Below are 57,671 nucleotides of genomic sequence, written 5' to 3'. Positions count from 1 at the left end.
GCGCCGCACTGACGGCGCTGGTCTCTCAGTTGCAAGCATTGCCGCTGCCACGGGAAGTGAGCCGGCCACTGAAGAGTTTCGCCAAGCAGCTGGACGGACGTGTCGGCCAGGCTCGCGAAATCCCGTTGCTGCTCAGCGAACTGAGCGGCTTGCAAGGCAAAGCCTTGAGCCTGCTGGAGAACCCTGTAGAACCGGGTCGTCCGGGTTTTCTGCAGCGCCTGTTCGGTGGCCGGGATGCAGACGAGGCTGCGCCACAGATCGCCGCCCCCGAATTGCACATGCCTGCCCCGCAACCTGTCGAACCGGTTGCCGCACAACTGGCCGAGCTCCCAATCGCGACGGTCAATCTCGCGCCAGCCGCCAACAAACCGCAAGCGGTAATGCCAACCGTTGAAGCTGCCCTGCCCGCCGCTGCGCCCGCTGAACCCGTGGACACTCCGGCGCCGACAGCAACAACGGCACCCATAGCCGAAGTCGTGGCGTTCGTCCCGCCCGTCCTGGAGCCAGAGGCCACGAGCAGCCAGGCCCCAGAGCCACAAACCCAGCCGAACATCGAACAGCCGCAAGAGCCGCAAGAGCCGGTTCCATCGATCGCCGTACCGGCCACCCAGGCTCCGTCGGCAATCAACCCGGATGAACTGATCCCGGAGGCCAGCGATCCGCAAGCGCCAGAACACGACATTCTGTATGCCCTGCCGGACTCGCCGGAACCGTCCTACAGCTCTGTGGCCAAGCACATCGAAGACACCCTGCTGGGCCTTCTCGACGACCTGACACTGCCCGAGCGCCATCGACCGCAAGCCGAAGCGATGCGCAATCGTCTTCAAAACGGTTTGAACTGGTATGAACTGCTGCCAATCCTCGATGATCTGGCAACATTGATGCTGGCCATTACCGACAGCGGTCAGCACGAATTCGAAGCGTATCTGCAGCGACTCAACGAACGCCTTGAGTCATTTCAGAGCAACCTGCAAGCCGCCAGCGAAGGCCACGCCGACAACCGCTCTGCCGCGCGGGAGATGGACACGCAGATTCGCGAGCAAGTCGACGGCCTGCAAAGCAGCATGCATGAAGCGGCGGACCTCGATGACCTCAAGCACATGCTGGAAGACCATCTCGAAGGTCTGCTCGGCACCATGGACCAGCACCAGAGGCAACGCGACGAGCGCGAGCAGGAAGTCGCGGCCCGCCTGCAAAGCCTGGCCGAAAGGGTGGCCCACATGGAGCAGGAAGCGCTGGGCTACCGCGAGCACCTCGAAGAGCAGCGCCAGAAGGCCTTGATCGATCCGTTGACCGGCCTGCCGAATCGAGCGGCCTGGAGCGAACGGCTGGACCACGAAATCAGTCAATGGCAACAACACGGCAACACCCTGCTGCTGGCGATGCTCGACCTCGACCATTTCAAACGCATCAACGACAACTACGGCCATCTGGCGGGCGACAAGGTGCTGAGAATCATCGCCAGTGTGCTGCGCAAGCGTCTGCGCGGGACGGACTTCATAGCCAGGTTTGGCGGTGAGGAGTTTGTGCTGTTGATGCCTGCCACGGCGCCGATGGTCGGCGCGAAACTGCTGGAAACGTTGCGCGCATCGATCGAAGCTTGCCCGTTCCACTTCAAGGGCGAGCGAGTCACTATCACCATTTCCATGGGACTGACCGCCTTCAGACCGGGCGAACATAGCGACCTGGTGCTTAAAAGAGCCGATCAGGCGCTATATCGCGCAAAAAATACCGGCCGTAACCGGATAGAACTGGGCTGACAGTTAATTGTTCCATTTTGTTTAAAGGCGCGCTTTTGCGGTCGGCGCGCAAGGCAATACGTTACACTGTTGCATTATTGTCTCGCGTGTATTGCCTCCACCATGAAATTTCTTGCTCTTATTGCTTCGCTGCTCGTATTAGCCGGCTGCGCCAGCGGTCCCCGGATTGACACCAGCCACCCTTCAGTCAATCACGACAGCCGTATTCAGTTCGTGGTGATGCATTACACCTCCGCATCCCTGGAGGACTCGCTGCAATTGCTGACCCATGGCGAGGTCAGCAGCCATTACCTGATCGGCGACGACGAGCACGCCACCATCTATAAGCTGATGGATGAAAATCTTCGGGCCTGGCACGCCGGCGAAAGCCAATGGCAAGGCCGGACCTGGCTGAATTCCAGTTCCATTGGCATCGAAATCGTCAATCCAGGCTTCCAGGACACCCCGACCGGGCGCCTCTGGTATCCCTACAGCGAAGCCCAGGTTCAGTCGATGATCTTTCTGCTCAAGGACATCAGCAAGCGCCAGGGCATCAGCCCTCGCCATATCATCGGCCATAGCGACATCGCCCCCATGCGCAAGCTCGACCCTGGCCCGCTGTTCCCCTGGAAACGCCTGGCGGCCGAAGGCCTGGGAATCTGGCCGAACGAGCAGGCTGTGGCGCATCAGCAAGCGCAGTTCGCCGCGCAGCTGCCAAGCATCAGCTGGTTTCAGGCGCAACTTGCCCGCCTGGGCTACGCCACGCCACAAACCGGCGAACTGGATGTAGCGACACGCAATGTGCTGGCGGCTTTTCAGCTGCATTTTCGCCCATCCCGTTTCGACGGCACGCCGGACGCGCAAACCGCAGCGCTTCTCCAGGTGTTGAATCAGACAAAATAATGACGCCCGCCCGACGGTCAGGGCCTTTTCCCAATCAGCAGCTATAACTCATTGGTAATCCTTCGGATATTCCATGATGACGGCTGCTCGAGAGAGGCTGCGTAGCTGGTTCTATCGCCCTTGGTTTCTGGCGACGCTGGCGGCTGCCTTGAGTGCCACGCTGCTGATGACCGGCAGTCTGTTCATTGCGATGCATCAGGTCGAGGACAACGAAAGCCAGGAGATGAACGCCCAGGGGGAGCGCTTTCTGGTCCGTCTGGAGCAGCTGTTCGGGCAACTGCGCGAAAGCCTCGACGACCTTGAAGCTCAACCGCTGCGGGGCTGCGATGATGAAATGATCGCCACATTGCAGCAGGTCAGCTTCAATTACCGCTTCGTTTACGAAGCCGCTTACATGGATGCTTCAGGAATCTGCTCCAACCGCCCCCGCCAGGAAGGGCTGTCGGTGATCCGGCCACCGGACATCGAGGGCCCCACCTACAGCTATTGGTTGAACACCACCACCGAACCCGATGAGAACCGCGCCGCACTGATGCTGGGGCGTGGCAATTTCCGGGTGGCTACGTCTCGCGGGCATTTGACCGACATGGTTGATCTGTCTCCGGGGAGCAGCCTGTTGGTGGTGCTCGACCACGACACCCGCGCGATTCCCGTGCTCGGTGCCGAGCAGGAGTGGCCCCCGACGCAACCCTGGCCCCCGAAAAATCACGATGCACTGCAAGTCACCCCTACCCGCCTGATTTACCGAATGCCGACCAACACTCCCGAATACCAACTGGTGCTGATCACCCCGCGTACCGGGATGCATGTGCCGGCCGTTTGGTGGTGGCTGCTTCCGGCCAGCCTCGCGCTCAGTGCCTGCGTAGGCATTCTGGTGTTTCTGCTGGTGCGCCAGCGTCAATCACTGGATGCCGAACTGCACGGCGCGATACAGCGAGGCGAATTGCAGGTGTTGTATCAACCGATCTTCGACCTCGACAGTCGCAACTGTGTCGGAGCCGAAGCCTTGCTGCGCTGGCGAAGGCCGGACGGCACCTTGACCAGCCCCGAGCTGTTCATTCCCATGGCGGAAAACACCGGCCAGATCCGCCAGATGACTGATTTCGTATTACAGCGCCTGCTGGAACAGCTCGGACAACTGTTGCGCGCCAATCCGCAGTTGTATATCTCGGTCAACCTGGCGGCCTGCGACGTCATGGTGCCGCGTATCGGTCAGGTGATCGCGCGCCTGCTGGCCTTGCACCGTGTAGCCGCCAGACAGATTGCCTTTGAGGTGACCGAGCGCGGATTGGTTGATGTCGTGGTGGCCAGAGAAAACCTGCAGGCCTTGCGCGATGTCGGGCATCAGGTACTGATCGATGACTTCGGCACTGGCTATTGCAGCCTCGCCTACCTGCAAACACTGCCCGTGGACTGCCTGAAAATCGACAAGGCGTTTATCGACGCGCTGGGTCATGACGCCGCCAGCAGCGGCGTGGCACCGCACATCATTCGCATGGCCCAGGCCCTGCAACTCAAGGTGATTGCCGAAGGCATCGAATATGAAGCCCAGGCAGAATTTCTGAGCAGCGAGGGGGTGAAGTTCGGTCAGGGCTGGCTGTTCGCGCACCCATTGAGCGCTGTGCAATTCATTGAATTGATTACCCGTGGCCGCCGACAAGCAACGCGGCGTCTGGATGACGAAGACTGAGAGGGTTCAGGCTTATACCGCCAGCGCCATGTAGAACTGCGAACCCTGCCCTGGCCGTGAATACACGCCCATCCGCCCACCGTGCAACTGCACGATCTCCTTGCACAGCGCCAGACCGAGCCCGGCGCCGCCCTTCTTGCGGCCGACCTGAACAAAAGGCTCGAATATCCTCCCTTGCTGGCCGTAGGCAATGCCTTCGCCGTTGTCTTCGACACTGATAATCACCCGCTCCCCATGACGTCGAGCCTGCAAACGTATCAGCCCGTCGCGGGAGGTATGGCGCAAGGCGTTGTCGATCAGGTTATCGAGCACCCGCTCCAGTTGCGCCTGATCGGCTTGCAGCCGCGGCAAAGCTCCCTGCACTTCCACCAACAGTTCAATGCCCTTCTCCTGCGCCGGGCCGGCAAAGCGTGCCTGGGCCTGCTCCAGCAAATCTTCGATGGAGCACGGCGCCAGGGTGAGTTTTTGCAGGCCGTTCTGATAGCGAGAGAAATTCAGCAGGTCGTTGATCAACTGCATCAAGCGCTGCATTTCTTCATTCACGGTGTTCAGCAAGTCGGCCTCACGGGAATCCTCGGCAAAATGCGCCCGCTCGCGGAACAGGCCGAATGCCATGTGCATCCCGGTGACTGGCGTGCGTAACTCATGGGATGCACGCAAGACGAACTCGCTGCGCACCCGTTCGAAGGCACGCTGCTCGGTGACGTCATGCAACACCATCACGGCGCCGAGAATATGACCCTGGGTATGGCTGACCGGCGTCAGGCTATACGTCAGCAATCGCGACTCCCCGTCAACCTCGATGCTCAGGTCGTCCGGCACTCGCTCCAGGGTGCCGCCGCGCAGCACCAGGTGCAGCTGTTCATCCAGTTCGGGGCGCTCAAGTGCCGTGCCCAGCCCTTGGCCGAGACGCTCGGTGTCCCAGCCTAACTGGCGCTGAGCCACCGGGTTGAGGTGCTCGAGCTGACCTTGACGATCAATGATCAGCAAACCGTCGTCAATGCTATCGAGCACCGCCTGTAAACGCTGCTGTCCGGCGAGCAGCTCGTCGATATTAGTGGCTTGGTGCTGTCGCAGGGCCTCGGCCATGATTCCGAAGCGTCGGGTCAACTGGTTCATTTCCACCGCGGAGGAAATCGGCAGGGTTACTTCGAAATTGCCTTGGCCGATGTTGTCAGCGGCCGCCGCCAGGGCCTCGATCGGAGCCCCGAAACGCTGGGCGATCGCATGGGCGGTAATGAACCCGATGAACAGCACCCCCACCCCGATCAACCCGAGCAGGCCGGCAATCAGCAACGCGCGGTCCCGGGCCTGACGTTCGGTTTCACTGATGTTATCCAGCGCGCGCTTCTGTTCGGCGATCAAGCCGTTGCGCAGCGTGTTGAATTTTTCCGTGAGATCCCCGCCCCCAGTGAACACCTGTGCCGTATCGCGGGAAAGATCGTAGGCCTGCAGAAAGCTCTGGTAATCAGCCTTGGCCTTTTTGAAACCGTACTGGGCGCCCTCGCTGGACGGCTCGTGAGCAATGGCTTCATCGAGCAATTCGAGGTAATGCTGTCTGGATGCCTCGAACGCCGCGGGATCAGGCTTCTCGCCGAGCATGATGATCAGTTGATCACCCAGGGTCTGGCGCAGCTTCAATCCCAGATCCAGCCTGACGAAGTTGTCACGGATCAGGGCCTCCTGCGTGCCGGCCATCTGCATCACGCTGACCAGCCCGAGCAACAGCCCGAGCAGCGCCACGGTGATCAAGGCTGAAATACTCAGGAACAACCGGGTGCGCAACGTCATCGCCAGTTTCATCGGGTGCGGCTCACAAGTTGTACTGCTTGCGCTTGCGGTACAGGGTCGAGGCATCGATACCCAGGGTCTTGGCCGCCTGATCCAGGGTATCGGCGGTGGCAAGGACCGCACCGATGTGGGCTTTCTCCAACTCATCCAGGCTCAACGCGGCGCCAATGCGTGGCGTATTGTTGGTCGGAGCTTCGGCCATGCCCAAGTGGCTGATCTCGACCCGCTCCTGTGGACAAATAATGCTCGCCCGTTCCACCACGTTGCGCAGCTCGCGGATATTGCCGGGCCAGCGGTAGCTGAGCAGCGCCTCGCGGGCCTCATCGCTGAAACACCGGGCCGGACGCGAGTACTCCTTGACGAAGCGCGCCAGGAAACGGTCAGCCAGGTTCAGAATGTCTTCCCTGCGTTCGCGAAGCGGCGGCAGGTGCAAGGTGATAACGTTCAGCCGATAGAGCAAATCTTCACGAAAACGACCGTCGCGGACCATGTCTTCAAGGTTGAGGTTGGTGGCCGCGAGGATTCGCACGTCGGCGCGACGGGTCACCGGGTCGCCCACGCGCTCGTACTCCTTGTCCTGGATGAAACGCAGCAACTTTGGCTGCAAGGTCAGGGGAAAATCGCCGATCTCGTCGAGAAACAACGTTCCGCCATCAGCCTGATTGACGCGACCCAAGGTGCTTTCGCTGGCGCCGGTGAATGCGCCACGGCTGTGGCCGAAGAGTTCACTGTCCATCAATTCCGCTGTCAGGGACGGGCAGTTGATGGTGATGCAGGATTTCTTCTGGCGTTTGCTCCAGCCATGAATGGCCTGTGACAGCTCACCTTTACCGGTGCCGGACTCACCGAGAATCAGAATATTGGCGTCGGTACTGGCGACTTGGCGTGCGGTTTCAAGCACCACTTTCATCGCCGGGCTGTGGGAGTCCAGCCCCTCCTTGGGTTTACGCACTTCACCTTCGAGGGCTTCCAGGCGTGCCGAGAGTTGCCGCACTTCCAGCTGTTTGGCGGTGGCCAGACGTAACTGATCGGGGCTGCAAGGTTTGACCAGATAGTCGGCTGCACCGGCCTGAATCGCATCCACGGCAGTGTCCACGGCCGAGTGAGCGGTGACGATCACTACACGCATCCAGGGCGCCTGAATCCGCATCTGGGCCAGCACATCTAGGCCGTTGTCTTCACCCAGGCGCAAATCGAGGAAGCACAGATCGAAAACCTGACGCTGCAACAAGGCTTCGGCCTGAGCAGCGCTGGTCGCGGTGGCCACGCTGTAGCCTTCGTCTTCGAGGCAATAGCGAAAGGTTCGAAGGATGGCGGACTCGTCGTCCACCAGCAGAATGCGGCCTTGATGCTCAGTGGCTGATTCCATGTTCCTACGCTCCTTTAATAGGTGTTCTTGGTTAGTCCCGGAAAAATCGGGCAAGTTGCATGGTTGATTCTGGTCGATTCCAGCCACAACAGGCTATCTATCTACTCAAAGCGCAGCTAATCAGCTGATTTATTTGAATTTTTATTAACAGACCATTCTTTCAGCGATTGCCTGCGTCCCTTTCTGACATCTACGCCCTCCCCGCAATTCCAAAAATATTGAAAGTGCCCGCGAACTCATCGTGCATTACGCACGAGCGCAAACGGATCATCGTGCAGGATGCGTCCAAAACGATTTCTACAGACACAATAACTTATTGATTTTTATAATTTTTATTCTTTATTAAAGCTGGCATGCAGGCTGCAATGGTCTAGGTAATCAGGGCATTTAATGAACCAGGCCCGCCAAAGATCACTACCCGTATGGGAGGAACTTCAGGATGAATCGCCAAAGTGCCGCCCAATTGCGTCTCTCGCCACTGCATGTCCAGCAAGGCTTGTTTGCCCTGCTGGCATTGTTGATCACCTTGATTGGCGGCCAGCAGTACATGCGTTGGGAGCAGAGCCAGCAGCCAGAGGCGCCGCACCTGTCGATTGCACATGCCCCCCAAACCCACTTCAGCGCCGTCAGCAGCAACCCGACTGACAACGCCTCAATGCGAATGATCGGCGTCGAGCAGGCCCGGCCTGTGGATGAGACGCCCTCTCAGGAACACTGGGTGTTTTAAGCAAACGAACTTGGCGCGCTCAACGCGCCGGGAAAAGCACCACAAGCAACATCCTTAAATAGAAGCGTAAGGAGAATCACCATGTTGAGCTGGGCAATCACATTCCTGATCATTGCCATCATCGCTGCAGTATTGGGCTTCGGTGGTATCGCGGGCACCGCCACGGGTATCGCCAAGATTCTCTTTGTCGTATTCCTGGTGATGTTCATTGCTTCCTTCTTCTTTGGCCGTCGCGGTCGAGGTTGATATGGGCATTGCGTTAAAGACATCGGCAGCCGCCCTGCTTCTGGGCGGCAGTGCCATGGCGATCGCGGCCACCCACGCGACACGAGTTCGAAACACGAAAGAGGCCTGGCGCTTCTTTCCACTGCGCTACCCGAGGACGGTAGACGCATGACCAAGGGGTCGGGACGTTCTGACTGCTTCAGGGTCGGAGTGACCTACGGGTACAGGGAGTACCCGCGCAAGGGCCGGGTCAGGTGAAGCTGCGACGCAAGTTCGTCGGCCCAGAGTGGCTCGACGGACTTGCGGAGAGCTTCAACGTGCAAAACGTTGATCTAGAGCATTCTGCTCATCTGTTCTTGCTGCATATTCCCCGCAAAACCGTTTCGCGCTATTTCTTCGTGACCGTATATCGAGAAAGCTCTGACTTTCACGAGAAGAAAAATCGCATTCAAACGTAGGTCATTTCCTAAGTTTTCACTGATCCGAAAAACATCAACCTGCGCTGAAATGGCCGGTTCACGGCACTTATGCCTGCCGAAATGTCGCATTCGAACCGGCTGGGACGTGGGTTTCAGTCAAAAGATCTCATGCCGATTCGGCATAGGGTAGGCGTTTACGGCATTAGACGGCGCTTCCCCGCATCGGAATAGTTGCGCCTTTTTCGCTGCCAGAGAGCTGTAAATGCTCGCTCGCAGGGACCTTATACGGGGGTTGGTGCAAGACGGCTTCGCCATTGAGCGTTGCAGTTCATGCATCGACCTGAGTCAAACGCAAGTAAGGGTAAAGATATGAAGAAGGCAAAGCTTAGCCTCGCCTGGCAGATCCTCATCGGTCTGGTTCTGGGGATAGCAATAGGTGCACTGCTCAACCACTTCAGCGCTGAAAAGGCCTGGTGGATCAGCAACGTCCTGCAACCGGCAGGCGATATCTTTATCCGTCTGATCAAGATGATCGTGATCCCGATCGTGATTTCCTCGCTGGTCGTCGGCATCGCTGGCGTTGGGGACGCGAAAAAACTCGGGCGTATCGGTCTGAAGACCATCATTTACTTCGAGATCGTCACCACCATCGCCATTCTGGTCGGTCTGGTGCTGGCCAACGTGGTCCATCCGGGCAGCGGCATCGACATGAGCACCCTGGGTACCGTGGATATTTCCAAGTACCAGGCCACTGCCGCCGAGGTTCAGCATGAACACGCGTTCATCGAAACCATCCTCAACCTGATCCCGTCGAACATCTTTGCGGCCATGATGCGCGGCGAGATGCTGCCGATTATCTTCTTCTCCGTGTTGTTCGGTCTCGGTCTGTCGAGCCTGCAATCGGATCTGCGCGAACCGCTGGTGAAGATGTTCCAGGGCGTGTCGGAAAGCATGTTCAAAGTCACCCACATGATCATGAACTACGCCCCGATCGGCGTGTTCGCACTGATCGCGGTGACCGTGGCCAACTTCGGCTTCGCCTCCCTGCTGCCGCTGGCCAAGCTGGTCGTCCTGGTTTACTTCGCCGTTGCCTTCTTCGCCTTCGTGGTGCTGGGCCTGATCGCTCGCCTGTTCGGCTTCTCGGTGATCAAGCTGATGCGTATCTTCAAGGATGAGCTGGTCCTGGCCTACTCCACCGCCAGTTCCGAAACCGTGCTGCCGCGCGTGATCGAGAAGATGGAAGCCTACGGTGCGCCGAAAGCCATTTGCAGCTTCGTGGTGCCGACCGGCTACTCGTTCAACCTCGACGGCTCGACCCTGTACCAGAGCATCGCGGCGATCTTCATTGCCCAGCTGTACGGCATCGACCTGTCGATCAGCCAGCAACTGCTGCTGGTGCTGACCCTGATGGTCACCTCCAAAGGCATCGCCGGCGTACCAGGTGTGTCCTTTGTGGTGCTGCTGGCCACCCTGGGCAGCGTCGGTATTCCGCTGGAAGGCTTGGCATTCATCGCCGGTGTCGACCGCATCATGGATATGGCCCGTACCGCGCTGAACGTGATCGGCAACGCCTTGGCCGTGCTGGTCATCTCGCGCTGGGAAGGCATGTACGACGACGCCAAGGGCCAGCGCTACTGGAACTCCCTGCCGCACTGGCGCAGCAAGGAAAAGCTGCCGGTTGGTGAAACCTCCAGCAACTAATACCCGCTCCCACAAGAGCCCCAAACAAACCCCGGAGAAATCCGGGGTTTGTCGTTTCTGCCTACCCCGCTATCATTCGCCGCATCTTCCGGGGGATTTGACTGATGCTTAATGGCCTGTGGCTTGGCTTCTTCATCGTGGCAGCCGTATCGGCGCTGGCGCAGTGGCTGATCGGTGGTAACGCCGGGATCTTTGCGGCGATGGTGGAAAGTATTTTCGCCATGGCCAAACTGTCAGTCGAGGTCATGGTCCTGTTGTTCGGCACCCTCACCCTCTGGCTGGGCTTTCTGCGGATCGCCGAGAAGGCCGGGATCGTCGAGTGGCTGGCCAAGGCGCTGGGGCCATTGTTCCTGCGTCTGATGCCGGAAGTGCCGGCCGGCCATCCCGCCATCGGCCTGATCACCCTGAACTTCGCCGCCAACGGCCTGGGCCTGGACAACGCCGCCACACCGATCGGCCTCAAAGCCATGAAGGCGCTGCAAGAGCTCAACCCCAGTGCAACGATCGCCAGCAACGCGCAGATCCTCTTCCTGGTGCTCAACGCCTCCTCCCTGACCCTGCTGCCCGTGACGATCTTCATGTACCGCGCCCAGCAAGGCGCGCCCGATCCGACGCTGGTGTTCCTGCCGATCCTGCTCGCCACCAGTTGCTCAACCATCGTCGGCTTCCTGACCGTAGCGTTCATGCAACGCCTGCGCATCTGGGACCCGGTGGTGCTGGCGTACCTGATTCCCGGCGCCCTCGCCCTTGGCGGCTTCATGGCACTGCTGGCGACGCTCTCGGCGACCGCGCTGGCGAGCCTGTCATCGGTCCTCGGCAACGTGACGCTGTTCGGCTTGATCATGCTGTTTATGATCATCGGCGCATTACGCAAGGTGAAGGTCTACGAGGCATTCGTCGAAGGCGCCAAAGAAGGCTTCGACGTCGCCAAGAACCTGCTGCCGTATCTGGTGGCGATGCTCTGCGCCGTGGGTGTGCTGCGAGCATCCGGAGCGCTGGATTTCGGTCTGGACGGGATTCGTCACCTGGTGGAATGGGCCGGTTGGGACACGCGCTTTGTCGATGCCTTGCCGACCGCATTGGTCAAACCCTTTTCCGGCAGTGCCGCCCGGGCAATGCTGATCGAAACCATGAAGACCGAGGGGGTGGACAGCTTCCCGGCTCTGGTGGCGGCAACGATCCAGGGCAGTACCGAAACGACCTTCTATGTCTTGGCGGTGTATTTCGGCGCGGTGGGCATCCAGCGTGCACGGCATGCGGTGGGCTGTGCGCTGCTGGCGGAGCTTGGCGGGGTGCTGGGGGCCATCGGGGTTTGCTACTGGTTCTTCGGCTAAACGAAAACCCTGTGGGAGCGGGCAAGCCCGCTCCTTTCAGCGGTGGCTTCAGGGCCTCAGCGGCGGCACGACTTTCTGACCCTGCTCCACCGTCCAGGCCACCACCTGCGCCGTCAACTGGTCGCTGGCCTGGCCGAACCCGGCGACCACCGCCGGCACCTTCACATCGCTCAACGGCTGGCGCACTTCAAAGCGCCGACTGGCGAGGATGCGCTGGTCATACCCACGCACCAGCAATGCATCCAGCCGCACGACCACGCTCGCCGTCGTGCCCTGGTATTCGGTCTGGAACGCCTGCAGGTTGCCGCCCAGCTCCAGGTCCGCCTGCAGATTGCTGTCATCGGTGCTGAGCAACGGCACCCGACCGTCACGCTGGAAACCATCGAGCAGACGATTGCGCAGCAGCACCGGCGCCGGGTCGCTCCAGCGGGAAGCCTTGTAGCTGCTGATCAGGTCACCCTGAGGGATCACGGCGATCTTCGGGTTGTTCAAGGCTTCGCTGGTCTGCGGCTTGGCCAGTCGCAACGACCAGTGCAGCGCCGTGCTGTGATTGGCCGGTGCGCCGCTCTGGGCCGAGGGCAACCGGTAGACATCGGATGGCTCGGACTTGGGCAGAATCGAGCAGGCACTGGTCAGCGCAAAACCGACAGCCAAGGCTAACGGGATCAGCTTCATGGCGTGAACTCCTTGTTCTTGTCACTGCCCAGCAGGTAACCGCTGGGATTGGCCTCAAGCCGCTGGGAAATGGTGCGCAGCGAGCTCAAGGTATCGCGCAACTCACGCACTGCCGGCGCCAGGCCATTGAGGCCCTGCATGCCGTTGTTGAGGGAATCCTGATTAGTGGTGAGCAATGAGTTGAGGGTCGCGCTGCTCTGTTCCAGGGACTTCATGGCTTGCTCGGCACTGCCAAACATCTGCTTGCCCTGATCGTTGAGCAGGCCGTTGGCGTTGCGCATCAGCCCTGCGGTTTGTTCGAGTGTGGCCGAGGCCTGTTTACCGATCGACGCCAGTTGCTGCATGGCCTGACCAATGTCGCCGCGCTGGTCGGCGATGGTGCTGGTGGTTTGCTCCAGATGCTCAAGGGTTTTGCTGATGCGCTCGACGTTTTCCGAAGAAAACATCTGATTGGCGTTCTGCATCAACACGTTCACACCGGTCATCAGATCGTTACTGTCGCTCATCAAACGGGCGATAGGCGAGGGTGATGCCACGATGGTCGGCAAATTGCCGCCCTTGCCCTTGAGCGTCGGACTTTGCGGTGTACCACCGCTGAGCTGAATGATCGAGGTGCCAGTGATCCCGGTCAGCGCCAGTTTGGCCTGGGTGTCTTCCTTGATCGGGGTATCGCCACCCAGGCGGATCCGCGCCAACACCCGGCGCGGATCATTCGGGTCCAGGCGCAGCGTCACTACGTCGCCGACCTTGATCCCGCTGTACTGCACGGCGCTGCCCTTGGACAAACCGCTGACCGCCTCGTTGAAGACGATTTCGTAATCCTTGAATTCGGTGTCGACGCTGGACTTGGCCAGCCACAGACCGAAGAGCAGGGCGCCTGCCACCACTATGACGGTGAACAGGCCGATCAATACGTGATGGGCTCGGGTTTCCATGTCAGACCTCGTTGAGCTGGTTAGCGGCCGTCAGCGCCGCGCGGCCGCGAGGGCCATGGAAGTATTCGTGAATCCACGCGTCGTCGGTTTCCGAAACCTTGTCGATGGCATCCGCCACCAGTACTTTCTTTTGCGCCAGCACCGCCACCCGGTCGGTGATGGTGTAGAGCGTGTCGAGGTCGTGGGTGACCAGAAACACACTCAAACCCAACGCGTCGCGCAGGGTCAGGATTAACTGATCGAACGCCGCCGCGCCAATCGGGTCGAGACCAGCGGTGGGCTCGTCGAGAAACAGAATGTCCGGGTCCAGTGCCAGCGCCCGGGCCAGGGCGGCGCGCTTGATCATGCCGCCAGACAGTGAAGCAGGGTACTTGTCGGCCGCCGACAACGGCAATCCGGCCAATGCCAGTTTCACCGCCGCCAGGTGCTCGGCATCGGTACGGCTCAGGCCGGCGTGTTCGATCAGGGGCAGGGCGACGTTCTCGGTCACCGTCAGCGAAGAGAACAGGGCGCCTTTCTGGAACAACACGCCGAAGCGCCGCTCGACCAGCGAACGCTCGTGCTCCGACAGGCTCGGCAAGTTCTTGCCGAAGACCTTCACCAGCCCTTCGCTGGGCTGGCGCAAGCCGACGATGCTGCGCAACAGCACCGACTTGCCGCTGCCGGAACCGCCGACCACCGCAAGAATTTCGCCTTTGTACAAATCCAGGTCGAGGTTCTCGTGCACGCTCTGGCGGCCGAAGCGATTGCACAGCCCACGGACTTCGATCACCGCCTCGGAAGGCGCTCGGGGTAGACGACTCACCAGCCCATCTCCATGAAAAACAATGCGGCCACGGCATCGAGGACGATCACCACGAAAATCGACTGCACCACACTCGACGTGGTGTGCGCGCCGACGGACTCGGCGCTGCCGCTGACCTTGAAGCCTTCAAGACAGCCGATGGCGGCGATCAGGAACGCAAAAATCGGCGCTTTGACGATCCCCACCAGGAAGTGCTGAACGCCGATGTCCGATTGCAGCAGCGACAGGAACATCGCCGGCGATATATCCAGCGACAGCGCACACACCACGCCACCGCCGACAATCCCCGACAACATCGCCAGGAAGGTCAGCATCGGCAGCGCCACCAGCAACGCCAATACCCGCGGCACCACCAGCAACTCCATCGGGTCGAGGCCGAGGGTGCGGATCGCGTCGATTTCTTCGTTGGCCTTCATCGAGCCGATCTGCGCGGTAAACGCGCTGGCGGTGCGGCCGGCCATCAGGATCGCAGTCAGCAACACGCCGAATTCCCGCAGAAAAGAGAACGCCACCAGGTCCACGGTAAAAATGCTCGCACCGAAACTCGCCAGCACGGTCGCGCCGAGAAACGCTACCACAGCGCCCACCATAAAGGTCAGCAGGGCGACGATGGGGGCGGCGTCGAGGCCGGTCTGCTCAATGTGCGCGACCATCGGCGTGAGGCGCCAGCGCTTGGGACAAAACAGCCCGCGCGCGATGGTTTGCAGGATCAGGCCGACAAAACCCAGCACCTGCAGGGTGTCCTGCCAGATTGCATCGACCGCGCGGCCGATACGGGTCAGCAGTTGAATGCCGACGCTGATTTCCGGCTCTTTGATCGGCACGCAGAAATCCGTCAGCGAACAATACACCGTCTGCAGCAAGGCGCGATCGGCGGAGGAAAGGGTGCAATCAGGGTGTTCGGCGGACTTGCCCAGACGCTCGGAACCCAGCAACTCCACCAACAGCGATGCACCCGCCGTATCCAGGGCACCGAGGCCGTTGAGGTCGATGGGGGTGTTATTGTCGTATTGGCCACGGAGCTTTTCGCTCAGGTGGCTGAGATCGGCGTAATGAGCGAGCGTCCAGTCACCCGTGACCCGCAGCAGGGCAGGGATGTGCGAGGTATCCAGTCGGACACTGCCAGGCGTTGTGCTGCTGGTCATAAGCTCCTGCTTGTTCGGCAATTGCGCAGACCAGATTAATAGCACGAACCGCGTTACTTATCTTTGATGGGTGTGCTGTCCATGACCTTGAAGCGCAGCACGCCGATCAACTGGCCGTCTTCGGTGAGCACCCGAACCTGCCATTTACCCGCGGGATTGCCGGGGAAATTCTGCTTGTGGGTCCAGGCGCGGTAGCCTTCCTTGCGCCCGCCGTGGATATCCAGAGGGATGCGGTCGACCTCTTTGCCGTTGAACATCCAGACGTGATAAATCCGCTCGTCCAGCCCCCGTGGGGCATTGATCGCGGTGTAGGCGTACAAACCGTCGCCACGAATCTGCTCGGCGTTGACTTCTTCCAGGCTCTTGCCGGGGGTGCGGTCCTGCATTTGGGTGCTGATCGCCACATCGGTCATCCACAGGGTGGCCGGCGGAACCCAGGAACGCAGCACCCAGCCGACAGCGCCGATACCGACGGTGATGCTGAGGATCGCCAACGCATTGCGCACGGTCCGAATCGGGAAGATCGATGCCAGACTCGGGAACGACAGCACCATGGCGATGCCCAGCGCCAGTTTGAAGCTCTGGGAGGTGGTCAGGTGCAGGATGACGGGCAGGGCGGTCAACAGGGCGGCGAACAGGGTCAGGGTATGCAGCGCCAGGAACGCCCAGCGGCGCGGCGCCAGCCATTTGTAGTAGAGCGGGTCGATGATCGAAATCAGCGCCGCCATGCCCAACAACCCCGTGAAGAACAGCTGGCCGCTGTTCCAGGTGGTGGTGATGAAAAAGAACGGCAGGACGAAGAACAGGCTTTCCTGATGGATCATCTGCGTCGCGTAACGCAGCAGGGGCTGGGGTATTTCGCGCTTGAAGACCTTGGCGAACAACTCGGTGAGGCTGTTTTCCAGCATCAGCCAGACCCAGCTGACCAGCATGATGGTGGTGATCCAGGTCGCCAGGCTTTGTTGGCGATCCACCAATATGAAGCTGCCGACCCCGGAAATGAAACCGCCGAGCGCGATGACCCCGGGATAGCGCTTCATCAATTCCAGGATGCGCTGTATGTACAGGGTCAGAGTCGGCATTCGGCGGTTCGCAATAGTCGTGGGAAAAATCCCCGACAGGGTACCGTCCGAGGGGTCCTGTGGCGAGGGCTCCGGTCACGTTGTCCAAACCCAAAACCCTGTGGCGAGGGAGCTTGCTCCCGCTGGGTCGCGAAGCGGCCCTAAAACCACCCACCGCATAATTTCAGGTAGATCTCCGATACCGGATTACGGCTGCTGCGCAGCCGAGCGGGAGCAAGCTCCCTCGCCACAGGGAAATAACTACTTTCTGCGGTGAACACGCCAACCCATTGCCCCAAGCACCATCAATCCAAATCCCCCGGCAATCGCCCACATCAACTGGTCATAACTCACCAACGGCTTCTCGATCCGCAAATACCCCGGTTGTAGCAGCAACTCACGCATCGCCTGGTTCGCCTCGGCCAGCGTCACTTCTTGCAGTGCCTTGGCCGGGTTGGTGAAATGGCCGTCCTCGTAGTCCCCAAGGGCGCTCCAGTAGTAATCCGCCAGAGCGCTGTTGCCTTGCACGGCCCAGCTCTGGCGGGCGATGGCGGCCTGCTTGAGGCGGGCGAAGGTGGTGGCGTCGAGACCGTTCTTGAGCAGATCGGCCTTGAGCTCATCCAGCACCTGTTCAGCTGCCGGCACATCGCCGCGTTCAAGGTCGGCGTTCAGGCTCATGAAGCCCACTCCGCCAAACACCTCACGCTCGGCCGAGGGCCCATAGGACAACCCATGGGCCAGGCGCAGTTGACGATAGAGCGCCCAGTCCAGGTAGTCCTTGAGCAGATCGAACGTTTCGTCGGGCTGGTCTTCCTGCACCGGTTCCGGCACCAGCCAGTGCAACTTGGCGCCGCCACCGACAAAACCGTGGCTCAGAGTGCGCTCGTGGGCCGCGCGGGCCTGGATTGTCGGCAAGGGCAGGTGATCGGCAGGCTCGACGGCTACGAGCGCGCCATAGGCCCGCTCCAGATAGGCCGGCAGCAGGCGGTCGAGCTCGCCGACCACGATCAGGGTCATGTTATTGGGCGCGTACCAGTCTTTGCGCACCTTCTCCAGTTGCTCGCGGGTCAGGTGATCGACCTGCGCACGCTCAGGGCATTTGAGGCCCAGCTCCACTGCTAACTGATTGCTGGCGGTGTGGCCCAGGTCCTGGCGATCCATCCAGCGTTGCAGGTGCGAATAATGGCCACCGTCTTCGCGCTCGACCACCTGCTTGGCGACCTTGATAGCGTTGTCGTCGATACGGGTCTGGGTCAGCAGCGCCAACAACAGATCGAGGGCCTTACGCTGGTTTTTCGCCGGTACTTCGATGACGAACGTGGTGTCGGCGTTGCTGGTGTAAGCGTTCCACTCACCACCCAGGGCCTGCATGCGCTCTTCCAGACCGCCTTCGCCGGTGGCGTCGATACCGCTGAACAGCAAGTGTTCGAGCAGATGCGGCAACTCCTTATCGGCGCAGCTGAAATCATCCAGACCCACGCCGACCACCAGCCGAATCGCCACATGCCCGCGCTCGGTGCCCGGTTTGAGGACCAATTGCAGACCGTTGGGCAGCGTATAGCCCTCGACCTGAAAGCGATCCAGGGCAAATGAAGGCAGGGCGCCGAGCAACAGACAAGCGAATAGCAGACAACGCATAACGAGTTTCCGTACGACCAGCGTAAGTACAACAGACTTCAGGCAACTGTGGACGTTCAGGGTGAATGAGTGATGTCAGCCAAATCGTCGACCGCCAGAGCACCGGTGTCCGAAGTGCCCAACACCGCATAGGCACTGCTGCAAAACAGCGAATTGAGGCGCCGCATGTCAGCGATCAGCTCCAGATGCAGCGAACTGGTCTCGATGCTTTGCACAATCTTACGGTGCAAACGACTGACATGAGCGTGGGCCAGGCGGCGTTCCTGTGCGCGAAAGCGACGTTTCTCACGCAGTAACTGGCGAGCACTTTCCGGATCGGAACTGAGGAACACCGACAACCCCAGGCGCAGGTTGGCAATCAGTTGGCTGTGCAGACCCGCCAACTCCTCCAGACCGACCTCGGAAAACGACCGGCGCTGCGAGGTTTTCTGCTGCTGAACCTTGCGCAGCATGCGTTCGATCACGTCGCTGGCCAGTTTCAGGTTAATCGCCAGCTCGATGATTTCCGCCCAACGCTTGCTGTCCTGCTCGCTGAGGTCTTCCCGAGGCATTTGCGCCAGATAGAGTTTGATGGCGCTATAGAGCGCTTCGACATCATCGGTCAGACGCCGGATTTCCTGGGTAACGGCGGTCTGTTTGCCGCGTAGTACGGCGAGCATGGCTTCGAGCATGCTGTCGACCAGATCACCGATGCGCAGGGTTTCCCGGGCGGCATTGGCCAGCGCCAGGCTAGGGGTCACCAAAGCCGTCGGGTCAAGGTGCCGCGGCTTGGCCGTGCCGTTGATGTCCGGCCGCTCCGGCAGCAGCCACGCACAGAGCCTGGCCATCAGCCCGACGCTGGGCAACAGGATCAGGCAACGCGTGGTGTTGTAGAGCAGGTGGAAGCCGATGACCATTTCCTGAGCGCTGAAATCGAAGCTGTCGATCCAGTGCACCAGTGGGTCAAGCACCGGAATAATCAGCAGCAGACCAATCAGTTTGTACAACAGGCTGCCCAGCGCCACCTGACGGCCGGCGGCGTTCTGCATGCTGGTGCTGAGGAAAGCGAGAATGCCGCTGCCGATGTTGGCGCCAATCACCAGGCCGATCGCCACTGGCAGACTGATCACATTGGCACCGGCGAGGGTCGCAGTCAGCAGGACCGCGGCCAGGCTGGAGTATGAAATCATCGCGAACAGCGCACCAACCAACGCATCGAGCAGGATGTCACCGGTCAGTGAGGCGAAAATGACCTTCACCCCCTGAGCATGCGTGATCGGCGCGGCGGCCTCGACGATCAGTTGCAGCGCCAGAATGATCAGCCCCAGACCGATACTGACCCGGCCCATCTGCCCAACCCGGGTCTGCTTGCGCGACAGAAAGAAAATCACCCCGAGGAAGATCAGCAGCGGCGACAGCCACGACAAGTCGAGGGTCAGTACCCGCGCCATCAGCGCGGTACCGACGTCGGCGCCGAGCATGGTCGCCAGAGCCGGGGTCAGCGCCATCAGGCCCTGACCGACAAACGAAGTGACGAGCATGGCGGTGGCGTTGCTGCTCTGGACCATGGCGGTCACCATGATCCCGGCGATAAACGCCAGCCAGCGCCTGGCCATGTTCTGCCCGATCACATGGCGCAAGTTGGAGCCATAAACCCGCAGGATGCCGGTTCGGACGATGTGCGTGCCCCAGATCAGCAAGGCCACGGCCGATAACAAATTGAGCAGGGTGAGCATACAGGCCCCCTGTGGTGGTAGCGCCCCAGCGGGGCAAGTTAACGGTGCCGCGCGTTTTTCTACGTTCTGTACTTAAGCTGTAGTTGGCTAACGGTCTGGACGCCAGCATCGCATAGCTAAAGAAGCGATTGAAACAAAACTGTCATGAAAACAGTTTGATGCAGACATGACAAAGGGGCCCGAAGGCCCCTTTGATCATTGTGGCGAGGGGGCTTGCCCCCGTTCGGCTGCGAAGCAGTCGTAAGACCATTGCATGCGGTGTGCCTGGCACATCACGGTTGCAAGTTTTGGAGGGCCGCTACGCGCCCCAACGGGGGCAAGCCCCCTCGCCACAGAAGCTCCACTGCCAAATTACTGGCCCGGAACATCCTTGCGCAGTTTCACTGGCTCTTGCTGCTGTTTCTTTTTCATCATCGCGGTGCGCATCTTGATGTTGATCGCTTCCACTGCCAGCGAGAACGCCATGGCGAAGTAGACGTAGCCTTTCGGCACATGCACATCGAAGGATTCTGCAATCAGCACGGTACCGACGATCAACAGGAAAGACAGCGCCAGCATTTTCAGCGACGGGTGCCTGTCGATGAACTCGCTGATGGTGCCGGAAGCCCACATCATCACCAGCACTGCGACGATGATTGCCGCGACCATGACCGGTACGTGGGACACCATGCCAACGGCAGTGATGACGGAGTCCAGCGAGAACACGATGTCGATGATCGCGATCTGGATAATGGTGTAGAGGAAGTTACCGCCCTTGCCACTTGGCTCGTCGCTGGTTTCATCCTCGCCTTCCAGCGCGTGATACATCTCTTGCGAGCTTTTCCACAGCAGGAACAGACCACCGAAGAACAGGATCAGGTCACGCCCGGAAATACCCTGGCCGAACACTTCGAACAGGTCCGCGGTGAGACGCATGACCCAGGTGATCGAAAGCAGCAACAGAATCCGCGTGACCATGGCCAGCGCCAGGCCGAAGATCCGGGTGCGCGCCTGCATGTGCTTGGGCATGCGGCTGACCAGGATCGAGATCATGATGATGTTGTCGATACCCAGGACGATCTCCAGGGCAGTCAGAGTGAAGAAGGCAACCCAGATTTCAGGGTTGGTCAGCCATTCCATGTGTATTCCTTTGTGGATGTGTTAAACCACGAAGGGCCCAGGCTTCAAACAGCAAAGCCTGGACCCGTCATGGTGAGTCTTGGGCTTATAGCGTGCTGAACAGCGGAAAGATCCCCATCAGCAAGGCTGCCGCCAGTATGCACAGGCAAACCAGCACTGCCCACTTCAGGGTGAACCGCTGATGGTCACCGAATTCGATACCGGCCAGGGCCACCAACAGATAGGTCGATGGTACCAGCGGGCTCAGCAAGTGGACGGGCTGACCGACGATCGAGGCACGTGCCATTTCTACCGCGGTTATACCGTAATGACTGGCGGCTTCGGCAAGTACCGGTAACACGCCGTAATAAAATGCGTCGTTCGACATGAAGAACGTGAACGGCATGCTCACCAGCGCGGTGATCACAGCCAGGTACGGGCCGAGGAAATCCGGGATGACCGCCAGCAGGCTCTTGGACATGGCGTCGACCATGCCGGTGCCCGTCAGGATACCGGTGAAGATACCCGCGGCAAAGATCAACCCGACCACCGCCAACACGCTACCGGCGTGGGCCGCAACGCGGTCCTTCTGCTGTTGCAGGCAAGGATAGTTGACGATCATCGCGATACTGAACGCCACCATGAATAGCACCGGCAGCGGCAACAGGCCGGCGATCAAGGTGCCCATCAGTGCCAGGGTCAGCGCGCCGTTGAACCAGATCAACTTTGGACGACGGGCGTCCGGGAACTGCGAAACGCTGATTTCGCTATGGTCGATTTCATCACCGACCAAATGCAATTCACCCAGACGCGCACGCTCGCGTTTACCGTAGAAGTAGGCAATCGCCAGAATCGCCACCACACCGGCCAGCATTGCCGGAATCATCGGCACGAAGATCGCGGACGGGTCCACATGCAGCGCACTGGCCGCACGAGCGGTCGGACCGCCCCAAGGGGTCATGTTCATCACGCCACCGGCGAGGATGATCAGACCGGCCATGATCCGCGGGCTCATGCCGATGCGGCTGTAGAGCGGCAGCATGGCGGCCACGCAGATCATGTAAGTGGTGGCGCCATCACCGTCCATGGACACGATCAGCGCCAGCACGGCGGTACCGACCGACACTTTCAACGGGTCGCCCTTGACCAGTTTGAGGATCTTGCGCACGGCCGGGTCAAACAGGCCGGAGTCGATCATCAGGGCGAAATAGAGGATGGCGAACATCAGCATCACGCCGGTCGGCGCGAGCTTGGTGATGCCTTCGAGCATCATCGGGCCGATCTTCGGCGAGAAACCGCCGAACAGGGCGAAGATGATCGGGATGATAATCAGGGCGATCAGCGCGGACAGGCGCTTGGTCATGATCAGGAACATGAACGTGATGACCATGGCAAAGCCAAGGAAAGTCAGCATAGGAATACTCCAGGCGTAGCGCGGCTAGGGAATGGGCGAACCGATGAGGTCAGCGCAGAACGGAAAGCACGGAACGTACGGGCGGAGGTGCAGCGAAGAGGCGGATAGGAGCGGACATCAGAATCACCATTGTTGTTGTTAAATGGGCCGGGCGGGCAATGAAACACTCGCGTTGGCCAACCGGTCTGTTGCCGGCAGTGAGGCGATCCTAATCGGGGAAGCTTTCAGCCAGCTTTCGCGGATGAAAGCATTGACCGAATGTATGACCGGTCGTCGGCCGGGTTGAAAGTCAGCAAACACGGGCTCAGGAGGGAAAAACATGGGCGAACTTCACACTGGAGGCTGCCACTGCGGACAAATCCGCTATCAATTCGGCGGGCCGTTGCAGGATATCGCCCACTGCCACTGCTCGATTTGCCGGCGGGTCAGCGGCGGGATCGTGACCACCTGGATCACCGTGCCTGCCTCAGCATTTGCCTGGGTGGCGGGTACGCCGTCCCGGTATGACTCTTCATCCACTTGCACGCGGTATTTCTGCCCCAACTGCGGGGCGCAACTGGCGTTGGTGACAACGCTCAGCCCCGAAAGCATCGACGTGACCATCGCCACCCTCGACCACCCTGAGCAGGCGCCGGCCGAGCGGCATATCTGGACGGACAGTCGGTTGCCCTGGCTGCATCTGGACGAACATTTGCCTGGCGAGGCCGAAGAACAACTCTGATCAGAAAACAGACAGATCCAGTGGCCGGATTGCCCCCATCCAGATCGCGTGTTCAGTGTGGTCGAGCAGATCGTTGCCGGTCTCCGGGTGCAGGAACACCACCAACCCCTTGCGATTGAGCGCCAGCCACGGCAATACCTCGCCAAGGTATTGCGGCTCGAAGGCCAATTGGCAGCTCCAGTCCGGGTGCGGGCCGACCAGGCGTTCGTGCACGCGGCCCATCTTCAGCGGAAACAATTGCGCGGCCTGCTCGCACAAGGCCCGGGCCTGCGGGAGGGTGTTGGCGTCGAAATAGACATGGGCGTGGTAGCCCTTGATCTGTTGCATCTGAAACCCCTTTGAACCTGGTCGAACCCACACCGTTCCCCACAGGTCTTACGTTATATAGGCAGGACGTTCGGAGCACAGCCATGAAAAATGCCGAAACCCCGGTAGTGAAGGTAGTGCTTTATGGTGCCATGAGTAGCCTGGGCAGTGCGCTGATGGCTGAGATGCTGCGGCGCCAACATGAAGTGATCGCGATTCTCGATGACCTGACGGCGCTCGCACCACGCCCCGGATTGCGCACCAAGGCCGGCGACCTGTTCGATGCCCAGCGGGTCAAGCAGAGCGTGGCCGGCTGTTCGGCGGTGATCTGCCTGCTGGATGCACCGGGGTTGCCGATGAACAGTGAACATGTCGAGAAATCCATCGTGCCCGGCCCGGTCGAGCAGGTGCTGGCGGTGGATGCACTGATCGACGGCATGCAGGCCGCGGGTATCGCGCGGTTGTTTGTGGTGGGTGATTTCGAGGTGCTGGACGATCCGGAGATAGAAGACGAACTGCAACGCCACGCCGCTGAAGAAATCCGCGAGGCGCTGCAAAGCAGTCCATTGCACTGGACCCTGGTGAATGCCCCACGCGGCGTACCGGGACTGTCCATCGAGCATTTCAGTCACGTCAGCACGAGCCTGGAACCCGGCCTGGCCGAACCGCTGGAACGGCTGAACCGAGTTGCCGTCGGGATTGCCGATGAGTTATGGCTGAATTTGCATGTCGGTCAGCATGTGAATTTTGTCGCGACTTCGGAACCGTAAAGCCCTCATACCGCAATCGATGGCAAAGGAAGGCCATTGAGCGATTGCGCACTGCTGGCCTGTTCCGCCATCAACCAGTCCACAAACGTTTGAATCAACGCCCCGCGCCGTTTGCGCTGGGGCAGGACCACGTAATAACCCAGCCTGGAAATCACTGTCTCGGCAATCGGTCGACACAACAGACCTTGCGCCAGCAAGTTATCCACAAGGTGCCGCCAACCGATCGCAACGCCCTGGCCGCCAATCGCCGCTTGAATCAGCAAGGTGTAATTGTCGAAGCGCAGTTGCCCCGGCGCTGGCGCCGACGTGATCCCCAGTTCGCGAAACACGCCGCTCCAGTCGAACCAGTTGCTGCTGTGTTCGCCACGCAGATGCAAAAGCGGAAACTCCAGCAATGACTGAGCCGGCAAGGGCAGGGGACGATCCTTCAAGAGCAGCGGGCTGCACACCGGAAACACTTCTTCACTGAACAACCAATGGCTCTCGCCTTGCTTGAACCGGCCATCGCCGAACAGCACCGCCACATCGATATCAGTGCGCAGCATGTTGTGGCTGCGTTCGCTGGTGACCAGGCTGACGTCCACTTGAGGATTGGCGGTATGGAAGCGGTGCAGACGCGGCATCAGCCAGTACGCGGCGAAGGCGAAGTCGGTGGCCACCTGCAACACTTCGTGTTGCTGCTGTGCACTGATCGCGCTCAATCCGGCGTCGATATTCTGTAAACCTAGCTGAACTTGCTCAAACAGAATCGCGCCAGCCTCGGTCAGTTCGATACCGCGATAAATGCGGTCGAACAATCGTGTAGCAAGCTGCTCTTCCAATCGCTTGATCTGCTGACTGATGGCCGGTTGCGTGGTGCCGAGCTCCACTGCAGCGGCAGTGAAACTGCGCTGGCGGGCCGCAGCTTCAAAGGCACGCAGCAGGTCCAGAGACAAATCACCGAGGGCGTCATACATAAGCTGTGCTTATCCTAGTCATTGCCTGGCATGGGCTTTACCACAAATTTTAGGGGTTGCATGCTCGATCACAGCACTCTCGCATAAATATCCACTATGGAATGCCGCGATCACATGAAGCGCAAAAATATTCTTTTCATCATGGCCGATCAAATGGCCGCGCCAATGTTGCCGTTCTACGGCCCTTCGCCCATCAAACTGCCGAATCTGAGCCGCCTCGCCGCCGAAGGTGTGGTGTTCGACGCCGCGTACTGCAACAGCCCGCTCTGCGCACCGTCACGTTTCACCCTGGTCAGCGGTCAGTTGCCGAGCAAGATCGGCGCTTACGACAACGCGGCCGATTTCCCCGCCGACGTTCCGACCTATGCCCACTACCTGCGGCGCCTCGGTTACCGCACCGCGCTGTCGGGCAAGATGCACTTCTGCGGTCCGGACCAGTTGCACGGCTATGAAGAACGCCTGACCAGCGACATCTACCCGGCCGACTACGGTTGGGCGGTGAACTGGGACGAGCCGGACGTGCGGCCGACCTGGTACCACAACATGTCGTCGGTGCTGCAAGCCGGGCCCTGCGTGCGCACCAATCAGCTGGATTTCGACGAAGAGGTGGTGTTCAAGGCCCAGCAATACCTGTTCGATCACATCCGCGAGGATGGCGATCAGCCGTTCTGCCTGACCGTGTCGATGACGCACCCACACGACCCGTACACGATTCCCAAGGCGTTCTGGGATCTGTACGACGACGCCGACATCCCTTTGCCGGAAACACCCGCACAGGATGAACTCGATCCTCACTCCCAGCGCCTGCTCAAAGTCTATGACCTGTGGGACAAGCCGCTGCCTGTGGATAAGATTCGCGACGCGCGCCGTGCCTACTTTGGTTCGTGCAGCTATATCGACAGCAACGTCGGCAAACTCCTGCAAACACTCGAGGAAACCGGGCTGATCGATGACACCATCATCGTGTTCTCCGGTGACCACGGCGACATGCTCGGCGAGCGTGGCCTCTGGTACAAAATGCACTGGTACGAAATGGCCGCCCGTGTACCGCTGCTGATCAGTGCGCCGGGGCAATTCGGCGCCGGCCGCGTCAGTGCTGCAGTATCCACCGCCGACCTGCTGCCGACCTTTGTGGAACTGGCCGGCGGCTCATTGGAACCAGGCCTGCCGCTGGATGGCCGCTCACTGGTTTCGCACCTGCAAGGGCAGGGCGGTCACGACGAGGTGTTCGGCGAATACATGGCCGAAGGCACCATCAGCCCGTTGATGATGATTCGTCGCGGCGCCTACAAATTCATCTACAGCGAAGACGACCCTTGCCTGCTCTTCGATGTGCATAACGACCCGAGTGAACAGGAAGAACTCAGCCATTCGCCGCAACATCATCAGCTGTTCGAGGATTTTCTCGCTGAAGCACGGGCCAAATGGAATATCCCGGCGATCCACCAACAGGTGCTCGCCAGTCAGCGACGCCGGCGTTTCGTCGCCGACGCCCTGACCATCGGCAAGCTGAAGAGCTGGGACCACCAGCCGCTGGTAGATGCCAGTCAGCAGTACATGCGCAACCACATCGACCTCGACGATCTGGAGCGTAAAGCCCGTTATCCACAACCCTGCCAAAACCAATAATGTTAAGGGGACGTCCATGCAAAAGTTATCCACAGTACTGACAGTCGGGCTTCTGGCTCTGGGCAGCACCTCGGCCTACGCCGAGCAAAGCTGCGAAACGGTGAAGATGGCCGACCCTGGCTGGAGCGACATCGCCGCCACCAACGCCATCACCGGGATTCTGCTGGACGGCATGGGCTACAAGGCCAAGGTCGACACGCTGGCGGTGCCGATCACCTTTGGAGGTCTGAAGGATGGCCAGGTGGACGTCTTCCTCGGCAACTGGATGCCGGCGCAGCAAGGCTTTTACGACAAGTTCGTGGCCAACGGCGATGTCACGCAGCTGGCGAAGAACCTCGACGGCACCGAGTTCACCCTGGCGGTCCCGGATTACGTCTGGGACGCAGGTGTGCATAACTTTAACGACTTGAACAAATTCTCTGACAAGTTCGACAAGAAGATCTATGGCATCGGCTCCGGCGCCCCGGCGAACATTTCGCTGCAAGAGATCATCAAGAAGAACGACTTCGACATGGGTCAATGGAAACTGATCGAATCCAGCGAGCAGGCGATGCTGGCCGAAGTGTCCCGCGCGGTGAAGAAACAGAAGTTCGTGACCTTCCTCGGCTGGACGCCACACCCGATGAACGTGCAGTTGAAAATGCATTATCTGAAGGGCGGCGAGAAGTACTTCGGTGACACCGGCAGCGTTTATACACTGACCCGCAAAGGTTATGCACAGGCCTGCCCGAACGTGGGCAAACTGCTCACCAACCTGAGTTTTACCCAGGAAATGGAGAACAGCATCATGGCCGAAGTGGTGAACAAAAAGGTCAGCAATGCCGACGCGGCCAAAGCGTGGATCAAGGCCAACCCGGTGGTGCTGGATAAATGGCTGGAGGGCGTGAAGACCGTGGACGGCAAGGATGCTCTGCCGGCGGTCAAAGCCAAGTTGTAAGGTTTCCCTGTGGCGAGGGAGCTTGCTCCCGCTGGAGGGCGTAGCACTCCCATTTCGGCAAACCCGGTTTATCAGCCTCACCGAGTTGTCCGGATTTGCGACTGCTGCGCAGCCGAGCGGGAGCAAGCTCCCTCGCCACAATGATCTGCCCACTACGAGCCAATGCTTTACCCTGACGATTTACCCCGTACCGAGAGGACCCATGGCCTTCCCCAGCCGCCATTCACTCTTTCCCTTCCTGACCTGGTTGCCCCGGCAAACCCGCGCCAGCGTCGGTCGTGACCTGATCGTCGGCCTGAGCGGTGCGATTCTCGCGTTGCCACAATCGATTGCCTACGCCCTGATCGCCGGCCTCCCACCGGAATATGGCCTGTACGCCGCCATCATCCCGGTGCTGATTGCCTGCCTCTGGGGTTCGTCGTGGCATTTGATCTGCGGCCCTACTGCGGCCATTTCCATCGTCCTGTACGCCAGTGTCAGTCCTCTGGCCGTCCCTGCGTCGCAGGACTACGTCACGCTGATCCTGCTTCTGACTTTCCTTGCGGGCATTTTCCAGTGGTTGCTGGGTTTGCTGCGGTTCGGCGCCCTGGTAAATTTCGTCTCTCACTCGGTGGTGCTGGGCTTCACCCTTGGCGCGGCGGTGGTGATTGCCATCGGGCAGCTGCCGAACCTGCTGGGGCTGGATGTGCCCAACCAGGCCACGGCGCTCAACAGTTTGATGATGCTGCTCAATCATCTCGGCGAAGTGGACAAACCCTCGCTGCTGCTGGGCCTGGCCACAGTCGCGGTTGGCATCGTGCTGAAACTGCTGGTACCGCGCTGGCCGACGCTGTTGATCGCTCTGGCCCTGAGCGGATTGCTGGTGTGGCTGTGGCCAGCGATGTTCGGTCATGTGAAGCTGGTCAGCGCGTTTGTCGGGCGGCTGCCGCCCTTCAGCCCGCTGCCGCTGGATCTGGACCTGATATTGCGCCTGCTGCCCAGTGCGGTGGCGGTCGGCATGCTCGGGCTGGTGACGAGCCTGTCGATTGCCCGCTCCCTGTCGGCCCGCTCGCAGCAGTTGCTCGATGCCAATCAGGAAGTTCGCGCCCAGGGTTTCTCGAACATGGTCGGGGCGTTTTTTTCCGGTTCGCTGTCCGCCGGTTCCTTCACTCGCTCGGGCCTGAGCTACGATGCCGGCGCCTGTTCACCGCTGGCCGGGGTTTTTTCGGCGCTGTGGGTGGCACTGTTCGCGATCTTCGGTGCGGCATTGATTGCGCACATCCCGATCCCGGCCATGGCTGGCAGCATCCTTTTGATCGCTTGGGGATTGGTGGATCATCGCGGCATTCGTGCCTTGTTGCGGGTCAGCCATGCCGAATTCCTGGTCATGGCGCTGACCTGTGTCGCCACCCTGTTGCTCGAGTTGCAGACGGCGATCTACGCCGGGGTGCTGGCGTCACTGTTCTTCTACCTCAAACGCACCTCACAGCCACGGGTGCAGCACTGGCGCAATGGTGACGAAGACATCCTGAGGGTCGGCGGCTCGATCTTTTTCGGCGCCAGCCATTACCTGCAAGTGCGCCTGCAACGGATGCAAGGCCCGCGAGTGGTGATCGAGGCGCAGCAGATCAACTTCATCGACTATTCAGGCGTGGAAATGCTGCACCAGGAAGCACGACGGCTGCTGCGTCAGGATCGCAGCCTGACTCTGCGGCAGGCAAGGCCGCAAGTGGTGGAGGAATTGAGAAAGCTGGAAGGCGCGGAGAAATGCCCGATCCGGTTTGAGGACTAAACGCCACTGTTATGACAAACAGATAACCTGTGGCGAGGGAGCTTGCTCCCGTTCGGGTGCGAAGCGCCCGCAGATTTTGGGGCTGCTTCGCAACCCAGCGGGAGCAAGCTCCCTCGCCACAAAGAACTACAGCGCCAGTTGCCGGCGAAGTTCGGCCAGCACCGGCGCCGTATCCGGGCGCACACCGCGCCACAGATAGAAAGCTTCCGCCGCCTGCTCGGCCAACATGCCCAAGCCATCCATCGACACGCCAGCCCCATGCTCACTGGCCCAAAGGCAGAACGAGGTTGGGTCCTTGCCGTACATCATGTCGTAGCAAACCGTCTTGCCCGGTTCGATCAAACTGCCGGCAATCGGCGGTACATCGCCTGACAGACTGGCGGACGTGGCGTTGATGATCAGGTCCACTGGCTCGCGCAGCCAATCGAAACCGCTGGCCGACACCGGCCCCAGATCGGCAAACAATTGCGCCAGCAATTCGGCTTTTTCCACGGTGCGGTTGGCAATGATCAACGACGCCGGTTGCTCCGCCAGCAGCGGCTCCAGCGCGCCGCGCACCGCGCCACCGCCCCCCAGCAGCAGGATGCGTTTGCCCGCGAGGCTGAATCCGGCGTTGACCGTCAGGTCCCGTACCAGCCCGGCGCCATCGGTGTTGTCGCCCAGCAGACTGCCATCGGCCAGTTTGCTCAGGGTATTCACCGCGCCGGCCCGCTGCGCCCGCTGGGTCAAGCTGTTCGCCAGGCGATAGGCGTCTTCCTTGAACGGCACTGTCACATTCGCCCCACGGCCTTCGCGGAAAAATTCCAGCGCACAGCCGGAAAAATCGTCGAGGGGCGCCAGCAAGGTGCTGTAGTCCAGTTTCTGCCCGGTCTGCTCGGCGAACAGACGGTGGATCAGCGGCGACTTGCTGTGGCCAATCGGGTTACCGAATACGACATAACGGTCCATCAGAATTCCTCGTTCAGGCCTTGGCCAACCAATCGCGGTCTTGCAGGAAGTATTCGGTCAGGCGTGCTTCTTCGCTGCCCGGCTCGGCCTTCCAGTCGTAGGCCCAGCGTACTTGCGGCGGCAGCGACATCAGAATCGACTCGGTACGCCCGCCCGATTGCAGGCCGAACAGCGTGCCGCGGTCATAGACCAGGTTGAATTCAACGTAACGACCACGGCGAAACTCTTGGAACTCACGCTGTTTGGCGGTGAATGCATCATTTTTGCGGCGTTGCACGATCGGCAGGTACGCGTCGATGAACGCATCGCCGATGGCGCGCATGAAGGCGAAGCTGGTGTCGAAATCCCACTCGTTCAAGTCATCGAAAAACAGGCCACCGATGCCCCGTGGCTCGTGACGATGCTTGATGTGGAAGTAACTGTCGCACCAGGCCTTATAGCGCGGGTAAACGTCCGGGCCGAACGGCGCGCAGGCCTGTTCGGCAACGCGGTGCCAATGCACGCAGTCTTCTTCATTGCCGTAATAAGGGGTCAGGTCGAAGCCGCCACCGAACCACCAGACCGGCTCTTCACCTTCTTTTTCAGCGATGAAAAAGCGCACATTGGCGTGGGACGTTGGCACATGCGGGTTATGCGGGTGAATCACCAAAGACACGCCCAGAGCTTCGAAGCCTCGACCGGCCAGTTCCGGCCGATGAGCGCTGGCAGACGGTGGGAGACCGCTGCCAAACACGTGGGAAAAGTTGACGCCGCCCTTTTCGATGACTGCGCCGTTCTCGATCACCCGGGTGCGACCGCCACCGCCGGCAGGCCGGGTCCAGGCGTCTTCAACGAAACGCGCGCCACCGTCTTCGGCTTCCAGGGCAGCGCAAATGCGGTCTTGCAGGTCGAGCAGGTAGGCTTTTACGGCCTCGGTGCGGGTAGTCATGGCATCACCTTGAATCGGGCAAAGCTACGCGGCGCTCCATCAGAGCGGGGGGCCGGCGCAAATGGGTCCGTAGCATAACATCGCAGACGAGCCTGCCGCAGTTGACGAAGATCAAGCTTGGGAGTTCGATAGGGCGCTTGGCGCTACAACTCTAGAAGCCAAGACCTAAGGAGAGAGCAGATGGCAAAGCGTATCCAGTTCCGCGCCCATGGCGGCCCCGAAGTGCTCGAGTACGTGGATTACCAACCCGCCGACCCCGGCCCGCAACAGGTCCGCGTGACCAACAAGGCCATCGGCCTGAACTTCATCGACACCTATTACCGCAGCGGCCTTTATGCACCGCCAGCCCTGCCATCGGGCCTGGGCGCTGAAGGCGCGGGCGTGGTCGACGCAGTCGGTAGTGAAGTCACCCGCTTCAAGGTGGGCGATCGCGTGGCTTACGGCAGTGGCCCGTTGGGCGCCTACAGCGACGTTCACGTATTACCGGAAGCCAATCTGGTGAAGCTGCCGGACGCCATCAGCTTCGAACAAGCCGCCGGCGTGATGCTCAAAGGCCTGACCGTGCAATACCTGCTGCGTCAGACATATGAGCTCAAGGGTGGCGAAACCATCCTGTTTCACGCCGCGGCCGGCGGCGTCGGATCGCTTGCCTGCCAATGGGCCAAGGCCTTGGGGGTGAAGCTGATCGGCACGGTCAGTTCAGCGGAAAAAGCCGCCCTGGCGAAAGCCCATGGTGCCTGGGCGACCATCGATTACAGCCATGAAAACGTCGCACAACGCGTGCTGGAATTGACTGACGGTAAAAAAGTCCCGGTGGTGTACGACGGTGTAGGCAAAGATACCTGGCTGACATCGCTCGACAGCGTTGCGCCGCGAGGGCTGGTGGTGAGCTTTGGTAACGCTTCAGGCGCAGTCGACGGGGTGAATCTGGGGATTCTCGCGGCCAAGGGTTCGCTGTACGTGACCCGGCCGACGCTGGCGACCTACGCCAACAATGCTGAAAACCTGCAACGCATGGCTGATGAGCTGTTCGAGATGATCATCAGCGGCAAGCTGAAGGTGGACATCAGCCAGCGGTATCCACTGGCTGATGCAGCGAAGGCGCAGACCGAGTTGTCGGCGCGGCGTACGACTGGTTCGACGATTCTGTTGCCCTGACACCAGACTGTGGCGAGGGGGCTTGTCGGAACGCCGCACCGCCCCGTTGGACTGCGCAGCAGTCCCCAACCAGATGATGCGGTCTGCCAGTTAGAACGAATCGCTCATTGGCGGGCGCTTCGCACCCGAACGGGGGCAAGCCCCCTCGCCACATTAATCCGGGCGCACCACATGCCCCGTCGCCAGATCGCGAATCACGCTCGGATTCTTGCGCCCGCCCAGATTGCCACCGAGCACATAATCAACCTGCCCCCGGAAATACTGCTCCACGCGAATCCGCGTGCGTGCCGCCGGTCGCCCTTGAGGGTTGGCCGAGGTCGACACCAGCGGGCCGACCACCGCACACAAGTCCCGCACCAGAGGGTGATCGCTGACCCGCAACGCCACCGTTTCATGCACACCGGTAATCCACTGGGGCAACAGATTCTGATGCGGCACCAGCCAGGTGTTGGGGCCCGGCCAGGTGCTGGCCATGCGGTCCATCCACAACTCCGGGAAGTCTTCGAACAGGAAGTCGAACTGACGAATATTGTCGGCCACCAGAATCAGGCCCTTATCCACAGATCGGCCCTTGATCATCAGCAGACGATCCACCGCCTCTTCGTTCCACGGGTCGCAACCCAGTCCCCAGACGGCTTCCGTTGGGTAGGCAATGACCGCCCCGGCGCGAATTTCTCGTGCGGCTTGTTGCACACGCCAACTGTTAACCATGAAAAAACTCTCCGGAATAAGGCTCTGCGCAGTTTACCGATCTTCCTTATAAAACCTAGTTTACCCGCGCAAACCATCGACCGCTCTCACAGACCGCCCGGCCATCCATCTCCAGCTCCGTCAACGCTGCCAGCACTTTCGACAAGGCCCAGCCGCTGGTGACCGCCAGGGCTTCGCTGGTATGAGGCGCCGCGTGGAGCAACATGAGCAGTGGATGAGTTACCGTCTTTTGCGGCGTTTCTGTGGATAACGGCAGCCGTTGCCAGCCGCGCAAGGCCTCAAGGATGTGTTCGATGGTTTCCACCAGCACCGCACCGTCGCGGATAAGTTGATGGCAACCCTTTGCGCCGGGGTGATGGATCGACCCTGGAATCGCATACACCTCACGCCCCTGTTCCGCCGCGAGCCTCGCGGTGATCAATGAACCGCTGGCGATACTCGCCTCGACCACCAGCACGCCGAGGGACAAACCGCTGATGATTCGATTGCGCCGTGGGAAATTACTGGGGAAAGGGCCGGCGTTCAGCGGGAACTCCGAAAGGACCGCGCTTCCCGAGGCGATCATGGCGTCCGCCAGTCGACGATTGCGCTGTGGATAAAAATTTTCCAGCCCCGTGCCAAGCACCCCGACCGTTTGCCCGCCAACGTCCAGAGCCGCCTGATGCGCGGCGGCATCAATGCCCAGGGCCAGACCGCTGGTGATGACAAAACCGGCGCCGGCCAGACTGCGGGAAAACGCGGTGGCGGTGTCCATGCCCGGTCGTGACGCGCGACGACTGCCAACCATCGCCAACTGCGGTTTTTCCAGAATGCCCGGATCGCCCGCGACGAATAACAGCGGCGGCGCATCACTGATTTGCGCCAGCAGCGCGGGGTAGTCAGGTTGGTCCCACATCAGTAAATGCTGGCCCGAACGCTCTAGCCAGGCCAATGCGTGGCTGGCGCCATCACGAATTTCACTGCAGCGCCGGGCCTCCGCGCAAGCGAGGGGCAGGCCCAACGCGCGCCAGGCGCTGGCCGGTGCGCTGATAGCTTTGGAGGCAGAACCGAAAGCCTCCAGCAACTTCTTGAAACGTGCCGGACCGAGCTCGGGCAAAAGGTGCAGGCGTAAACGGGCTTCCAGTTCCGCAGGGGAAACGGACGTACAGGCAGACAGCGACATGGATCATCCTTGATCGTTATAAGGTCCCGTCGAATCGGGAATAAGCTGTGGATAACTCTGTTGGTAACTTGTGAGCAGGCTTAAGGATTTCGCACCTTGTCCATCACCGCCAAGGAGCGCGATGCGTTGAGCACCAGCCCGTAGCTGAGCTTGTCGTAGGTGCGGAATACCATCAGCAGACCAGCCCGTTCGTCGGGGATTTTCAAAGGCTGACCGGTGATCCGGTCACGCACGGTTTCACCGGTTTTCATCACCACCAGCACATTGCCTTCGGCCAGGCCATCGCGCTGCCCTTTGTTCAGCGTGACGACATCCAGCGCGCCAATCTGGGTGACCCCACGCGGCACATCGATGATCAGGCCATTGATGTCGGTGGTTGGCGCACTGGGCATGAAGGTCGAATTGATCGAGCGTTCTTCGCCACTGAACAACCGGTCGCCGAGTCGCACCTCCTGAGTGGTGCGTTGCAGGGCCAGGGTGGCGACGTCGCCTTCAGTGGCAATGATCTCGCCGCCGCCGATGTCGTCGGCGTTGATCCCCAGAAACTCCTTGCTCTGCGGATCGGTGTAGACCTTGCCCTGACGAAAGATGCCGTAGACCGACTGCGCCGGATCGAAATGGCCGCGCGCGAAAATTCGATCGCCGGTGCCGCTGAGTACCCGTTCGGCATCTCCGGCAACGATATAGGGCGCCTTGTCGAAATCCTCCACCTTGTCGACGATGCGATTGCTCAACAGAAAACTGTTGATCGACTTCAGCGGAATGCTCGGGATGGCGTCGGCCACCGGTGAACTGCGGACTCGTGGCGACAGCTTGATGGTGCCCCGGGAAGCGCCGCGGTTGAGGGTCAGGCGTGGCTGACCGTTGACGTAGACCAGCGACAGCGTATCGCCGGGATAGATGAGATTAGGGTTTTCAATCTGTGGATTGGCTTGCCAAAGCTGCGGCCACTGCCACGGCTCACGCAGGTATTTGCCAGAAATGTCCCAGAGTGTGTCCCCTGCCACCACGGTGTATTGCTGTGGAAAACCTTCCCTGAGTTGCACTTGCCCATGCGCAAAACCGGCCGAGGCCAGAAGGAGCAAGGCGAGTAGTGATTTCCTCATGCGGTGAATCCCTTTATTATGTACGTTCGCGTGAAACGCCAGAGCCCTCGTGGCTCGCCTCCGGCTCATTATTGAAAAGCCGGAAGCTACGTTCACAACGGTAGCCTGCATCTTCGGACTCGCCAGGCCATCGACCCGACTTTACCTCACACGTGCAGCAATTAAGCTTATGGCCATTTTAGACATCCTCGAATTCCCCGATTCGCGCCTGCGCACTATCGCCAAACCAGTGGCCGTAGTGGACGACGAAGTGCGTCAGTTGGTCGATGACATGTTTGAAACAATGTATGAAGCGCCAGGCATCGGCCTCGCCGCTACCCAGGTCAACGTGCACAAACGTATCGTCGTGATGGACCTCTCCGAAGACCGCAGCGAACCGCGGGTGTTCATCAACCCCGAGTTCGAAACCCTGACCGACGAGATGGGCCAGTACCAGGAAGGCTGCCTCTCGGTGCCGGGCTTCTACGAAAACGTCGATCGCCCGCAAAAGGTCAAGATCAAGGCCCTGGACCGCGACGGCCAGCCTTACGAACTGATCGCCGAAGGCCTGCTCGCCGTGTGCATCCAGCATGAATGCGACCACCTCAACGGCAAGTTGTTCGTCGATTACCTGTCCACGCTCAAACGCGACCGGATCAAGAAGAAACTGGAAAAGCTCCACCGCCAGAACGCTTGATGCCCTTCTTTCAAAGGCTTGCCGCGGCAAGCCTTTTTCTTTTCAAGATGCTTTGCAATTGAGAGCTTCCATGACTGAGCCACTGCGCATTGTCTTTGCCGGCACCCCGGAATTCGCCGCCGAACACCTCAAGGCCCTGCTGGGCAGTCCTTACGAGATCGTTGCGGTCTACACCCAACCGGACCGTCCGGCAGGCCGCGGGCAGAAGCTGATGCCGAGCCCGGTCAAGCAACTGGCGCTGGAGCACAACATCCAGGTGTTGCAACCGCCAACCCTGCGCAATGAAGACGCTCAGGCGGAACTGGCCGCGCTGAAACCGGATTTGATGGTGGTGGTCGCCTACGGCCTGATCCTGCCGCAAGTGGTGCTGGATATTCCGCGCCTGGGTTGCATCAACAGCCACGCCTCCTTGCTGCCACGCTGGCGCGGTGCGGCGCCGATCCAGCGTGCCGTTGAAGCCGGCGACAGCGAAAGTGGCGTGACCGTGATGCGCATGGAAGCCGGCCTCGATACCGGGCCGATGCTGCTCAAGGTCACCACGCCGATCAGCGCCGAAGACACCGGCGGCAGCCTCCACGATCGCCTCGCAGAGATGGGCCCACCGGCCGTGATCCAGGCGATTGCCGGCCTGGCTGCGGGCACACTGGAAGGCGAAGTGCAGGACGACAGCCTCGCCACCTACGCACACAAATTGAACAAGGACGAAGCGCGCATCGACTGGAACCGCCCGGCGGTTGAGCTGGAGCGTCTGGTTCGCGCCTTCAATCCATGGCCGATCTGCCACAGCACGCTGAACGGCGAAGCGCTGAAAGTGTTGGCCGCAAGCCTGGCCGAAGGGCAGGGCGCGCCGGGAGAAATCCTCAGAGCCAGCAAGGACGGCTTGATCGTTGCCTGCGGTGAACAGGCGCTGTGCCTGACCCGTCTGCAATTGCCTGGCGGCAAAGCACTGAACTTCAGCGACTTGTTCAACAGCCGTCGTGAGAAATTCGCCGTCGGCACCGTCCTCGGTCAAACGGCAGACGCTCAATGAACCCACGTCTGGCCGCCGCCAAGGCACTTGCTGCAGTTCTTAACGGAAAAGCCTCACTCAACAGTTCTCTGCCGACACAAATGGACAAGGTCGAAGACCGCGATCGCGGCTTCACCCAGGACCTGGCGTTCGGCACGGCTCGCTGGCAGCCGCGCTTGTCGGCGTTGGCGGCCAAGCTGCTGCAAAAGCCGTTCAAGGCGGCTGATGCCGATGTCGAGGCGCTGTTGCTGGTGGGGCTTTATCAACTGCTCTATACCCGCGTCCCGGCTCACGCCGCCATCGGCGAAACCGTCGGTTGCGCCGACAAACTGAAAAAGCCGTGGGCCAAAGCCTTGCTCAACGCCGTACTGCGCCGCGCCCAACGGGAAAGCGAAGCGCTGCTGGCCGAGCTGGAACGCGACCCGGTGGTGCGCACCGCCCACCCGCGCTGGCTGCAAAAATCCCTCAAGGCCTTCTGGCCCGAGCAGTGGGAAGCCATTTGCGCAGCAAACAACGCGCACCCGCCGATGATTCTGCGGGTTAACCGTCGCCATCACACTCGCGATGCCTACCTCGGTTTGCTGACTGAGGCAGGTATCGCTGCCACACCGTGCGTTTACAGTCGCGACGGCATCATTCTCGACGCCGCTGCCGACGTGCGCAGTCTGCCGGGGTTCGCTGAAGGCTGGATCAGCGTGCAGGACGAAGCCGCGCAATTGGCCGCCGATCTGCTGGACCTCGCGCCAGGCCAACGGGTGCTGGATGCCTGCTGCGCACCGGGCGGCAAGACCTGCCACATCCTTGAGGCCGAGCCCAAACTGGCCGGCGTGGTGGCTGTGGATCTGGAAGCCAAGCGTCTGGTGCGGGTGCGGGAAAACCTTGCACGCCTGGGCCTGAGCGCAGAATTGATTGCCGCCGACGGTCGCGACACCGCCACCTGGTGGGACGGCAAGCCGTTCCAGCGCATTCTGCTCGACGCGCCATGCTCGGCCACCGGGGTGATCCGCCGTCACCCGGATATCAAACTGACCCGCCAACCCGACGACATCGCCGCACTGGCGGTGCTTCAGGGCGAACTGCTCGACGCCATGTGGATAACTCTGGAAGTGGGCGGCATTCTGCTGTACGCCACCTGTTCCACGCTGCCGACCGAAAACACCGAAGTCATCGAAGCGTTCCTCGCCCGCACGCCGGGCGCCCGTGAACTGGACCTCGCCACGGCGGCCGGTATCAAACAGCCCCACGGTCGCCAGTTGCTGGCCCAGGAAGGCGGCCACGACGGGTTCTACTACGCCAAGCTGATCAAGATTGCCGCCGCGCGCGGTTAACCGGGTTTAAGGGAGTGACTGGATGAAGATCATCATCCTCGGCGCAGGGCAGGTCGGCGGTTCGCTGGCAGAACACTTGGCCAGCGAGGCCAACGACATCACCGTGGTCGACACCGATGGCGAACGCCTGCGCGACCTCGGCGATCGACTGGACATCCGCACCGTGCAGGGTCGCGGTTCGCTGCCGACCGTGCTGCGGCAGGCTGGTGCCGACGACGCTGACATGCTGGTGGCCGTGACCAACAGTGACGAAACCAACATGGTCGCCTGCCAGGTCGCCCACACCCTGTTCCACACCCCCACCAAGATCGCCCGGGTCCGCGAAGCCGCGTACCTGACCCGTACCGAACTGTTCGACAACGAAGCGATTCCGGTCGACGTGCTGATCAGTCCGGAGCAAGTGGTCACCAATTACATCAAGCGCCTGATCCAGCATCCGGGCGCATTGCAGGTGATCGACTTCGCCGAAGGCAAAGCGCAGCTGGTGGCGGTCAAGGCGTACTACGGCGGGCCGCTGGTGGGCCAGCAATTGCGCCAGTTACGCGAACACATGCCGAATGTCGAAACCCGCGTCGCGGCGATTTTCCGTCGTGACCGGCCGATCCTGCCCCAGGGCGATACGGTGATCGAGGCTGACGACGAAGTATTTTTCATCGCCGCCAAAGCGAACATTCGCGCAGTGATGAGCGAAATGCGCCGCCTCGATGAAAGCTATAAACGCATCGTCATCGCCGGTGGCGGGCAGATCGGTGAACGCCTGGCCGAGGCCATCGAAAGCCGTTACCAGGTGAAGATCATCGAGATGAACCCGGCCCGCTGCCGCTACCTCTCGGACAACCTCGACAGCACCGTGGTGTTGCAGGGCAGTGCTTCGGATCGGGATCTGCTGCTGGAAGAGAACATCGCCGACGCCGATATTTTCCTGGCCCTGACCAACGATGACGAAGCCAACATCATGTCTTCGCTGCTGGCCAAGCGCCTGGGCGCGAAGAAAGTGATGACGATCATCAACAACCCGGCCTACGTCGACCTTATCCAGGGCGGCGACATCGACATCGCCATCAGTCCGCAACTGGCGACCATCGGCACCTTGCTGGCCCACGTCCGGCGCGGGGACATCGTCAGCGTGCACTCATTGCGCCGGGGCGCAGCGGAAGCCATCGAGGCGATTGCCCACGGCGATGCGAAGTCGAGCAAAGTGATCGGCAAGGCCATCGAAAACATCGGCCTGCCACCGGGCACCACCATCGGCGCGATCATCCGCGACGAAGAAGTGATCATCGCCCACGACGACACCGTGATCGAAACCGGCGACCATGTGATTCTGTTCCTTGTGGATAAGAAGCATATTCGGGATGTGGAGAAACTGTTCCATGTGGGGCTCAGCTTCTTCTGATCAGCAATACATGCTGCGGCATCAATCGCCAAGATCGCAGCCTTCGGCAGCTCCTACAGAGATCGGCGTAGGAGCTGCCGTAGGCTGCGATATTTTGATCTTCGCTTCAATCGCGTTAAAGGAGTCCGCCGATGATCGAATCCCTGGAAAAAATGCTCGCCAAGGGTGTGGATAACTCATTGCTGCGCTTCGGCCTGGGCAAGGGTTATCTGGATCTTGGGGAAAACGCCAAGGCCGCAGAGCATTTCCAGCGCTGCGTCGAGTTCGATCCGAAGTATTCGGCAGCCTGGAAGCTCTTGGGCAAGGCCCATCTGGCGCTGGCGGATTACGCGGCGGCGCGGCAGGCCTGGGAACAGGGCCTGGAAGCTGCCCGCGCCCATGGCGACAAGCAGGCGGAGAAGGAGATGACGGTGTTTCTGAAAAAGCTTGAGCGACAGGCGCACTGATCAGCGGTAACGCAGGCCAAGATCAATAGATCGCAGCCTGCGGAGTTATCCACAGCAACCTCAATACCAGCGAGCTTCACCCGGTGGACGCTTCTTGAAGCGCTTCATGCTCCACATGTACTGGCTCGGATAAGCCCGCACGTAGCGCTCGACTACCTGGCTCATGGCCGCGCAGGAGGTTTCGGTATCGGTGCTGTACATGGCCTCTGGCGCGGCTTCGAGAATCACTTTGTAACCCGAACCGTCCGGCAGGCGCAGGGCATGCAGGAACACGCCGACCGCTTTGCCGCCGGCGAGCATGTTCGGCACGAATTTGCTGGTCAGGGCCTGAGTGGCGAAGAACGGCACGAAGATCCCGGCGGATTCGGCCGGTTCCGGGTCAGCCGGAATGCCCACCGCGCCACCCTTGCGCACTTCCTTGATCACGCTGAGGATACCTTCCTTGGTGGAAGCGGCCACCCGGTTCCCCAATTGCACTCGCTGCTTGCGCAGCAACTCATCCACCGCTTTCAGTTTTGGCGGGCGGTAGAAAATGATCGGTTTGCACTGGCTGCAATAGAAGTGGTTCAACACTTCCCAGTTGCCCAGGTGGCTGGTGATGCCAACCACACCTTTGCCGGACGCCAACGCCTCTTTCAAAACGTCGAGGCCTTCGACTTCGCGCACCAGTTCAATGGAACGCTGGGCCGGCCAGATCCACGCGCAGGCGCTTTCAGTCAGAGACTTGCCGATGTCTTTCAGGCTTTGACCCACCAGACGCTCACGCTCGGCCGGGTCCATCTGCGGGAAGCACTTGGCGAGGTTGATCCGCACCACGTCGCGGGAACGGTTGGGGGTTTTCCACATGATCCAGCCAATCGCCGAACCCACCGCCTGCACTGCCCGCCATGGCAGTAGGGCAAACAGTCGCAGAGCGCCTACCAGCAAGGCGCCTTTAAACTTATCCACAGGTCACTCCTGATCTTGTGCTGTGCGCGAGGCGACTATTCTAACCGCCGTTCGCCAACGTGGCGTAGCGATCGCAATCACGGGTGTGATCCATGACCATGCCCGAAGCCTGCATCAGCGCGTAACAAATGGTCGGGCCGACGAACGTGAAGCCGGCTTTTTTCAGGCCTTTGCTCATCTCGATGGCGGCCGGTGTCACCGCCGGCACTTCACTGCGATCCTTGAAATGATTGATCACCGGCGTGCCGCCGACGAACGACCAGAGAAACGCCACCGGGTCTTCCAGCTCCAGCCAGGCCTGGGCATTGCGCCGGGCTGCGTTGAGTTTCAGGCGATTGCGGATGATCCCCGGATCGAGCATCAGTTCATCGATTTCCGCATCGCTCATCTGCGCCACGCGCTGCACGTCGAAGCCGAACAGCACCTCGCGATAACGCTCTCGCTTGCGCAATACAGTGATCCAGGAAAGCCCGGCCTGGAACCCTTCGAGCAAAAGCAACTCGAACAATCCCTGCGCATCGCGTAGCGGCGTGCCCCACTCCTGATCGTGATAAGCCATGTACAGCGGATCTTCGGTACACCAAAAGCAGCGTGGCATAAGGCTCCAGGGGGCGTGCGCAGGACCGAATCGGGTATACTCCCGCTCTTTAAATCGCAGCCCAAGAAACAGGTGAATTTCGTGAGCCAGCCTACGCCAGCCGTGCGTACCTTCCAAGACTTGATCCTCGCCCTCCAGCAATACTGGGCCGAGCAAGGTTGTGTGGTACTTCAGCCCTACGATATGGAAGTAGGCGCCGGCACTTTCCACACTGCCACGTTCCTGCGCGCCATCGGCCCGGAAACCTGGAACGCCGCTTATGTGCAGCCCAGTCGTCGCCCGACTGACGGCCGCTACGGTGAAAACCCGAACCGTCTGCAGCACTACTATCAGTTCCAGGTAGTGCTGAAGCCGAACCCGGACAACTTCCAGGAACTGTACCTGGGCTCCCTCAAGCACGTGGGTCTGGACCCGCTGGTGCATGACATCCGTTTCGTCGAAGACAACTGGGAGTCGCCAACGCTGGGCGCCTGGGGTCTGGGCTGGGAAGTCTGGCTCAACGGCATGGAAGTGACGCAGTTCACTTACTTCCAGCAAGCGGGCGGCATCGAGTGCTACCCGGTGACCGGGGAGATCACTTACGGTCTGGAGCGTCTGGCCATGTACCTGCAAGGCGTGGACTCGGTCTACGACCTGGTCTGGGCTGACGGTCCGTTCGGCAAGGTGACCTACGGCGACGTGTTCCACCAGAACGAAGTGGAGCAGTCGACCTACAACTTCGAACACGCCAACGTCGAGAAGCTGTTCGAACTGTTCGACTTCTATGAAAGCGAAGCCAAGCGCCTGATCGAACTCGACCAGCCGCTGCCGTTGCCGAGCTATGAAATGGTGTTGAAGGCTTCCCACACCTTCAACCTGCTGGATGCGCGCCGGGCGATCTCGGTGACCGCGCGCCAGCAATACATTCTGCGTGTACGCACCCTGGCGCGTTCCGTCGCGCAAGCCTATCTGCTGGCTCGCGCCAAGCTCGGCTTCCCGATGGCGACCCCGGACCTGCGTGATGAAGTACTGGCCAAGCTGGAGGCTGCACAATGAGTGCTCAAGATTTTCTGGTTGAACTGGGCACCGAAGAACTGCCACCCAAAGCCCTGAACACCCTGGCCGAAGCATTCCTGGCCGGTATCGACAAAGGCCTGCAAGCCGCTGGCCTGAGCTACGAGAGCAAAACCGTCTACGCCGCGCCGCGTCGTCTGGCCGTGCTGATCACCGCGCTGGCGACCCAGCAGCCGGATCGCAGCATCAACCTCGACGGCCCGCCACGTCAGGCTGCGTTCGATGCCGAAGGCAACCCGACTCAAGCAGCCCTGGGCTTCGCCAAGAAGTGCGGCGTCGAGCTGAGCGAAATCGATCAGAGCGGCCCGAAGCTGCGCTACAGCCAAAGCATCGCCGGCAAGCCGACCGCGAGCCTGATGCCGACCATCGTCGAAGACTCCCTGAACGACCTGCCGATCCCCAAACGCATGCGCTGGGGTGCTCGCAAGGAAGAATTCGTTCGTCCGACCCAATGGTTGGTGATGCTGCTCGGTGACCACGTCATCGATTGCACCATCCTCGCCCAGAAGGCCGGCCGCGACTCCCGTGGTCACCGCTTCCACCACCCTGAAAGCGTGCGTATCACCTCGCCGGCCAACTACCTGAACGATCTGCGTGCTGCTTATGTACTGGCCGATGCCAACGAGCGTCGCGAGCTGATCAGCAAGCGCACCGATGAACTGGCGACCATGCAGGAAGGTACGGCGATCGTTCCGCAAGCCTTGCTCGACGAAGTGACCGCGCTGGTTGAATGGCCGGTGCCGCTGGTGTGCTCGTTCGAAGAACGTTTCCTCGACGTGCCGCAAGAAGCGCTGATCACCACCATGCAGGACAACCAGAAGTACTTCTGCCTGCTGGATGCCGACGGCAAGTTGCTGCCTCGTTTCATTACCGTGGCCAACATCGAAAGCAAGGATCCACAGCAGATCATCGCCGGTAACGAGAAAGTGGTTCGCCCACGCCTGACCGACGCCGAGTTCTTCTTCAAGCAAGACAAGAAGCAAAAACTCGAAGAGTTCAATCTGCGTCTGCAGAACGTGGTGTTCCAGGAAAAACTCGGCAGCGTCTACGACAAAGCCGAGCGCGTGTCGAAACTGGCGGCCTACATTGCCGCTCGCATCGGCGGTAACGCTTCCTGGGCGGCGCGTGCCGGTCTGCTGTCCAAGTGCGACCTGGCGACCGAAATGGTCGGTGAGTTCCCGGAGATGCAAGGTGTCGCCGGTTACTACTACGCCCTCAATGACGGCGAGCCGGAAGATGTCGCCCTGGCGCTGAACGAGCAGTACATGCCGCGCGGTGCCGGCGCTGAACTGCCGACCACCCTGACCGGTGCGGCCGTGGCCATCGCCGACAAGCTCGACACCCTGGTAGGCATTTTCGGTATCGGCATGCTGCCGACCGGTAGCAAAGACCCGTATGCCCTGCGCCGTGCCGCGCTGGGTGTGTTGCGGATCCTGATCGACAAGAAGCTCGACCTCGACCTGAACGACGCCGTGGCCTTCGCCGTGAATGCGTTCGGCGCCAAGGTCAAGGCTGCCGGCCTTAATGACGCCGTGCTGGAGTTCATCTTCGACCGTCTGCGTGCCCGTTACGAAGACGAAGGCGTGGATGTCGCAACCTACCTGTCGGTACGTGCCCTGAAGCCGGGTTCGGCCCTGGACTTCGACCAGCGCGTACAAGCGGTAGAAGCGTTCCGCAAATTGCCGGAAGCCGCTGCTCTGGCCGCCGTGAACAAGCGCGTGTCGAACCTGCTGAGCAAGGTCGAAGGCTCCGTGCCGACGGTCGTTGAAGCCAAGTACTTCGACAACGCCAACGAGTTCTCGCTGTATTCGGCGATCCAGCAGGCGGACCAGGCTGTGCAGCCAATGGCCGCTGCCCGTCAGTACAGCGAATCGCTGGCGCGTCTGGCCGCATTGCGCGAACCGGTGGATGCGTTCTTCGAAGCGGTGATGGTCAACGCCGAAGACGCCAAGGTGCGAGCCAACCGCTATGCGCTGCTGGCGCGTCTGCGTGGGTTGTTCCTCGGCGTCGCCGATATTTCGTTGCTGGGCTGAGGAGCTGCTGTTGAAACTGCTGATTCTCGATCGGGACGGGGTGATCAATTACGACTCCGACGCGTACATCAAGTCGGTGGAGGAGTGGATTCCACTCCCCGGTTCGATCGAAGCGATCGCGCAGTTGAGCAAGGCCGGCTGGACGGTGGCGGTCGCCACCAACCAGTCGGGCATCGCTCGCGGCTATTACGACATCGCCACCCTGGAGGCCATGCATGCTCGCTTGCGCGAGTTGGTGGCGGAGCAGGGCGGCGAAGTCGGGCTGATCGTCTATTGCCCGCACGGGCCAGACGATGGCTGCGATTGCCGCAAGCCAAAACCCGGGATGTTGAAAACCATCGCCGCACATTACAACGTTTCGCTGACGAATCTATGGTTCGTCGGCGATACTCTCGGTGACCTGGAGGCCGCCAAAGCCGTCGACTGTCAGCCAGTTTTGGTAAAGACCGGGAAAGGCGAAAAGACTCAGGGCAAGACCCTACCGGCAGGCACCTTGATTTTTGACGATCTGGCGGCGATTGCCGCAGAACTTATCCACAACTAAGGCTCTTCTGACATCCTGGCCAAGGACTGATCGGGAGTGCGCTTGAATAGGCGGGCAGTGCCCGCAACGGTAAATGTCGCCATGTCGATACTGCAGGCCATCAGAACTTTCCTCTTTTACCTGCTGCTGGGCACCAGTTCGTTGCTCTGGTGCACCCTGAGCTTTTTTATCGCGCCGTTTCTGCCGTTCAAGGCGCGTTATCGCTTTATCAACGTGTATTGGTGCCGCTGCGCCTTGTGGCTGAGCAAAGTCTTTCTGGGTATTCGATACGAAGTGAAGGGCGCCGAGAATGTGCCTGAACAGCCCTGCGTGATTCAGTCGAACCACCAGAGCACCTGGGAGACGTTCTTTCTCTCGGCCTACTTCGAACCGTTGAGCCAGGTGCTCAAGCGCGAACTGCTCTACGTGCCGTTCTTCGGCTGGGCCATGGCCATGCTGCGGCCGATCGCCATCGACCGTGACAACCCGAAAGCCGCGCTCAAGCATGTAGCGAAGAAGGGCGATGAACTGCTCAAGGACAATGTCTGGGTGCTGATTTTCCCGGAGGGGACTCGCGTTCCCTACGGCACCATCGGCAAGTTCTCCCGAGGCGGCACCGCGTTGGCCGTAAATGCGTCATTGCCCGTGCTGCCAATTGCACACAATGCCGGCAAGTTCTGGCCAAAAACCGGTTGGTCCAAAAAGCAGGGCGTGATCACCGTGATCATCGGCGCGCCGATGTACGCCGAGGGTAGCGGGCCACGGGCCATCGCCGACCTGAATGACCGGGTGCAGGCCTGGAACGAACAGATGCAGCGCGAAATGGGTTCGCTGCCAGCAGCCCCGGCAGCACCGAGTGCGACCGACCAAGTGACTGTCTGAAGTTCTGTGGATAACCTGTGTACCGTTTCGTTGAAAATCGCTGTATTTAGTTTTTAAGCTTTTGATTTTTATACATATTTCTTAAGCAAATAAAACTTCGGAAAACGTGCATAAGTTTTTTTCGGACGTAAAAAAACCGGCTGATATAGCCGGTTTTTTTATGCCTGTAAAAATGATCAGGCTCACTCGCTCAAAAGGGGTAGCTGGACACTGAACGTCGTGCCTTGTCCTACCACGCTATGACAGGAAATCCGCCCGCCGTGACGATCCACCACCGCCTTGACCATGGACAACCCCAACCCTAGGCCGTCACTGCCGTGAGCCGATGCAAAGCGTCGATACTGACTGAACAGCTCGGGAAGCTCTTCGACGGCAATCCCTCGGCCCTGGTCGGCGATCTCGCACGTTAACCAACCCTCGGTACAACTCACCCGCACGGTGATCCGCGAACCCGCCGGACTGTACTTGATGGCGTTTTCCAGCAGGTTGAACAGTGCCCGTGTCAGTAACGACTGATCGGCCAGGACCAGCGCTTCAGCATCTTCGTCGAGGTCATGCAGCAACTGAATGTTCTTCAGATGAGCGATGCTCGAGGCCTGGTCGAAGGTATCGAGCAGCAACATCGCGAACATACTCGGCTGAAACTGATAGGCCTCGGATTCAGCCTTTGCCAACTGCACAAAGGCCTCGGTCAGGTTCAGCGCCTTGCGCACTTGCAACTCGATCTGACTGAACACTTGAGTGTCGCCAGACACCTGATGCCGCTGAACGTCGAGCAAAGCCAGAATCGCCGAGTGGGGGGCCCTCAGGTCATGAGACAGAAAACGCAGCAACACGGCCCGCTGCTCCTCGGCGTCCCGTTCGACGCTCAAGTCAGTGAGGCTCAGTAACCAGCCAATCACCGAGTCGCCCTCGGCCGGCAACAGCGGCGCCAGGTCCAGCCGCAGGCTGCGTGCCTGAGTGTCACGAAACTCCAGCAGCTCCAGGGTCGACAACGCCAGCAGCGTTCCATCGGACGGCACCGGGTAACCCAACTCGCTCAGTTGCTCGAGCATCTCCTCGCCCACCAGGCTGCTGGAAAATATCTCCCGAGCCTTACGGTTGGCCAACAGAATGCGCCCGTTCGGATCGCTGATCAGCGTCGCCACCGGCAAGTACTCAAGGCCATCGGCAATGAAACGCCGGGTGTCACGTGTCCGGCTCATGGCCTGTTCCAGCGCGACGATTTGCCCTTGCAGCACATCGCCAGCCGGGGCCGGGGTACGGCGGCGTTCGGGAAAAACTTTCGGCTCGCTGTCCAGACGCGCCAGTTCCCAGCCGAAATAGGCGAGCACCGCATTCAGCCTTCGCCAATTCCAGATCAGGTAACCCAACAGCATACCCAGCAGACTCGCGGCCGGTGACCACCACCAGCCAAGACGTAACAGCAGGCTCGAACCCAGCAGCGCGACCGCCATTGCCCCCAGGGTCAGCCATAACGCGCGACGCGGACGCACCAACATCAGGCCCAGCAACTCACCGACAATCACCACCGATAACAACGCCGCCAAACGTTCATCGAGAGCCACAATGTTGCGCTGTTGCAGCAACCCATTGAGGATATTTGCCTGAATTTCGATGCCCGGGGTGGTGCCCATGCTCGCCGATTGCGGTGTCACGTAACGGTCCCCCAAACCTGGAGCGGTGGAGCCGATCAGGATCAAGCGATCGCGCAGCAATTCGGGCGGGACTTCACCGCGCAAGACGCTGACGTAGGGCACACTGGGAAAACCCGCATCGGAACGGATGAAAGGAATCCGTATTTTGTGGGCTCGCTGCCAGCCTTGCGTCGACGGCAGGGCCGGGGTCCCGGGCATCGGTACATTTACCTTGTCGGCAAGGGTCTGTTCGTACAGCAGCCAGGCCAGTTGCGCGCGTGTTTGTTGTGCCGGTCCTTCGCTTAAGTACACACTGCGCACGATCCCGTCGGCATCCGCTTGGGCATTGATGTGCCCGATGCCTTTGACGCAATGGCTCAGTGGCGCCACCGGTTCAATTTCCCCCAAAGGCTGTCCATAACGCGCCACGCCTTCACGCAGCAACGGCACGAAGACATTTCCGGCACGGCAGGCCGCCTGGGCCAGAAGCTGATCGTTGCCGGGATGGCTATCGGGCTCGCTGAAAATCACGTCGAACAGAATGCCTTTGGCGTTCGCAGCGCCTAGCCGATCAAGCAACTGCGCGTGCATGGCCCGCGACCAAGGCCATTTGCCTAGCTGCTGCAAGCTATAGTCATCGATCGTGACGATGAGTATTCGTGGGTCCACCGGCAGCGGGCTCAGCCGACGCAGGTTGTCGTACAGCAGATTGCTCAAGACCAGGCCATGGGTCATGGACAGCACTGCCGTCAACGGCAACAGGATCAGGCTGACCCACAGCCACTCGCGGACCATTCGCCGAAACAGCCGCTGAGCCTGGGTCGGCTCGCGACCATCCTTCCTTGGGCGGCCCTTCATCGGTCGTCGGCCAGGGCGCTATTGGACACGCGTGGTCCTGGGGTAATAGAAAATGTCATACACCCCGGTCTCTCCTTCTAACCCCTGAGCGTCATACGCCGACAGGCGAACATGGTAGAACAACGCTTTCAGCCCGCTGAATTTGACCTCGGGCGTGCTGGAGAACTGCTCTTGCTTGATGTCCAGAAAGGCCGCGTCGGTGGCCACTTGCGCCCGATAACGCGTGGCGCCTTCGATGGGCTTCATGATCAATTGCCAGACAGGCACATTACCCGTTTGACCGGCTTGCCCCAACAAACGCGGCGCGGGTAACAAGTCGATTGGTGTCAACGTGCCTTGTTTCTGAATACGCAAACCCTGACGGGCCATGACCTGGACTTCATCATCCTCAGGGCCCTGAGTCCGTTTGGCAGTGGAGCGGGCAGAGCGGGGGCGCGACAGTTCCTCATCACGATTGACCGCCACTTGCCCGTTCAGCACTTCCAGTAATGCCTGGCCACCATCATCGTTGCGCACTCGGAAGTGCGTACCCCGTACGCCCAGTACACCGACCGGCGTGACGATCTGAAAACGATCATGGTCGCTGGCACGCTTGATCACATACGACTCGACCTGGCCCTGCTCGAGGATAACCTGAGGGATCGAATGTTCTTCATTGAGGTGCAGCGTGATGTGGGAGCTGGAGGGCAGCACTACCCGCGAGCCATCGCCCAGGGAAAGGCTGACAAACGCCGAGGGCGAGGTCTTGATGCCTTCCTGCTCGTCGATCGGCATGCCTTCCTGCAGTGGCGTCTGTTTACCTTTGGCATCCAGCTTCCAGGCTTCGCCGGTCAGGTGCTCGACAGTCGCGGGCAGCGGTTGGCCGCGACATTGTTGATTATCATCGATATAAGGCAGACGTTTTGCCGAGGCGGCAGCCGCCGATGCACTCTGGGTGAACAATTCCATCAACCCGGCAACCAGTAAAAGACAAACGCCAGAACGGCGTGGGAGCAATAAGGTCATGAGGTTCATGGATTGGCTTTTATGCTCTTATACAAATCATGCCGGGAAACGCCCGCGCTGACGCACGATACCTGACCGGATGCTCTGGCAGATAGCCATGGGCGCAAAGGAAATGAGATGACACATCCCTGTGTCGGAACCGAGCAGGCACTCCATGTGTTTTTCCCCTGAACTGCAGACCCGCCGAAAACCGGCGATCGACGGTCCTGCAGTTTGGCATTGACGCTCCCTGCGTCGGAGCACATCCCAATGCCCCTGTGCCGCTCAGCGAAAAAGAATTTACCGGCATAAGCGACCTTGCGCGGTCATTCTCAATATTTGTTCAGAATTGACTGAAGGCGCCTAAAACACCCAACGTTGTTGCGCCGAGCGAATGTCGAGCTGGGCGGCTTCCACCTGTGCGGAGTGCACCGGGGCAAAGCCTGGCGAGTCGCCCATCACCGTGTTCGTCTCTGCCGGGCCGAAGTAACGCGGTGCAACATTCTGCTCGATGACTGATATTGACTGGACCGTGGTGCATCCCAATCCGAGACCCGCGGCCAACATCAACGCTGTTAATCTTGTAAACCCGTTAAAGATAATCTTTAGACGCATTTTTTCCCACAGTCCCTCTGGAGCATTCTGCCGACAATTCATCGCCTACCGGCTAAGTGATATCAGCGTATCCACACTTGGGAAGTTCACAGCAATTCGCCACAATTGTTCAGATTCAATCAATCAGCCTAAACTCCCGCAGGGATTTTCTTAACCGTTGCACTTACGAGATGAAGGAAGCACTCGGCATGCGTGTCGCAATACTGGATGACGAACCCGCCGAACTCCGCCGGGTGGAACAGACACTGCGACAGATCCCCGTCACGGGGGAGCAGACGTGGACGTTGCACAGTTTCGAGCGGGGAGAGGACCTGTTACGGCAACTTCGCCGGGAAACTTTCGATCTGCTGATCCTCGACTGGCAATTGCCCGACATCAGCGGTCTGTCGTTGTTGCGCTGGACCCGGGAACACATGGACTCACCACCGGCCGCGATCATGCTCACCAGTCGCGATACCGAAAGCGATATCGTCCAGGCCTTGAACGCCGGAGCCGACGATTACGTGAGCAAACCGTTTCGTCCTAACGAGCTGATGGCTCGGGTGAGCGCCGTGCTTCGTCGGCATGGACTGCAACGCGCGGCAGCTACCGAAGTACTCACATTCAATGACCTCGAATTCGACGACGCCGAACTCACTGTCACCCGTGCCTCCACCCCCATCAGCCTGACCGAACGGGAATACCGTCTCGCCCGCTGCCTGTTCGCCAATCTGGGTCGACCTTTATCCCGTGAATACTTGTATGAGCGCTTTTGGACCCATGAAGAAATCGTGTCCTCCCGGCCCCTGGATACTCATATTTATCGCCTGCGCAACAAACTGGGGCTGACGGCTGATCGCGGTTGGCAACTGCTGACGATTTACGGGTATGGGTATCGGCTTGAGAGCGTAGCGACTGCCAGCGAGTGAACAGCTGTTACATTCCTTCGATCAATAAAAAAGGCCAACGCTTAGCGTTGGCCTTTTTCGTTGTAGCGGTCCTGCGGGATCAGAAGTCCAGGTTGGACACCGCCAGGGCGTTGCTTTCGATGAAGTCACGGCGAGGTTCGACCGCATCACCCATCAGGGTGTTGAAGATCTGGTCGGCGCCGATGGCGTCTTCGATGGTCACTTTGAGCATGCGGCGCGAGCCCGGATCCATGGTGGTTTCCCACAGCTGATCAGGGTTCATCTCACCCAGACCTTTGTATCGCTGGATGGTATGACGCTTGGTGCTTTCGGCCATCAACCATTCCAGGGCTTCCTTGAATTCGGTGACGGCTTTCTTGCGTTCGCCACGCTGGATATAAGCGCCATCGTCCAACAGGGTGCTCAGTTGAGCGCCCAGGGAAACGACGGTCTTGTAATCGTTGCTGCCGAAGAAGTCGCGGTTGAAGGTGACGTAGTTCGACAGGCCGTGGGAGATCAGTTCGACCTCTGGCAGCCAGACGTTACGTTCACGGTCTTCGCGCAGGCTGGCCTTGTAGACCAGGCCGGACTTCTCGACGGTGCGCAGGCGAACTTCGTACTGAGCCAGCCAATCCTGCATCGCTGCGTGATCGGACAGTTGCTCCATGCTCACGGCTGGCAGGTAGATGAAGTGCTCGGTCAGTTCCTGCGGGTACAGGCGCGACAGGCGCTTGAGGGTCTTCATCACCAGACGGAAGTCATTCACCAGACGCTCGAGAGCTTCACCGGAGATACCCGGGGCTTCTTCGTTCAGGTGCAGGCTCGCATCTTCCAGGGCCGACTGCGTCATGTACTCTTCCATGGCGTCGTCGTCTTTGATGTATTGCTCTTGCTTGCCTTTCTTCACTTTGTACAGCGGCGGCTGAGCGATGTAGATGTAGCCACGCTCGATCAGCTCCGGCAGCTGACGGAAGAAGAAGGTCAGCAGCAGGGTACGGATGTGCGAACCGTCGACGTCAGCATCGGTCATGATGATGATGTTGTGATAACGCAGCTTGTCGATGTTGTACTCGTCGCGACCGATGCCGCAGCCTAGCGCGGTGATCAAGGTGCCCACTTCTTGCGAAGAGATCATCTTGTCGAAGCGCGCCTTCTCGACGTTCAGGATCTTGCCCTTCAATGGCAAGATGGCCTGGGTCTTGCGGTTACGTCCCTGCTTGGCGGAGCCGCCAGCAGAGTCACCTTCCACGAGGTACAGTTCGGAAAGGGCAGGGTCTTTTTCCTGGCAGTCCGCCAGTTTGCCCGGCAGGCCGGCGATGTCCAGCGCGCCTTTACGACGGGTCATCTCACGGGCTTTACGCGCCGCTTCACGAGCACGCGCCGCGTCGATCATCTTGCCGACGACCAGCTTGGCTTCGTTCGGGTTTTCCAGCAGGAAGTCGGAGAAGTACTTGCCCATTTCCTGTTCGACCGCGGTCTTCACTTCGGAAGACACCAGCTTGTCTTTAGTCTGGGAGCTGAACTTCGGATCCGGCACTTTCACCGAAATGATCGCCGTCAGGCCTTCGCGGGCATCGTCACCGGTGGTGGCGACTTTGTGCTTCTTCGCCAGGCCTTCAGCTTCGATGTAGGTGTTCAGGTTACGCGTCAGTGCCGAACGGAAACCCACCAGGTGAGTACCGCCATCGCGCTGTGGAATGTTGTTGGTGAAGCACAACAGGTTCTCGTTGAAGCTGTCGTTCCACTGCAGGGCGATTTCCACGCCGATGCCGTCTTCACGCTGGATGTTGAAGTGGAACACCTGGTTGACCGCAGTCTTGTTGGTGTTCAGGTATTCAACGAATGCACGCAGACCACCTTCGTACTTGAACAACTCTTCCTTGCCGCTGCGCTCGTCCTTGAGGACGATGCCGACACCAGAGTTGAGGAAGGACAGTTCGCGAATCCGCTTGGCCAGGATGTCCCAGCTGAAGTGGATGTTCTTGAAGGTGTCAGCCGAAGGCTTGAAGTGAATCTGGGTACCGGTGGATTCGCTGTCGCCAACGATTTTCATCGGTTCTTGCGGAACACCGTGGACGTAGGTCTGTTCCCAGATCTTGCCGCTGCGGCGAACGGTCAGGACCAGTTCTTCGGACAGGGCGTTAACCACCGATACACCTACACCGTGCAGACCACCGGAAACCTTGTAGGAGTTGTCGTCGAACTTACCGCCGGCGTGCAGCACGGTCATGATGACCTCGGCCGCCGAAACGCCTTCTTCTTTATGCACGTCTACCGGGATGCCACGACCGTTGTCGCGAACAGTGATGGATTCATCCGGGTGGATGATGATGCTGATGTCGTCGCAGTGGCCGGCCAAAGCTTCGTCGATCGAGTTATCGACCACCTCGAACACCATGTGGTGCAGACCGCTGCCATCGTCGGTGTCACCAATGTACATACCGGGACGTTTGCGTACGGCATCCAGGCCTTTCAGCACTTTAATGCTCGTTGAGTCGTACGTATTTTCTTCGCTCAATGCCTTCACTCCCGATGGTCGTGGGTCTGGGTGATACGGCCCTGTTCCACGTGGAACAAAGCGACTGGCGTTTCCGTCTGCCAGCCTTCCCTCAATAATTCGTGATCTACACAGGTGATAAAAACCTGGCAGCGTAAGTCTTCCAGCAAGCGGCAAAGCGCGCGACGGTGGTGCTCGTCCAGTTCGGACGGCAAGTCATCCACCAGATAAATACACTGGCCGCGTCGGGCCTGGCTGACCAAGTGCCCTTGGGCAATCCGCAATGCACAGACCACCAACTTCTGCTGACCACGGGACAAAATATCCGCGGCGTTATGTGCGCCTAATCGGAGACGCAAATCAGCCCGTTGTGGTCCGGCCTGGGTATGACCCATTTGCTGATCCCGCTGAAGGGATCCAGCGAGCACTGCACTCAACTCACGGTCTTTGTCCCAGCCTCGGTAATAGCTGAGCGTCAAGCCCTCAAGCTCAACCAGTTCGCTCAAGGTCTGTTCAAAGACTGGTTTCAAGGCTTTGATGTAAGCGCGGCGGTATTCATCTATTTCATCGCTGGCCTGGCACAGTTCCCTGTCCCAAACCGCTTGCGAAACGGCGTCAAGTGTACCATGCCGCAGCCAAGAGTTTCTCTGGCGCAAGGCCTTCTGCAAGCGCTGCCACGTAGACATGAATCGCGGTTCCACGTGGAACACACCCCAGTCGAGAAACTGCCGGCGAATCTTCGGCGCGCCTTCCAGCAGGCGGAAGCTGTCCGGGTTGATCAACTGCAGCGGCAGGATCTCCGCCAGTTGTGCCGCACTACGGGCGTTCTGCCCGTCGATACGGATCTGGAACTCTCCCTGACGATCGCGAGATATCCCCAATGCGCTGTGCCCACCCTCGGCCAATTCGACCTGGCCAAATACTGTGCACGCCAATTGTTCGTACTGAATAACCGGCAACAGGCGGGTGCTACGAAACGAACGGGCAAGCCCCAGCAGATGAATGGCTTCCAGAACACTGGTTTTGCCGCTGCCGTTGGCGCCGTAAAGAATGTTGATTCGGGGGGAGGGGGAGAAGGTCACCGGGTGCAGATTGCGCACCGCGGTGACCGAGACGCGACTTAAGGACATCTAGCTTCTGCTGAGCATGATTACAGACGCATCGGCATGACAACGTAAGCCGAGTCGTCGTTGTCGGACTCTTGCACCAGCGCACTGCTGTTGGAGTCGGACAGGATCAGGCGAACCTGCTCGGTGGTCATCACGCCCAATACGTCGAGCAGATAGCTCACGTTGAAGCCGATTTCCAGAGAGCCGCCGTTGTACTCAACGCCCACTTCTTCTTCCGCTTCCTCTTGCTCCGGGTTGTTCGCCTGGATCTTCAGCTGACCGTTGGCCAGCTGCAGACGGATGCCGCGGTACTTCTCGTTGGACAGAATCGCGGTACGGCTGAACGCTTCACGCAGGGCCTGGCGATCGCCGAGTACCAGCTTGTCGCCACCTTTAGGCAGAACACGCTCGTAGTCAGGGAATTTACCGTCGACCAGTTTCGAGGTGAAGGTGAACTCGCCGGTGGTAGCACGGATGTGGTGCTGGCCCAGCACGATGCTGACGTTGCCGTCCGGTTCGGTCAGCAGACGCGCCAGTTCCAGAATACCTTTGCGTGGCACGATGACCTGATGACGATCCGGCTGACCGATATCGGCCTGCATCGAGCACATGGCCAGACGGTGACCGTCGGTCGCCACGGCGCGGATGATCCCGGCCGAGACTTCCAGCAGCATGCCGTTGAGGTAGTAACGCACGTCCTGCTGCGCCATGGCGAAGCTGGTGCGTTCGATCAGGCGACGCAGTTTGCTTTGCTCCAGGCTGCAGGTCAGCGAACCCGGGCCTTCTTCCACCGTCGGGAAGTCATTGGCCGGCAGGGTCGACAGGGTGAAGCGGCTACGGCCGGCCTTCACCACAAGCTTCTGCTCGTCGACCTTGATGTCGATCAGCGCATCGTTCGGCAAGCTCTTGCAGATGTCCATCAGCTTGCGCGCAGGCACAGTGATGGAACCCGGGTCTGCAGGCTCTTCGAGTTGCACACGACCGACCAGCTCGACTTCCAGGTCGGTACCGGTCAGCGACAGTTGCTGGCCTTCGACAACCAGCAGCACGTTGGAAAGCACCGGCAAGGTCTGTCGGCGCTCGACGACGCCTGCGACCAGTTGCAGGGGTTTCAACAGGGCTTCGCGTTGAATGGTGAAATGCATGGTCTAGTCCCTTGCCTTAATAAGCTGCGCTGGTGTTCATCAAGTGGTCAGTGTACGCAGCAGGTTCTTGTAGTCCTCGCGGATGTCCGCGTCGGATTCCTTAAGCTCGTTGATCTTGCGGCAGGCGTGCAAAACAGTCGTGTGGTCGCGGCCGCCAAACACATCGCCGATTTCCGGCAGGCTGTGGTTGGTCAATTCCTTGGACAACGCCATAGCGACCTGACGCGGACGTGCTACCGAGCGTGAACGACGCTTGGACAGCAGGTCGGAGATCTTGATCTTGTAATACTCAGCGACAGTGCGCTGAATGTTATCCACAGAGACCAGTTTATCTTGCAACGCCAACAAGTCTTTCAGGGATTCGCGAATCAACTCGATGGTGATGTCGCGGCCCATGAAGTGCGAGTGGGCGATCACGCGTTTAAGCGCGCCTTCCAGCTCACGGACGTTGGAGCGAATACGCTGGGCGATGAAGAATGCCGCGTCGTGTGGCAGATCGACTTTGGCCTGGTCGGCCTTTTTCATCAGGATCGCTACGCGGGTTTCCAGCTCCGGCGGCTCGACGGCAACCGTCAGGCCCCAGCCAAAGCGGGATTTGAGGCGTTCTTCAAGGCCTTCGATTTCTTTCGGATAGCGGTCACTGGTGAGAATGACCTGCTGGCCACCTTCGAGCAGGGCGTTGAAGGTGTGGAAAAACTCTTCCTGCGAACGTTCCTTGCGAGCGAAGAACTGAATGTCATCGATCAGCAACGCATCCACCGAACGGTAGAAGCGCTTGAACTCGTTGATCGCGTTCAACTGCAGCGCCTTGACCATGTCGGCCACGAAACGCTCCGAATGCAGGTACACGACCTTGGCATTCGGGTTCTTCTTTAATAGGTGGTTACCCACAGCGTGCATCAAGTGGGTTTTACCCAAACCGACGCCGCCATAAAGGAAGAGCGGGTTGTAACCGTGTTTAGGGTTGTCCGCCACCTGCCAGGCCGCAGCCCGTGCCAGTTGGTTGGACTTACCTTCGACGAAGTTCTCGAAGGTGAATGTGCGGTTCAGGTAGCTGGTGTGCTTGAGCGCACCTTCGACCTGCACCGTGCGCTGCTCGGAACGAACCGGGGCCTGTTGCGAACTGGCGCCGGCCATAGGGTCGAAGCTGTCGCGGGACGGCTCTTCACTGACCTCGGCAACTTTTTGCGTCGAACGCTTGGTCGGTGCCGCTGCCGGAGCAGGGGCTGGAGCGCTGACCGGTGCGGCCGCCGCCTGAGCCTGGGACGCCGCAGCGGCCAACGGGGCATTGGGTGCCGCACGCGGTGCCGAACTGCGTTTGCTGCCTATTAATAAGGAAAGCGCCGGCGCCATGCCATTGCCGTGCTCATCCAGCAGTTCAAGGACGCGGCCCAGGTACTTTTCGTTGACCCAGTCGAGAACAAAACGATTCGGTGCGTAGACACGCAACTCGTCGCCTTCGGCTTCGACCTGTAGCGGGCGGATCCAAGTGTTGAATTGTTGGGCAGGCAGCTCATCGCGCAAAAGCTCCACGCACTGCTGCCAAAGTTCCACTGACAC

The 57,671-nt window shown here is 60.0% G+C and carries 51 protein-coding genes (1 of these 51 running past the window's edge); 24 read left to right on the top strand and 27 right to left on the bottom strand.

Annotated features, from left to right (window positions below; genetic code table 11):
• The 3 genes from LOY36_RS00255 to LOY36_RS00245 all read left to right on the top strand — a co-directional run.
• Positions 1-1,760: the 3' portion of a GGDEF domain-containing protein gene (locus LOY36_RS00255; protein ID WP_258671814.1), read on the top strand. Its footprint begins 289 nt before the window's first position; the window shows 1,760 of its 2,049 coding nt (coding positions 290-2,049); the start codon falls outside the window, past its left edge; its stop codon occupies positions 1,758-1,760.
• A 102-nt stretch (positions 1,761-1,862) separates the two neighbouring features.
• Positions 1,863-2,642: an N-acetylmuramoyl-L-alanine amidase gene (locus LOY36_RS00250; RefSeq protein ID WP_258671812.1), complete on the top strand. Its 780-nt coding sequence runs from the start codon at positions 1,863-1,865 to the stop codon at positions 2,640-2,642.
• Positions 2,643-2,715: 73 nt separating this feature from the next.
• Positions 2,716-4,332 carry an EAL domain-containing protein gene (locus tag LOY36_RS00245; protein WP_028940064.1) on the top strand — a complete coding sequence of 539 codons (1,617 nt, stop codon included), beginning with the start codon at positions 2,716-2,718 and terminating at the stop codon, positions 4,330-4,332.
• Positions 4,333-4,344: 12 nt separating this feature from the next.
• Here the strand turns inward: LOY36_RS00245 and LOY36_RS00240 are convergent, their stop codons facing one another.
• Positions 4,345-6,135, bottom strand: coding sequence for a KinB sensor domain-containing domain (locus LOY36_RS00240; RefSeq protein WP_258671809.1), 1,791 nt, complete (start codon positions 6,133-6,135; stop codon positions 4,345-4,347).
• 10 nt (positions 6,136-6,145) lie between these two features.
• Positions 6,146-7,492: a sigma-54-dependent response regulator transcription factor AlgB gene (gene algB / locus LOY36_RS00235; RefSeq protein ID WP_018927282.1), complete on the bottom strand. Its 1,347-nt coding sequence runs from the start codon at positions 7,490-7,492 to the stop codon at positions 6,146-6,148.
• A 439-nt stretch (positions 7,493-7,931) separates the two neighbouring features.
• On the opposite strand from algB, the gene LOY36_RS00230 reads away from it, so the two are divergent.
• The 5 genes from LOY36_RS00230 to LOY36_RS00210 all read left to right on the top strand — a co-directional run bounded on the left by LOY36_RS00230 (position 7,932) and on the right by LOY36_RS00210 (position 11,898).
• On the top strand, positions 7,932-8,219 hold the full coding sequence (locus LOY36_RS00230; RefSeq protein ID WP_258671808.1) for a hypothetical protein: 288 nt from the start codon (positions 7,932-7,934) through the stop codon (positions 8,217-8,219).
• Between the two features lie 81 nt (positions 8,220-8,300).
• A complete protein-coding gene (locus LOY36_RS00225; RefSeq protein WP_003177151.1) occupies positions 8,301-8,465 on the top strand; it encodes a DUF1328 domain-containing protein in 165 nt (54 codons plus the stop codon).
• Positions 8,466-8,698: 233 nt separating this feature from the next.
• Positions 8,699-8,902 (top strand): hypothetical protein, encoded by a 204-nt coding sequence (locus LOY36_RS00220; protein ID WP_177324972.1) that lies wholly within the window; start codon positions 8,699-8,701, stop codon positions 8,900-8,902.
• 330 nt (positions 8,903-9,232) lie between these two features.
• A complete protein-coding gene (gene gltP, locus LOY36_RS00215) occupies positions 9,233-10,564 on the top strand; it encodes a glutamate/aspartate:proton symporter GltP (RefSeq protein WP_018927284.1) in 1,332 nt (443 codons plus the stop codon).
• A gap of 104 nt (positions 10,565-10,668) precedes the next feature.
• A complete protein-coding gene (locus LOY36_RS00210) occupies positions 10,669-11,898 on the top strand; it encodes a nucleoside recognition domain-containing protein (RefSeq protein WP_258671806.1) in 1,230 nt (409 codons plus the stop codon).
• A gap of 48 nt (positions 11,899-11,946) precedes the next feature.
• Here LOY36_RS00210 and LOY36_RS00205 read toward each other — a convergent pair whose 3' ends face one another.
• The 9 genes from LOY36_RS00205 to LOY36_RS00165 all read right to left on the bottom strand — a co-directional run bounded on the left by LOY36_RS00205 (position 11,947) and on the right by LOY36_RS00165 (position 22,384).
• Positions 11,947-12,573, bottom strand: a complete 627-nt coding sequence (locus tag LOY36_RS00205; RefSeq protein WP_019651219.1) for an ABC-type transport auxiliary lipoprotein family protein — start codon at positions 12,571-12,573, stop codon at positions 11,947-11,949.
• A complete protein-coding gene (locus tag LOY36_RS00200; RefSeq protein WP_019580311.1) occupies positions 12,570-13,508 on the bottom strand; it encodes an MlaD family protein in 939 nt (312 codons plus the stop codon). Before LOY36_RS00200 ends, LOY36_RS00205 begins: the two co-directional genes overlap by 4 nt.
• 1 nt (position 13,509) lies before the next feature.
• Positions 13,510-14,313: an ABC transporter ATP-binding protein gene (locus LOY36_RS00195; RefSeq protein ID WP_018927288.1), complete on the bottom strand. Its 804-nt coding sequence runs from the start codon at positions 14,311-14,313 to the stop codon at positions 13,510-13,512.
• On the bottom strand, positions 14,310-15,458 hold the full coding sequence (locus LOY36_RS00190) for an ABC transporter permease (protein WP_258671804.1): 1,149 nt from the start codon (positions 15,456-15,458) through the stop codon (positions 14,310-14,312). Before LOY36_RS00190 ends, LOY36_RS00195 begins: the two co-directional genes overlap by 4 nt.
• A 53-nt stretch (positions 15,459-15,511) precedes the next feature.
• Positions 15,512-16,540: a DUF2914 domain-containing protein gene (locus LOY36_RS00185; protein WP_258671803.1), complete on the bottom strand. Its 1,029-nt coding sequence runs from the start codon at positions 16,538-16,540 to the stop codon at positions 15,512-15,514.
• 240 nt (positions 16,541-16,780) lie between these two features.
• Positions 16,781-18,157 carry a pitrilysin family protein gene (locus tag LOY36_RS00180; RefSeq protein ID WP_258671802.1) on the bottom strand — a complete coding sequence of 459 codons (1,377 nt, stop codon included), beginning with the start codon at positions 18,155-18,157 and terminating at the stop codon, positions 16,781-16,783.
• A 56-nt stretch (positions 18,158-18,213) separates the two neighbouring features.
• Positions 18,214-19,872: a Na/Pi cotransporter family protein gene (locus LOY36_RS00175; protein ID WP_019651224.1), complete on the bottom strand. Its 1,659-nt coding sequence runs from the start codon at positions 19,870-19,872 to the stop codon at positions 18,214-18,216.
• Between the two features lie 351 nt (positions 19,873-20,223).
• Positions 20,224-20,991: a TerC family protein gene (locus tag LOY36_RS00170; protein WP_019651225.1), complete on the bottom strand. Its 768-nt coding sequence runs from the start codon at positions 20,989-20,991 to the stop codon at positions 20,224-20,226.
• A gap of 85 nt (positions 20,992-21,076) precedes the next feature.
• Entirely contained in the window at positions 21,077-22,384 is a 1,308-nt protein-coding gene (locus LOY36_RS00165; RefSeq protein ID WP_019651226.1) for a CitMHS family transporter, read from the bottom strand.
• A 319-nt stretch (positions 22,385-22,703) separates the two neighbouring features.
• On the opposite strand from LOY36_RS00165, the gene LOY36_RS00160 reads away from it, so the two are divergent.
• On the top strand, positions 22,704-23,105 hold the full coding sequence (locus LOY36_RS00160; RefSeq protein ID WP_258671801.1) for a GFA family protein: 402 nt from the start codon (positions 22,704-22,706) through the stop codon (positions 23,103-23,105).
• Here LOY36_RS00160 and LOY36_RS00155 read toward each other — a convergent pair whose 3' ends face one another.
• Positions 23,106-23,432 (bottom strand): DOPA 4,5-dioxygenase family protein, encoded by a 327-nt coding sequence (locus tag LOY36_RS00155; RefSeq protein WP_019580317.1) that lies wholly within the window; start codon positions 23,430-23,432, stop codon positions 23,106-23,108.
• Between the two features lie 83 nt (positions 23,433-23,515).
• On the opposite strand from LOY36_RS00155, the gene LOY36_RS00150 reads away from it, so the two are divergent.
• The gene (locus LOY36_RS00150; protein ID WP_258671800.1) at positions 23,516-24,181 is read left to right on the top strand and encodes an NAD(P)-dependent oxidoreductase; all 666 of its coding nucleotides are present in this window, start codon (positions 23,516-23,518) and stop codon (positions 24,179-24,181) included.
• Between the two features lie 5 nt (positions 24,182-24,186).
• On the opposite strand, the gene LOY36_RS00145 is transcribed toward LOY36_RS00150, so the two are convergent.
• Complete coding sequence (locus LOY36_RS00145) at positions 24,187-25,137, bottom strand: choline sulfate utilization transcriptional regulator (protein WP_096481545.1); 951 nt, start codon at positions 25,135-25,137, stop codon at positions 24,187-24,189.
• Between the two features lie 114 nt (positions 25,138-25,251).
• Between LOY36_RS00145 and betC the strand changes: the two genes are divergently transcribed.
• The 3 genes from betC to LOY36_RS00130 all read left to right on the top strand — a co-directional run bounded on the left by betC (position 25,252) and on the right by LOY36_RS00130 (position 29,474).
• Positions 25,252-26,766, top strand: a complete 1,515-nt coding sequence (betC, locus tag LOY36_RS00140) for a choline-sulfatase (RefSeq protein ID WP_258671799.1) — start codon at positions 25,252-25,254, stop codon at positions 26,764-26,766.
• Between the two features lie 16 nt (positions 26,767-26,782).
• Positions 26,783-27,703, top strand: coding sequence for a choline ABC transporter substrate-binding protein (choX, locus tag LOY36_RS00135; RefSeq protein WP_019651231.1), 921 nt, complete (start codon positions 26,783-26,785; stop codon positions 27,701-27,703).
• A 202-nt stretch (positions 27,704-27,905) separates the two neighbouring features.
• Entirely contained in the window at positions 27,906-29,474 is a 1,569-nt protein-coding gene (locus LOY36_RS00130; RefSeq protein WP_258671798.1) for a SulP family inorganic anion transporter, read from the top strand.
• Positions 29,475-29,600: 126 nt separating this feature from the next.
• Here the strand turns inward: LOY36_RS00130 and aroE are convergent, their stop codons facing one another.
• Together aroE and hemF are read right to left on the bottom strand one after the other, a co-directional pair.
• Positions 29,601-30,422, bottom strand: coding sequence for a shikimate dehydrogenase (aroE, locus tag LOY36_RS00125; protein ID WP_258671796.1), 822 nt, complete (start codon positions 30,420-30,422; stop codon positions 29,601-29,603).
• Between the two features lie 13 nt (positions 30,423-30,435).
• Positions 30,436-31,350 (bottom strand): oxygen-dependent coproporphyrinogen oxidase, encoded by a 915-nt coding sequence (gene hemF / locus LOY36_RS00120; protein ID WP_007902928.1) that lies wholly within the window; start codon positions 31,348-31,350, stop codon positions 30,436-30,438.
• 180 nt (positions 31,351-31,530) lie between these two features.
• Between hemF and LOY36_RS00115 the strand changes: the two genes are divergently transcribed.
• Entirely contained in the window at positions 31,531-32,508 is a 978-nt protein-coding gene (locus LOY36_RS00115; RefSeq protein ID WP_258671794.1) for an NADPH:quinone reductase, read from the top strand.
• A gap of 153 nt (positions 32,509-32,661) precedes the next feature.
• On the opposite strand, the gene LOY36_RS00110 is transcribed toward LOY36_RS00115, so the two are convergent.
• The 3 genes from LOY36_RS00110 to LOY36_RS00100 all read right to left on the bottom strand — a co-directional run bounded on the left by LOY36_RS00110 (position 32,662) and on the right by LOY36_RS00100 (position 35,487).
• Positions 32,662-33,219 carry an L-threonylcarbamoyladenylate synthase gene (locus LOY36_RS00110; protein ID WP_018927304.1) on the bottom strand — a complete coding sequence of 186 codons (558 nt, stop codon included), beginning with the start codon at positions 33,217-33,219 and terminating at the stop codon, positions 32,662-32,664.
• Between the two features lie 55 nt (positions 33,220-33,274).
• Positions 33,275-34,381, bottom strand: coding sequence for a DNA-processing protein DprA (gene dprA / locus LOY36_RS00105; protein ID WP_019651233.1), 1,107 nt, complete (start codon positions 34,379-34,381; stop codon positions 33,275-33,277).
• Between the two features lie 80 nt (positions 34,382-34,461).
• Positions 34,462-35,487, bottom strand: a complete 1,026-nt coding sequence (locus tag LOY36_RS00100) for a LysM peptidoglycan-binding domain-containing protein (protein WP_019580326.1) — start codon at positions 35,485-35,487, stop codon at positions 34,462-34,464.
• Between the two features lie 169 nt (positions 35,488-35,656).
• Here LOY36_RS00100 and def point away from each other — a divergent pair, with 169 nt between their 5' ends.
• The 5 genes from def to LOY36_RS00075 all read left to right on the top strand — a co-directional run bounded on the left by def (position 35,657) and on the right by LOY36_RS00075 (position 40,342).
• The gene (gene def / locus LOY36_RS00095; protein ID WP_007941507.1) at positions 35,657-36,163 is read left to right on the top strand and encodes a peptide deformylase; all 507 of its coding nucleotides are present in this window, start codon (positions 35,657-35,659) and stop codon (positions 36,161-36,163) included.
• A gap of 70 nt (positions 36,164-36,233) precedes the next feature.
• Positions 36,234-37,193, top strand: a complete 960-nt coding sequence (gene fmt / locus LOY36_RS00090) for a methionyl-tRNA formyltransferase (RefSeq protein WP_258671792.1) — start codon at positions 36,234-36,236, stop codon at positions 37,191-37,193.
• On the top strand, positions 37,190-38,500 hold the full coding sequence (rsmB, locus tag LOY36_RS00085; protein ID WP_026346033.1) for a 16S rRNA (cytosine(967)-C(5))-methyltransferase RsmB: 1,311 nt from the start codon (positions 37,190-37,192) through the stop codon (positions 38,498-38,500). Before fmt ends, rsmB begins: the two co-directional genes overlap by 4 nt.
• A gap of 22 nt (positions 38,501-38,522) precedes the next feature.
• Positions 38,523-39,896, top strand: coding sequence for a Trk system potassium transporter TrkA (gene trkA, locus LOY36_RS00080; protein WP_007941504.1), 1,374 nt, complete (start codon positions 38,523-38,525; stop codon positions 39,894-39,896).
• Between the two features lie 131 nt (positions 39,897-40,027).
• Positions 40,028-40,342: a tetratricopeptide repeat protein gene (locus LOY36_RS00075; protein WP_018927310.1), complete on the top strand. Its 315-nt coding sequence runs from the start codon at positions 40,028-40,030 to the stop codon at positions 40,340-40,342.
• A gap of 60 nt (positions 40,343-40,402) precedes the next feature.
• Here LOY36_RS00075 and LOY36_RS00070 read toward each other — a convergent pair whose 3' ends face one another.
• Positions 40,403-41,290 (bottom strand): lysophospholipid acyltransferase, encoded by an 888-nt coding sequence (locus LOY36_RS00070; protein WP_019580330.1) that lies wholly within the window; start codon positions 41,288-41,290, stop codon positions 40,403-40,405.
• A gap of 40 nt (positions 41,291-41,330) precedes the next feature.
• A complete protein-coding gene (gene tag, locus LOY36_RS00065; protein WP_019651237.1) occupies positions 41,331-41,888 on the bottom strand; it encodes a DNA-3-methyladenine glycosylase I in 558 nt (185 codons plus the stop codon).
• Positions 41,889-41,969: 81 nt separating this feature from the next.
• Between tag and glyQ the strand changes: the two genes are divergently transcribed.
• The 4 genes from glyQ (at position 41,970) to LOY36_RS00045 (ending at position 46,379) form a co-directional block, all read left to right on the top strand.
• The gene (glyQ, locus tag LOY36_RS00060; protein WP_003213601.1) at positions 41,970-42,923 is read left to right on the top strand and encodes a glycine--tRNA ligase subunit alpha; all 954 of its coding nucleotides are present in this window, start codon (positions 41,970-41,972) and stop codon (positions 42,921-42,923) included.
• Positions 42,920-44,974 (top strand): glycine--tRNA ligase subunit beta, encoded by a 2,055-nt coding sequence (gene glyS / locus LOY36_RS00055; RefSeq protein ID WP_258671789.1) that lies wholly within the window; start codon positions 42,920-42,922, stop codon positions 44,972-44,974. The genes glyQ and glyS overlap by 4 nt, the downstream gene beginning before the upstream one ends.
• Before the next feature lie 4 nt (positions 44,975-44,978).
• Positions 44,979-45,518, top strand: coding sequence for a D-glycero-beta-D-manno-heptose 1,7-bisphosphate 7-phosphatase (gene gmhB, locus LOY36_RS00050; protein WP_177324973.1), 540 nt, complete (start codon positions 44,979-44,981; stop codon positions 45,516-45,518).
• A gap of 81 nt (positions 45,519-45,599) precedes the next feature.
• A complete protein-coding gene (locus tag LOY36_RS00045) occupies positions 45,600-46,379 on the top strand; it encodes a 1-acyl-sn-glycerol-3-phosphate acyltransferase (protein ID WP_258671788.1) in 780 nt (259 codons plus the stop codon).
• 182 nt (positions 46,380-46,561) lie between these two features.
• Here the strand turns inward: LOY36_RS00045 and LOY36_RS00040 are convergent, their stop codons facing one another.
• The 3 genes from LOY36_RS00040 to LOY36_RS00030 form a co-directional block, all read right to left on the bottom strand.
• A complete protein-coding gene (locus tag LOY36_RS00040) occupies positions 46,562-48,874 on the bottom strand; it encodes a CHASE2 domain-containing protein (protein ID WP_258671787.1) in 2,313 nt (770 codons plus the stop codon).
• Between the two features lie 18 nt (positions 48,875-48,892).
• Complete coding sequence (locus tag LOY36_RS00035; RefSeq protein ID WP_408981100.1) at positions 48,893-49,879, bottom strand: FecR domain-containing protein; 987 nt, start codon at positions 49,877-49,879, stop codon at positions 48,893-48,895.
• A 342-nt stretch (positions 49,880-50,221) separates the two neighbouring features.
• Positions 50,222-50,425: a hypothetical protein gene (locus tag LOY36_RS00030; RefSeq protein ID WP_172901216.1), complete on the bottom strand. Its 204-nt coding sequence runs from the start codon at positions 50,423-50,425 to the stop codon at positions 50,222-50,224.
• 236 nt (positions 50,426-50,661) lie between these two features.
• On the opposite strand from LOY36_RS00030, the gene LOY36_RS00025 reads away from it, so the two are divergent.
• Positions 50,662-51,381: a response regulator transcription factor gene (locus LOY36_RS00025; protein WP_258671785.1), complete on the top strand. Its 720-nt coding sequence runs from the start codon at positions 50,662-50,664 to the stop codon at positions 51,379-51,381.
• A gap of 79 nt (positions 51,382-51,460) precedes the next feature.
• Here the strand turns inward: LOY36_RS00025 and gyrB are convergent, their stop codons facing one another.
• Genes gyrB through dnaA form a run of 4 tightly spaced genes read right to left on the bottom strand, consistent with a single transcriptional unit; the run spans position 51,461 to position 57,671 of the window.
• Positions 51,461-53,878, bottom strand: coding sequence for a DNA topoisomerase (ATP-hydrolyzing) subunit B (gyrB, locus tag LOY36_RS00020; RefSeq protein WP_007934319.1), 2,418 nt, complete (start codon positions 53,876-53,878; stop codon positions 51,461-51,463).
• A 5-nt stretch (positions 53,879-53,883) separates the two neighbouring features.
• Positions 53,884-54,987, bottom strand: a complete 1,104-nt coding sequence (gene recF, locus LOY36_RS00015; protein WP_018927321.1) for a DNA replication/repair protein RecF — start codon at positions 54,985-54,987, stop codon at positions 53,884-53,886.
• A 20-nt stretch (positions 54,988-55,007) separates the two neighbouring features.
• The gene (gene dnaN / locus LOY36_RS00010) at positions 55,008-56,111 is read right to left on the bottom strand and encodes a DNA polymerase III subunit beta (protein WP_007903001.1); all 1,104 of its coding nucleotides are present in this window, start codon (positions 56,109-56,111) and stop codon (positions 55,008-55,010) included.
• Positions 56,112-56,150: 39 nt separating this feature from the next.
• Entirely contained in the window at positions 56,151-57,671 is a 1,521-nt protein-coding gene (dnaA, locus tag LOY36_RS00005; RefSeq protein WP_007934322.1) for a chromosomal replication initiator protein DnaA, read from the bottom strand.

Source organism: Pseudomonas sp. B21-019 (genome assembly GCF_024749225.1).
Classification (GTDB): domain Bacteria; phylum Pseudomonadota; class Gammaproteobacteria; order Pseudomonadales; family Pseudomonadaceae; genus Aquipseudomonas.
This window is presented reverse-complemented; position numbering and strand designations above follow the sequence as displayed.

Excerpts from the sequence above, each read along its gene's own strand:
- LOY36_RS00250 (WP_258671812.1), top strand. The coding sequence starts at position 1,863 with ATGAAATTTCTTGCTCTTATTGCTTCGCTGCTCGTATTAGCCGGCTGC.
- LOY36_RS00245 (WP_028940064.1), top strand. The coding sequence starts at position 2,716 with ATGATGACGGCTGCTCGAGAGAGGCTGCGTAGCTGGTTCTATCGCCCT.
- LOY36_RS00240 (WP_258671809.1), bottom strand. The coding sequence starts at position 6,135 with ATGAAACTGGCGATGACGTTGCGCACCCGGTTGTTCCTGAGTATTTCA.
- algB (WP_018927282.1), bottom strand. The coding sequence starts at position 7,492 with ATGGAATCAGCCACTGAGCATCAAGGCCGCATTCTGCTGGTGGACGAC.
- LOY36_RS00230 (WP_258671808.1), top strand. The coding sequence starts at position 7,932 with ATGAATCGCCAAAGTGCCGCCCAATTGCGTCTCTCGCCACTGCATGTC.
- LOY36_RS00225 (WP_003177151.1), top strand. The coding sequence starts at position 8,301 with ATGTTGAGCTGGGCAATCACATTCCTGATCATTGCCATCATCGCTGCA.
- gltP (WP_018927284.1), top strand. The coding sequence starts at position 9,233 with ATGAAGAAGGCAAAGCTTAGCCTCGCCTGGCAGATCCTCATCGGTCTG.
- LOY36_RS00210 (WP_258671806.1), top strand. The coding sequence starts at position 10,669 with ATGCTTAATGGCCTGTGGCTTGGCTTCTTCATCGTGGCAGCCGTATCG.
- LOY36_RS00205 (WP_019651219.1), bottom strand. The coding sequence starts at position 12,573 with ATGAAGCTGATCCCGTTAGCCTTGGCTGTCGGTTTTGCGCTGACCAGT.
- LOY36_RS00200 (WP_019580311.1), bottom strand. The coding sequence starts at position 13,508 with ATGGAAACCCGAGCCCATCACGTATTGATCGGCCTGTTCACCGTCATA.
- LOY36_RS00190 (WP_258671804.1), bottom strand. The coding sequence starts at position 15,458 with ATGACCAGCAGCACAACGCCTGGCAGTGTCCGACTGGATACCTCGCAC.
- LOY36_RS00185 (WP_258671803.1), bottom strand. The coding sequence starts at position 16,540 with ATGCCGACTCTGACCCTGTACATACAGCGCATCCTGGAATTGATGAAG.
- LOY36_RS00180 (WP_258671802.1), bottom strand. The coding sequence starts at position 18,157 with ATGCGTTGTCTGCTATTCGCTTGTCTGTTGCTCGGCGCCCTGCCTTCA.
- LOY36_RS00175 (WP_019651224.1), bottom strand. The coding sequence starts at position 19,872 with ATGCTCACCCTGCTCAATTTGTTATCGGCCGTGGCCTTGCTGATCTGG.
- LOY36_RS00170 (WP_019651225.1), bottom strand. The coding sequence starts at position 20,991 with ATGGAATGGCTGACCAACCCTGAAATCTGGGTTGCCTTCTTCACTCTG.
- LOY36_RS00165 (WP_019651226.1), bottom strand. The coding sequence starts at position 22,384 with ATGCTGACTTTCCTTGGCTTTGCCATGGTCATCACGTTCATGTTCCTG.
- LOY36_RS00160 (WP_258671801.1), top strand. The coding sequence starts at position 22,704 with ATGGGCGAACTTCACACTGGAGGCTGCCACTGCGGACAAATCCGCTAT.
- LOY36_RS00155 (WP_019580317.1), bottom strand. The coding sequence starts at position 23,432 with ATGCAACAGATCAAGGGCTACCACGCCCATGTCTATTTCGACGCCAAC.
- LOY36_RS00150 (WP_258671800.1), top strand. The coding sequence starts at position 23,516 with ATGAAAAATGCCGAAACCCCGGTAGTGAAGGTAGTGCTTTATGGTGCC.
- LOY36_RS00145 (WP_096481545.1), bottom strand. The coding sequence starts at position 25,137 with ATGTATGACGCCCTCGGTGATTTGTCTCTGGACCTGCTGCGTGCCTTT.
- betC (WP_258671799.1), top strand. The coding sequence starts at position 25,252 with ATGAAGCGCAAAAATATTCTTTTCATCATGGCCGATCAAATGGCCGCG.
- choX (WP_019651231.1), top strand. The coding sequence starts at position 26,783 with ATGCAAAAGTTATCCACAGTACTGACAGTCGGGCTTCTGGCTCTGGGC.
- LOY36_RS00130 (WP_258671798.1), top strand. The coding sequence starts at position 27,906 with ATGGCCTTCCCCAGCCGCCATTCACTCTTTCCCTTCCTGACCTGGTTG.
- aroE (WP_258671796.1), bottom strand. The coding sequence starts at position 30,422 with ATGGACCGTTATGTCGTATTCGGTAACCCGATTGGCCACAGCAAGTCG.
- hemF (WP_007902928.1), bottom strand. The coding sequence starts at position 31,350 with ATGACTACCCGCACCGAGGCCGTAAAAGCCTACCTGCTCGACCTGCAA.
- LOY36_RS00115 (WP_258671794.1), top strand. The coding sequence starts at position 31,531 with ATGGCAAAGCGTATCCAGTTCCGCGCCCATGGCGGCCCCGAAGTGCTC.
- LOY36_RS00110 (WP_018927304.1), bottom strand. The coding sequence starts at position 33,219 with ATGGTTAACAGTTGGCGTGTGCAACAAGCCGCACGAGAAATTCGCGCC.
- dprA (WP_019651233.1), bottom strand. The coding sequence starts at position 34,381 with ATGTCGCTGTCTGCCTGTACGTCCGTTTCCCCTGCGGAACTGGAAGCC.
- LOY36_RS00100 (WP_019580326.1), bottom strand. The coding sequence starts at position 35,487 with ATGAGGAAATCACTACTCGCCTTGCTCCTTCTGGCCTCGGCCGGTTTT.
- def (WP_007941507.1), top strand. The coding sequence starts at position 35,657 with ATGGCCATTTTAGACATCCTCGAATTCCCCGATTCGCGCCTGCGCACT.
- fmt (WP_258671792.1), top strand. The coding sequence starts at position 36,234 with ATGACTGAGCCACTGCGCATTGTCTTTGCCGGCACCCCGGAATTCGCC.
- rsmB (WP_026346033.1), top strand. The coding sequence starts at position 37,190 with ATGAACCCACGTCTGGCCGCCGCCAAGGCACTTGCTGCAGTTCTTAAC.
- trkA (WP_007941504.1), top strand. The coding sequence starts at position 38,523 with ATGAAGATCATCATCCTCGGCGCAGGGCAGGTCGGCGGTTCGCTGGCA.
- LOY36_RS00075 (WP_018927310.1), top strand. The coding sequence starts at position 40,028 with ATGATCGAATCCCTGGAAAAAATGCTCGCCAAGGGTGTGGATAACTCA.
- tag (WP_019651237.1), bottom strand. The coding sequence starts at position 41,888 with ATGCCACGCTGCTTTTGGTGTACCGAAGATCCGCTGTACATGGCTTAT.
- glyS (WP_258671789.1), top strand. The coding sequence starts at position 42,920 with ATGAGTGCTCAAGATTTTCTGGTTGAACTGGGCACCGAAGAACTGCCA.
- LOY36_RS00045 (WP_258671788.1), top strand. The coding sequence starts at position 45,600 with ATGTCGATACTGCAGGCCATCAGAACTTTCCTCTTTTACCTGCTGCTG.
- LOY36_RS00040 (WP_258671787.1), bottom strand. The coding sequence starts at position 48,874 with ATGAAGGGCCGCCCAAGGAAGGATGGTCGCGAGCCGACCCAGGCTCAG.
- LOY36_RS00035 (WP_408981100.1), bottom strand. The coding sequence starts at position 49,879 with ATGACCTTATTGCTCCCACGCCGTTCTGGCGTTTGTCTTTTACTGGTT.
- LOY36_RS00030 (WP_172901216.1), bottom strand. The coding sequence starts at position 50,425 with ATGTTGGCCGCGGGTCTCGGATTGGGATGCACCACGGTCCAGTCAATA.
- LOY36_RS00025 (WP_258671785.1), top strand. The coding sequence starts at position 50,662 with ATGCGTGTCGCAATACTGGATGACGAACCCGCCGAACTCCGCCGGGTG.
- recF (WP_018927321.1), bottom strand. The coding sequence starts at position 54,987 with ATGTCCTTAAGTCGCGTCTCGGTCACCGCGGTGCGCAATCTGCACCCG.
- dnaN (WP_007903001.1), bottom strand. The coding sequence starts at position 56,111 with ATGCATTTCACCATTCAACGCGAAGCCCTGTTGAAACCCCTGCAACTG.